The organism is Rhodococcus sp. T2V, from assembly GCF_029269925.1.
Lineage (GTDB): Bacteria > Actinomycetota > Actinomycetes > Mycobacteriales > Mycobacteriaceae > Rhodococcus_F > Rhodococcus_F koreensis.
The window spans coordinates 1-53,176 of record NZ_JARJBD010000070.1 but is presented as its reverse complement, the minus strand read 5'-3'; the positions used below and the strand labels follow the sequence as shown (position 1 = coordinate 53,176).

Genomic DNA, 53,176 nt, shown 5'->3' with positions numbered 1-53,176 from the left:
TTCCAATTCAGGCTGCTCGCCCCTCGGCATAGTTCCAGGCTCGGGATAGATCGATGACCACGAGATCGGCGCGCAGCAGCTTGGTCAGCGCCCCCGACACCGAGTCGTCGGCGCGGTGCCGGCGGATCAGTGCGCCGAGGTCTTCGAGGGTGAACCACAACACCTTCCGTCCCCGTTCGACGGCATGCTGGCCGAGGGCCTCGAGGAAGAATGTCTTCCCGGTTCCCGACGGGCCGCAGACCACGAGGTTCTCCCGCCGCTCGATCCATTCCAGGGTGCGCAGCGCCTGCTGGGTCGGCGCCGGGATCGAGGACAGTTCCGGTTTCCAGGCGTCGAAGGTCTTGCCGGTGGGAAACGCCGCGACGGCGCGGCGGGTGGCCAGCGCCGAGCGTTCCCGCCCGGCGGCCTCCTCGGCGAGCAACGCCTTGAGAACCTCGGCCGGTTCCCACCGTTGGGCGCGGGCGGTGGCCAGGACGTCGGGGGCAGCGCGGCGGATGTGTGGCAGCCGCAGCCGGTGCAATAGGGATTCCAGGTCGGCCGGCAGCGGCGGTGCCGACGGTGGTGCAGTGCTCACGAGAACAGCCCTCCTGTGGTCGGTGCTTGCGTGATGATCCTTGATGCTGTTGCAGCACAGTAACTTTAGATAGCACCGCGCGTTGGTGGGTGCTAGTATTCGGTGGCGCCGGTGCCCTCGGTGTCGGTGAGTTCGCTCAGGGTCGGGGCGCCGAATCGGGCCCACCCTGCGGTGCCCTGGGCCAGGGACCGTGATTCGTCGGCCCGATGGGTGGTGTCCGAGGCGGTGCCGGCCGGGTGAGCGTCCAGGATCGCCATCAGGTCGCCCTCGGCGAAGCGGCCGTAGGCGGCGGCGTGCCCGAGCGCCCAGTCGACCCGTTCGGCGCCGAGCAGCTTCGCCAGCGACACCGCGTGCTCCATCTTCACTCGGATCTTCCCGGTGCCGGCCTCGGCGGCCTCACACAACCACAGCCGGGCACCGGCACCGATGTCGCAGAACGCGCGTTCGGCGTCGGTCCGCGGGATCGGCTGACGGCCCAGGACCCCGGCAGGAGGCGGCGGGAAGTGCTCGTCGCAGATCTGCGGCGAACCGGGGCGGGCCCTCCGGTGCCGGGCGACCTCGACCGGGCCACCCTCGCCGTGGTGGACGACGACGATCCGCTCGCCCGCCCCGGCGCTGTGCGCGCGGACCCACACCGTCTGCCCACGCAGGGTGTGCGGCACCGAGTACTGGCCGTTCTCGAACGCGATCATCGGTGTGTTGTCCGGGACGATTCGGGTCACACCCCAGGTCACGGTGTGCGGAGCGGCCGGGACCGGGTGCAGGTGAAGGCGTTCTTCGGCGAGCATCTCGGCCGGGATGCGGCGGGTGGTGCGGTGGATGCGGGTGTTGACCTGATCGCAGAACTGCGTGCAGGCGGCCTCGAGGTCGTCGAAACTGTCGTACTGGGCGGCGAGGTTGTGGTCGGTGGGCACCAGGTCGGCTTTGGCCAGTTTGACGGTGTTCTCCACCCCGCCCTTGGTGGCCGGGTCCGCGGGCAGACAGGTCTTCACGACCAGGCCGTAGTGCCGGGCGAACGAGACCACGCCCGGGTTGCGGACGGCGACCGAGGCGATGTGTTCGGTGGTGACCATCTTCTCGTTGTCGGTGAGCAGATACGTCGGGACACCACCGACCTGCCGGAAGATCCGGTCCAGGCCCGCGTAGACGGAGGGAGCGGTGCGGTCCCGCAACGGGATCACCACCCGGTGCCGGCACCAGGCCAGCCACGCGCACAGCAGCACCGTCTTGATGCCGTCGACGACCGGGCCGTCACCGAAGTCGTACTGCAGCCAGAGCCCGGGTTCGGTGACCCAGGGCCTGTGCACCCTGGTGTGGCCGAGCCGGTAGGCGCGTTTGACCCGGGCCACGGCACGGCGGGTGGTGCGTTCGGTGCCGGTGAATCCGAGGGCGAGCAGTTTGTCGTGGGCGACGTCGGCGCGGACCCGACCTTTCGAATGTTCGACCCATTCTTCGATTTTCGGTAGATATTCGTCGATCAACATCGGTCTCCTCTCCCGCGGCGGGGTCGGGACATCGGCGGTGTCGCGTGCGGCGACGAGGCGGGCGACGGTGTGATGCGAGCACCCCGCCAGCGCGGCGGCGGCACGGTACGACTTCGTCAGGTCGTAGGCTTCGAGAATTTCCATGGCTTCCTTGGCAGACTTCACAGTGGCCTCTCCTCGAGGACTCGCGTTTCGGCGTGGTAGCACCGTCGAGCGAACCCGAGGAGAGGCCCCGATCCGGGGAGGCGATCGGGGAAGAAGATCGAACGTGTCGTACAGCTGAGACACCTGAGTGGGCAGTTTCGTGTCCGCCAGCGGGCAGAAACCCATGTCCGTCAGTGGGCAGTTTCGTGGCCACTACCGGGCACTTTCGTGACCGCCCATGGGCAGCTTTTCATGTCCGCCGACACGGCTCCGCCGAACCAGTCGTCACCCCGTCGCGAAATGAACGGCAACGAACCTGCCCATCACATCGAAGTCGCAATACCATGACACCCTGCGGAATGACCTGGCTTCGGTGATGCACCGTGCATCACCGATGCAGTACACCCCCGGCCCGGACGGGTCTATCTGGCCCGATCGATGCGAGGTTCACACCCACCCGTGATGCACGGTGCATCACCGCAGCAAGTCAGATGGTGCCACCTCGTCGCCAATCTGCCGATCTGCGCGGCCGCTTGTTCCAAGCTGCGGGTGGCTGCGACGGCGAAAAGACCTCCGCACCCGGCGAGGCGGACGGTCCGCCAACCGATGCTGCGTGGCGCTTCGCCGCAGAGAAGTCGCGGCCTGGCTGACTCACTGCAAGCTAGACCGACGCGCCAGTCCGTTCGTCGGAGGTGTGCTTCGGTGATGCACGGTGCATCACCTGACCTCCGGGTGATGCACCGAGCATTACCATCGGTTCCCAGCTGGGACCAATGCAGGTGCGCCAGCATTCGGTGTGGCGGGCATTTCGTCGCGGAGAAGGGGCCAGCGTCACTATCTTCAGCATCCAGCGAGCCGAAATGCTGAACCGACGAATCGAGGTAGCTGTTCGAGATCTGGATGCTGACGAAGTTTCGCGAGTATTGACGTGAGGAACGGATCCAAGACTACCCAAGCGGGACAATCTGGAGGCAATGGACGTTGTCGCGTTATTAGGTGACCGGCCGCTGATGGCTGCGGGCTGTTGGGCCGCGAGCTGGCGGAGCGATAGGCAAGAGTGGCTGGGTCGGTGGAGGAGGCGATACGAATACGTGAAGGAGTTATTTGTCTTGCAAGTTGCCGGCGGTCGGGGGCGAATGCTGCCTTGCCCGACCGCCCGAGTTTCCCGTCGCTTGACTGGACAATCCGGCGGGCCAGCCGAATCGTGAGGTAATGAACTCGTGCCGTGCATAGATGACTGGGGCGACAATGGTCATTTCGCAGAACCCGACCCCCTTGCGGCATTGCTTCCATTGCGTGGACCTCAATCTGAGCCTTCTGGCGTTGGGAGCTCAACCGTGTCGGGGACGAGACATCGCGCATAGTTCACTCCTCCAAGTAGGAGCCATCCCGTTGCAAGCCGCGGCCGCGTAGAGCTGAAAACCAAGATGGGCGAGGGCGAACCCGCGTCGATCATGATGCCGCGGAGGTGACCCTGGCTGCCATGGTCGAAAAGATCGGCACGGATTCGATGAGTTGCGGCGTGTACGGTGCGTTTTCCACTACGTCGGAAACAACTGGGTGGCTGCGTTGCGCGTCGGCAGTAGGACAATTGGATTAGGCGAAGACGCCCTGGTCGTCGACCTGCGCCGAGGGCTCCGCATCTCCTTCAAGTGGTATTTCCGATTTTGCTGCCACGCCGATCTCGGACGGGCCGGAAGTCGTGCAAAGAGGTCCGATCTCCGGATATGGCTAGGTCAGAGGTTGGTCTACGGGAGCGCGGGTGATATCTGCGGTGGACGGCGTGTTTGGGAGCCTCCGATCTTTCGTTGCCTGCGACGTGGTGTAAATGTGCGTAAATCGCTGTATCACAAAGATTTTGATTCATCACGTGACGTTTCTTGGGTGGTGTGATCGCCTACGTCTGCCACGCAACGTTTGATCAAATATTTCTTCGGTAGGCGGGGTGGCGATCGCATACGATTCGGAGCCAGATTCACCCCTGGAGGAGGTCCCGCCGCGCCATTTTCGAGTTTTATTTAACTCGGCGTGTCGCTGCGCGGTTTAGTTAAACCCAAAGAGCAGGATTTAAGGCATGACAACTCGGAAAAGTCGGGGCGGGCGCCCAGCCCGCGACGTCGCCGTTCGCCACATCGGGGTTGAGTTCCCCGCGGAGATCGCCGACCGGATTCTCGCACCGGTTGACGATGGTCGTGTCAAGACAATCACCGATCGGATGATCGCGCTTATTCAGCTGGCACTCGAGAACGAGCCAGCGATTCCGGCGCAAGCCAGGCAGGAAGAGTTGCCGATGACGGGCTGAAAGTGCCCAGAAAAGGCGAAACCCCCCTTCGCTCGCCAGCTCCGGGGGTTCCGCTCGTCGTACAAACCGCCACGCAAGGGAGGAGGTCTGCCTTCTATGAGTATAGGACGCGCGATTCGTCGTGCGCACGCGACACGACGTGATATTGGTGTCCGCGACGTCTCATCTCAGCGTCAACGTGACAAATCCGTGTACGCAGACCGTATGTTGCCGGCTCTTCCGGCGTTCTCGCATGCCGTGAGGGGGTGTCGATTCCACTAGTGAAAACGTCGGTGGGTCCCACCGTTTCCGGATGAGACCCACCGCCCATATTTGGCCGTTCCAACACGACCGCTCCTGTGATTGGCAGTCCCGCGAGCAGTCGTGTCGATACCGTGCGCTCTTGTCAGGGTAAGCCATGTCCCGCTGGTGATGCCAGCGACTCACGGCAACAACCTGGTTAAGGGCGCGTGAAAGGCGCGTCATGCACCCCAATTCCGCGGCTCATACGGCCGCGTTTTCCGTCGATTCTGTTCAGATCACCCCCGCTGGCGAGGTTTCGACAACCAGCGACACCGAATGGGAAGCTCTCGTCTCATCCGCTGTTGAACGGGTCAATCACGTCGAGCGACTCAACGCGGAGAGCGAGCAGCGGGGCAGGTCCTGGTCGTTACCCGTCGATCCAGGTCGACAAGCCTCAACACCAGCATGGACCGGGCGTAGTGCCTGGCAGTCCCAGGTCCGCGATGTGCTGAACTCCCCCACCGGACGTGACGTTTGCCGGCGATTCCAGGTCAGCACAGAATTCGTCTTCGCCGTGGCAGTGACGATGGCCTCGTTCGCGGAGCGGTCAACGGGCCGTCGCGTATGCGCAGCGCGGGAGACGATCGCCCACCGCAGCGGAGTCAGTGTGTCAGTCGTAAAACGCGCAAGAAGGGCACTCCAGGAACTTTCAGTCGCCCGCGAGATGGCCCGAGGCAGATACCTGAGCGCTGACGAATCGTACGCAGCTGAATGCCATCACGGACGGATTCAACGTCGTGCGGCGTCAGTTTGGGCGCTGACGTCGCCGAAGTCCCTGGTCATCGCCGCTGGACGCGCGGTGAAGAAGCTATCGAAGAAGGTCGGACGCTCCGAGAAGTCGGCACGGTCAAGTTATCCCCAGCTTCGCGCTCGTGGCCCCCTATCCCCTTCCAGGGGATTTAAGTTGTTATCTCTTGTTAGAGATTTATCACCAAGACGCGCACGAGCGCGCGCGGGCGAGCAACCCAAGAGCCCACAGACCCTGACAGGGCAACCTCGACCGATCGACCTGCAGCGCACCGCCGCTGAGCTGCTCGTTCACGCCTCGGTGTTCGACTCGGCTGGGCACATTGGGGCAGTGTGCGAGGTCCTTGCACGTGCCGGCATTGACGGGAATCGCTGGAGTGGGCGTGACATCGCCGCTGAACTCACGCGTGACACCCAACAGCGGGGCTGGATTTGGCCGCAACACATCGAGAGGCCTCTCGGATACCTCCGGTGGCGGTTGACTCAGATCGATTGGACCCGCCCCTCACCATCTGAGCTGGCCCAAAAAGCCGCCCAGGAAGCCCGTCAGCGCATTGCGGAGCGCGACGCGCGGCTCAGCTGCCGTGATCGTGCTGTGGCGACTCCTGGGCACCGTGAGCGGTGCAAGAAGGCGCTTGCGTCGACGTTGCTTGAGCGTCGAAACGCAGATGCGCATATCTGAACACGGGCGATCGACCGCGGTAGAGGGCCATGGCTTCTACAGAGGAGCACATTCGCACGGCGTTCATGTGCGCAGGTACAACGCGGCGTAGGTGATGGCTCAGCATGTCGGCGCTCTCAGCGAATTGCGATCGCTGTCGTCGGGTCGGTGGCCGTTCTCCGGCGTGCTCATCGCGTCTTCAGTCCAGAGTTGGTCTCACCTGGTCGCGGAGTGCGCACTCCGCGACCAGGGACGGTGTTGAGTGTCTCTTCGCTGTCGCTGCGTCATTTCGTGTTTCTCTCTCGCCGGCCCGAGGCCGAACAGGGCGCGGGTAGGAATGAGAGCGGGCAGTCGCGGTGAGTCACTTACTGATCGCCCGCCTCCCGGGAGTTGAGGTTGTAAACGTCGTCGGCATGGGATCGGTTGGGTGATCCGGCAAAAGCGACGACGGGTAGGTCCGTCGGATTCATATAGGACACAAAGGGAAGCGGTCCATTCGCACCGAGGACGAACTGGAATGAGTTGAAGCAATGTCTTAAGTCGGGAGTCGAATTCCGATGCACACTGTCTTGTCGGGCGGTCCACTGTCGTTGTGGACGTGGAAGATTGGTCTGCAAGCCAACAATTTGGCTGTCACACCGGGCGTCGCGCGATTGATGAGGAACCTGTGAGGCGATGGCATCCGGCAGTCAAATCTCCAGCAATCGTTCGAGCGCGTTGGTGAGATGAGGCCGCCTCCTCTTCGCGAAGAAGGGGAGGCGGACGATTCATGTTGAGTCATCGGTCGCTGGATTCGGGACAGATCTCGGCAAATTCGACGGTGCTGGACGACCGCGACGAACTGCTACACCAAGCCTCGCGCCTTCATCACGGACCCGCCGAATCCAAAGGAAGTCGGCCCCTCAGCCATGTTCGATTGTCATGCTGCGACGGGGCGAGGTGTCAGATTCGTGCCCTCAAATCGAGGAGCAGACCCCATCGGGGTGATGCACCGTGCATCACCCCGATGAAGTGTCCAGACGAGGTCAGGGTGATCAAGGCAGAGGTGGACGGGGCATCCGTGAAGGGACCATCCAATTCCCCCGTCGGGTTGGACTAACAGGAAGACTGGCCCCTGCGCCAAAGTTCTGCACTCTTGACGGATCACGAGACGTCTGCGCGCAGTGATGATGATTCGGCCAAGCGTGAGGGAATACGACAGGTGAGGCGGGTGGCCGCGTCATGGCGGTTGGCTCCCAATCCGGGGGTTCGGGCGGATTCGAATTCGAATGGGCGGCAAGCTGCGATCCGCAACCTAATCGCCGAGATCTTGCCCCGGACCGGGCGGAGAAAGTGCGCAGAGCACGTCAGAGGGGCCCGGCTCGATGGACAGCATTCGGTTGGTCCGCGACACATTCGACCGTGACGTCCGTGGGTGATGCACCGTGCATCACCCACGACTTGATCGGGCAACACTCCTGCGGACGCCCGCAAGTCGCCTTCAAGGCCGTCCTTCTGATTCGCTCAACAAGTCCCGACACGGCCACTCCCCCGGGTGCCGTCCAGATCCGGTTGCGCTGCCTTGAGAACGGGTTCACTCCGCACGACCAAGGCAGTGAACTCGGAGGAGCGTCAATATGCCGAAGCGGCGGAGATGGAGCGTGGTGGGGGAATGATTCGCCGATTGCAAGAGCGAAGTCGGCATACTCGCGGGCCATCTATCGCAACTCGGGCAGGTTCGAATCAGTCAGCCGCCGATGTTGCTCGGCTCGCATCTTCCCGGAGGCATCTCACAAAGCTCACAAAGTGCACTGGTCCCGACTTTTGCACGGACCGCGACAGGAGCGTGAACGGTGATCACCTCGACGGGCTTACGGCCCTCAAAATGAACTCCTCGAGATGCCACTAGGGAACGCCCTACCCGGGCGACGGCACACGTTGTTGTCGTAGCTCCGCGTCTTGCATCCTCATCGGACTGCCTGTGCGGTGATGCACCGCGCATCACCGCCCGGTTGCTGACAGCCTTGCTCCGGCCGCATTGGTTTGGCTTGATTTGAAGGGGTTGCGCCGCCGTGATGCACGGTGCATCACAGTCAGACCCCGTGACGTGGACGTACGAAGTGTCGCGTGACTCCCTGAGTGTGGCCTGAGTTCGCGCCCCGGACGCCCCTCTGCCCAGATTCCCCAGCGGCGGGTTTGCCCCAAGGGAGCCGGTGAGATCGCGCTAGACCGCCACAGGCACCTTGCTGACTTAGTTCGGCTCGGAGTGGGATGCACCCTCGGTGATGCACGGTGCATCACCGAGGGGTCGACAGGGAATCGCTCGGCCGCGCCTATCGGTCAAGTAGGCGGCGAGCCACGCCGATCACGAGCCGTCCTCGGCGATGCACGGTGCATCACCCGGCCGGCAGTGGCACGCTCACTTGGGCGCCGGATCGCTTCGCTGTCACAGCCACCTGCGGCTGCACCTCGCCTGGCTGCCTGTGCGGTGATGCACCGTGCATCACCTGGTGATCAAGTCCCGGTGATGCACGGTGCATCACCGGATGTGCGACACGCCGCCGCAGATGTCCAAGGAGGAAGTTCGATCCCAGTACGCTCCATCTAAATACATGCAAAGCATGCGCAGAGAGTGGAGGATGATGAACGCCGGAGTGACATCCGAAATGGTGGCCGCCAGTCCATCGACCGGTCCGGCCGCGACCAAGCGGAAGCCTGCCGCACGCAAACCGGCGGGCAGGAAGACTGCGAGTCGGTTTCGAAAGTTCGCTGGCGGCGAAGAGAGTGAGGAACTTGCGGCGGCGGCCTCCGCCTCCGGTGATGTAACTACGGCGCAGGCGAATGGTGATGCAGACTCGGGTGGAATTACCGCCGCGCTGGTCGGGCTTGCTGCAGCCGACGGTCAGACCGTTGTGCAGGTTCCGGTTCTCCAAACCGCCCCTCACCCATTCAATGACCCAGACAGGTCTGAGCCTCAGATCGGTGACCCGAAATGGGATGAGCTGGTCAACGGGGCCAGGGCAAATGGCATCAAGGTTCCAGCGCTGCTGGTAACGCGCGCGGGTTTCCTCGCGCAGCGGCCAGACCTTGCTCGCGCTATTGGTGACGATGCCGAGTATGTGGTCATTTATGGGCATCGTCGTCGCGCGGCCGCCATCGCAGCCGGCTTGACCACGATTCCAGCGGTAATCGACGACGCCGTGATGGATGATCACGGCGACCTCGATGCCATGACGCTGGAGAACCTTGGTCGTCAGGACCTTTCGGAGCTGGCTGAGGCTCAGATGTTCGCTCGGTATTCCGAGCTGGGGTTGTCGCAGCGTGCGATTGCAGAGAAGCTCGGTGTCGACCAGGCGACGGTGTCGAGGCGGCTGTCGATGCTATTGCTCGTCCCTGAGGTTCAGGCCGCGATTGCGGAGGATGCGATTCGTGGTGCCGAGGGTGCGGCGTTGGCGGGGGCGCTCCCCTACGGTCCTGCTCGAAGTTGGCAGAAGAAGGTGGACCCCACTCAGGATACGGATGACCGTCGTGCTGAGCAGCTCGCGGCGTTCGCGCTAATTTCCGATCGTGGAATGAGTCCGACCCGTGCCGCTGAACGTGTGTTGACCGAGCGGAAGTCGCGAGAGCAGGCGATGGCTGCGGGTCTCGAGATTGTGGATCCCCGTGAGCGGTTCGGCGATAGTTTTCATGAGCATCGACTGTTTGAGGTTGCTGACGTCGATCTTGCGAGGGGAAACGTTGTCGGCGCGATCGATTCCGGTCAGGGAACGCTTGTCTTCTACGCAGTAGACAAGCCGACCGACGAGGATGAGGATGCCGCCGAATCGGCCGCAAGATTGGAAGCGGAAGCGCGGACGGCGGCACAGAAGGCTCGTCGCGAGGCGGGCAAGAAGCTTGTAGCCTCCGTTCCTCCGCGGGAGAAGTTGGTGAACTACTTCATCGACCAATACGCCTACGGTGTTTCCGCGTTAGCGATGAGCGCGGAAGGGTGGCGCTTGGCGCAGGCGTATATGCGGCTGGAAGGTCTTGACGCGACCGAGTTTAGGAGGAGCGCTGAGAGTGGCGACGAGAAGCGTCGCGCTGAGATTGCGTGGGCCTGCGCGGTCGCTGGTTACGAACTTGCGGCAGCGAATGACTCTCGTGAGTGGGGGGCATCGGACCTCACGTACTTGGACTTGTTGTCCGAGCGCGTTGGGTACCGGCCGACTTCATGGGAGGAAGCGCGCCTCGATGCTGCGCGCCGCGAGTTGCGTGACGCCGGCTGATCGGTGATGCACGGTGCATCACCGAAGTCCATATCTCGCTCCGCCCGGTGTGATGCACGGTGCATCACCCGGATCGGACATCAATCCAATGCACGACATTCAACCGCAAGGAGTTCCCGTGGCTACCTATGCAGTAGCAACCCTGTCCGGCAGTGCCGGCAAAACAACGACTGTCACCTCGACCGCCACATTGCTTGCTCAGGACGGATACCGCGTCCGAGTTCTCGACATGGACAGCCAGGCAAATGCGAGCACGTGGCTCGGGTATCCGGAAGCTTCGGGTAAGACCGCAGCCGACGTGCTACGGCGTAACGCGTCAATTAAGGAAGTCGAGCGCCCAGCACGGGTGTTTCGGGGCTACGACGACGGTGACCGGCCCGTATATGAGGAGATCCCCAACCTGACGATTGTGCCCGCCGCGCGCGACACACTCGACAAGTTGATCGTGGAGTTGCCTGCGGTGACGGGTGGTGTTCTTCATCTGCGTGACGCCCTCGAGGAAGCGGATCCTGTCGACGTCACCTTGATCGACTCCCCCGGCTCCCTGAACGTCTTGGTGATCGCTGGCATTCTTGCCACCACAGTTGATGAGGAAGGGCCTTATGGTTCATGGGGCCTGATCACGTGCACGAAGCCCTCCGGCAAGGAGAACGAAGGCATCCCGGCGTTGGAGCAGGAACTGCGGAAGATCAAGCGGACCTACCGCGTCGACGTTCCGTTGCTGTCCATCGTCCCTTGCGCGGTGCCGCCGATCGGTGACGTCTACCGTGAGCAGATGGATGATCTGCTCAGTGAGTATGCGGATAGGGTTACGCCGCCGATCCGTCGTGCGAGCATCGTGGATGAGGCTTACACGAACTATGTTCCGGTGCCGATATACGGTTACAGGGCAAAGACGGTCACCAGCGACTACAGGGCTGCGCTGACTCATATGCAGAAGCTGGGGCTGTTCGGGCAACGGGCAGTGGTCGCTTAGGGGCTGGAGGCCACCTGTGGTGAACGATGTTGGGCGGCATATGCGGCCTTCGCGTGGGACGAGCACAGTCAATGTGACCCATGATCTGCACGCGTTGGCCCGGGCCGCTGTACGTCTTGTGCGCCGCAAGACCGGGCGGCCGTATTCGCTGATGCAGTTCACTCAGGAGGCGTTCGCAGCGCAGCTGAGAGTGATTGCTGAGACCTACAACGATGGGCGCGCGATCGGGCCTGATTCGGAGCCGTTGGAGCCTGGTAAGGCGGTGTGACGCAGGGTGCGTGCAGGCGAACCGCCGGTTGTGTGCAGGCGAACCGCCGGTTGTGTGCAGGAGCGAAGGCGCGGGCGCGGCTTTGTGCCGGTTCGGTCGTCGGGGCTGTGTAGCCAGATCCGGCCAGCGACTCACCGGGTGAGCGCTGCAAGACCGACAACGAGAAGTAGTGCGAGACCCGCGATCGTGTCTTTAGAGAACATCATGTGGGTCACTGCGTCACCTTCTCGGGAGAGAAGTGCCGGCACAGGCGTCCTCCGCGGCTGCGTTGCCTTCCCGGACGACCTGGTTCGGCCGGATCAGGGCCGTTGTCGTTTCTCCGGCTGTGTCCGCTATTCGGGTTCGACACCTGCAGGGACCGTCGCCGCCTGCGGCCTGAGTTTCTGCGGTTGTTCTCAGTCTGGTCGCACATTGAGATACAGGCGAAGTGCGTGTTCGACCAGCGCGCTGCGGCTACCTGCGGACCACTCTTCGACGAGGGCATCGAGCGTTGCGGTATCGGAGGAGATGATGCCTCCTAGGGGTACACGCGCCTGTATCTCGCTATGCCGACGGCGACGTGGCTGTGCACTGGTCTCGCGACGTTTGAAGAGTCCGGTGCTTGTCTGGGGTTCTTGGGTGTGCCAGTGGTGTTGCAGCTCGCCAGCGTGCTTCTCAACGGCATCGAGAACCACCTGGCCGTAGGGGCGTGCGGTGGCGCGGTCGCGCTGTCGCTCCTCGAGCGTGAGCTGGCGTAATGCGGTGTACACCGCGGGAGGTAGGTAGACCTCCGGCGGCGCGGTCCGTATCGGTGCGGGATTACTGTCGCTGCGTGTTTTGGGCTTTTTGCGGGGCGCGGCGACCAATCTTGTTGTATCGGGGGCGGGGTGAGTGGGTTCCGGAGCCGGGTCTTCGGTGTCTGGCGAGGCGTTGTCTGTCTCGGCGGGCTCGGGCGACACCTTCGGCGTTACCTCGGGTGAGGGTTTCGCGGTGGGTTCGGGTGCGGCGTCGACTTGTTCGTCGGCGGGGTTGGGGGGTGGCGGTTCTTGCGCCGGCGCGTCGTGTTCACTGACGATGCTCAGGGTGGGGAGTAGTTCGTCGAGATTCCCGAGTGCGCCCGGGTCGAAAGCTGCTTTCCTGCGTCGTGCGCTCATGCCACTCCCCCGGAGATTTCGTTCTTTTCCGCTGCCGCTATGCGGCTGAGAACCTCGCGGGTGAGGGATTGGTAGTCGTTTGCGAGCCCGTTGGGGTCGCGGGACCACAGGCGGCGTCCGAGGAGTTTCTTGTCCTTGTCGCGTAGTCGTTGGATTCGGGTCTTTGCTTGTTCAGCGGATGCAGTGACGAGCTCATTTGGAGTTAGATGACGGCTTCGGAGATCCACTGCGGCGGCACGATCGTTTCGGATGAATGTTTCGAAGGGGGCGGCGCCGCTGCCTTCGAGCAGGTCCTCAACTTGCTTGAAGACCTCGGGGTTGCGTGCTGTCGCGGACGGGTTCAGGTCGAACAGCACAACGCCGAGCAGTTGGATGACGGAACCATTCTCGCGCGCTCGCAGGTAGCGGGCAGCGAGATACTCGACGCCGGTCAGGCTTGCATCGTCATCCCTGGTCGGTACGAGGAGATAGCGCGCGGTGCCGAGGAGTGCGTCGAGGAGTGGGGCATCGCCTGGGCCTGAGTCGATCAGAATCAGGTCGTAGTGTTCGGCTGACTGCAGGTCGTTGAGGGTGGAGACGAGGTTGCCCGTCAGATCCGTCCCGGTTTGGGCCGCGGCAGCTGCGATGGCGCCGATGACTGCGAGCGCCGCACCGCCGGGGATGAGGTCGAGGTTCGGCCGGACGTCTCGGATGGGTTCTAGTGGGTGCGCGAACTGGAGGCTCATGCTGAGGCCCCTTCCACGGTCCCCCTCGACGCCTAGATCGGAGGATGTGACGTTGGCTTGCTGGTCCGCGTCGATGACGAGAACTCGGAGTCCCGCCGCCGCGATCATGGCTGCGAGGGCGGCAATGATCGAGCTCTTGCCGACACCGCCTTTCTGATTGGCGACAAGCAGACTGCGCGCGGGCTGCGTTGGCGACATGTGTAGCACGGTACGGCTGTGCGGTCAGTCGGATTGCCAACGACACACCCTTGTCTATGGGGGTGTAAGAAGTCGTCAGTCCGGCCTGTGCTATGGCGATACAGCGAGCCTGTTCAAGAGTGGTTGAGAGGGCTATGTCACCGGCCGTGTTCCTGACCCTAAAGATGGTTCGTATTGAAGACCTTGCCCATTGTTGTGTGCTTGGTCGAGGTGATGATCGTGCACATGGTGGATGTAGAGGTAATGGAGATGGGAGTGATCACGGTGACAGAGCTGGCAATCGGGGCGGTGGTGGCACCGATCTATAGATAGATCCTTCCAACGATCTGTCTTACTGCGGCAACTACGGACGTTGTTAAGGCCATATCTAGTGTCGTAGGTATAACTGCATGTCAGAGCCACATTTTCTGTTCTACCGATCGGACTGTAAGTGGACGGTGGGCAGGTGTGTTGAGTTCACAGAAGAGTGCGGATCTGCCGCGGGGGAGGCGAATTTGCGGGTACTTAACGGGGTCAGGCCGTGGTGAGGCAGCCGCGGAAGCGTTCTCGTGACAGCAGTTGTGAAGCCCTTTCGCACGGCGGTCGGCGTCAGGTCGGTTACTGCTCCGCATCCTCACTGGGGTGAACCGCCCTCTCAGAGAACGTATTCGGTGCCGGAAGCCTGAAATCTCAGCCTGGGGGAGGGGCCTGGCCTGGCAGTTGATGACCGTTTCACCCTCGCCCGAACGAGACAACCCGATTCACGATTGGCTTCGGCATCCGACTTCCACGAGAACACTGACAAACGCCTTGCTTAAGGCCATACGCAAGGCCATACAGACGGTCCCGCAAAGGACCGCTCGCACAGAAATAGTGGAGGCGGTGTCAATAGACGGAAGTCCCGGAAGAATGCAGTTCGACCGAAACTTCGGGTCGATGACGAAGGGTGCCGACCGAGCCACTGGCCTCCATACCCCTACACGTATTTCGTCACTTGACGTAACTATGGACGGGTATTCGGCTCCAAGCCTGGACGAATTTGGGTCCGGCGAGTCGCATTGGCGTTCCGCAGTTGTGTCCGAATCCCCTGGACAAGGGGCTTCTCCAGGGGATCGGCACGTCACAAGAAACGAGCCAAAGGTGCAGGTGAGCGGTGTTCAGCCGGCGATCGTAGGAGTATTCACCCGCCGGCGACATTGAAACGCCGCGCAGAGTGTTCTGGCAACCAGATTGAATTCGCGCGGCCCTAAAATGGCAGGTCAGGAGAGTGCTGCATCGATCCGCACCCAGGCCCGCGCCGGATGCGCCTCCTCGATCGAGGACGAGCACAGGCCGACCTACTGCAGTATTACGTGAAGAACGTGACCCGCGTCCAGTCGCTTCCTCAATGCGTTACTAGACCCACGCTAATAACGTCCCCGAATTCAACGCTGCAGAGAGTGCGCAGGTCAGAGCACCTTCACAGGGTATATGCATCGCCGCGCCAACGAAAGGTGCGATCAGCCCCTCCGAAGAGGCCGCTCGAATCTGCCAACCTCAACACCGTGCAGTTGGGTGATGCACCGTGCATCACCCAAACACTCGACTGCGTGATGCACGGTGCATCACCCGACGCACACCCACTCGAGCCGGCGCCATCGAGTTCAAAACGGATCCCGCTCGTTGGCGCTCGCACGACTCCACCGCCGAGCAGTCGCAGGGCGACGCCACCTTGGGAAATGAGAATGCCTGTGAGTGGCGACTGTTGCCCTCGGTTGGGCGCTGCGGACATCGGCAGTTTCGATGCGAGGGTCCGGCTCCTTGGCAATAGCAACCACGAGGAGATGCCGGTCAAGGCAAGCCCACGCGATGCGGGCGGGCAGGGCGCTGTCTTGAAGGGCGATCTGCTCGGTCAGTAGGAAGGTCGCACCGTAGGTAAACATCACCGTGCTACAAGCCGGCATTCAAAATTCGATTCCCGGCCGTGATGCACGGTGCATCACGACATGGGGTCGGGGGACCGAGGTCTGATCGCGAGGGCGATGACGCTGGAGATCGAGCTGACGCCGAGGACAGAAGTACGTGTCGTGGACACTTCTGCCGATGTGCCTGCACCATTTGTCGTCGCGGCTTCCATCTCAACGGCCGAGCCGTCTGATCGGGGTTGGTAGAACCTGGTGGTGATGCACCGTGCATCACGAACCTCCACCGCCCTCCGCCGGCGGGTGCTGACCGAGTGGTCACACGCCGAGTATTCTCGAAACTGACATCTTTGCCTGCAATGATGTCCATGTGAGTCATCACGACGCGCCACTCCCTTCAAAGCATCCATCTGCGGAGCGGAGTCGCGCGCTTTCCTCGGTCGGCGTATCGGAGTCGTTGCCGGGAGTTGACGATCGTATCGTCGCTGATCTCTACCGACTGCATTCCGCCAGCACTGCGCGCAACTATCGGCAGGACTGGGTCAGATTCGCGAGTTGGTGCGCGGACCGCGGAATTTCGATGATGCCCGCAGATCCAGAGGTGGTCGCAGAGTACGTAAGCGAGAACTCGGAGAGGCGTTCCGGTGCCGGTGATCGGATGTACTCCATTGCGACGTTGAACCGGTGGGTGGCCTCCATCAACTACTGGCATCACAATTCTGGACTACCTGTGCCGGGCAAGGCCGCTTGCGTCAAGGCCGTCCTTTCCAGCGCCCGCGGGGTCTATAGGGAGAATGGTGAACGGCCAACCAAGACGGCGCACCCACTTCGCTTCGGCGAGCTCGAAGAAATTGTCGACGTGAGTCGCCGAGACGCAACGACTTGGGTCAAGCGCGCACGGGAGCGCCGCGACAGCGCCCTGCTGTTGTTGGGGTTTATGGGGGCATATCGGCGATCTGAACTATCGATGCTCGCTGTCGACGACGTAACATGCTCTCGCCGTGGCGATCTGCGCATCCGGGGTCGTGGACCGCATGACGGCCCCGTCGACGACGGCTTCGTTAAGCATGTCCCACTATCGCGGGATCACACGATGTGCGCTCCGTGCGCCTACTGGCGTTGGCTCGAGGTAGTTGCAAATGTCTGCGATTCCGGTCGTCCGGGCGTGATGCGGTTACTTCGCCGGCATGAGGAGTTCGACAGCCACGTCTGCTCTTTCGCGCCGCCAGTAGTTTCCAACCCGGCGGTGCCTGTGTTCCGCGCAATACGTGCGAATGGCAACATCAGTGCGGCAACGCTGTCCGGCTCTGCGATTCACGCCGCGATACGGCGTCGCGCAGCTCTCGCGGGCTATTCGGATGAGGTGGTCAGCAGGGTCGGGGGGAAGTCGCTGAGGGCCGGCGCTACTGCAGAGCGCCTACTCGACGGTTCGCAGTTGTCGTGATCCATACGCACTTTGTGGGCTGGAGTCACGCCCGGTGTTACGCAAGCGAGTGAACCAGCTTTGGCCGAGGGTCGCCTGGACGACACAGAGCCTCCGAAGCGTGATTGGCGGCCGCGGATTGCCTAACCTTGAGCAGTGACGAACGGTCAGACGGAATTCACAAGTGGGCAGAGTGTTTCCGCCCTGTTCGTCGATATGGATCAGGGTTCGGGCTATCGATACGACTGGGCGTTGTTCGCTGATTGGTGCGCAGCGTTCCACGCATCTGCATTGCCCGCAGATCCTCTCGCTCTTGCGAGCTTCCTCGACGAAAATCCTGCAGCGCGCGCGACCCAACGGCGACGCGTGGCAGCGATCAACTGGGTACACAACGCCACTGGATACCCAGCGCCTGGGTCCGCGCGAGCAATCCGTCAGGTGCTGTCGGTACGCGCAACCAAACGGGACGATCTCACTCGCGCCGCCACTCAGGCAATAGTGGCACTTCCGACTTCCGGCTGGCCGCAAGGCATGTTTGGCCGAAGAGACGCTTTACTCCTTGTGCTCCACTGCATCAACGGAATAGCAGCGACTGAAGTGGGCCACTTGCAACGCAGTGACGTCACGTATGACGGGGAGATCGTGACGGTCGGCGCCGGGCACGACCTGGAGTTGCACCCAGCCGGGGACAACTCTCAGTGTTGTCCCGTCGCGATCTATCTGCGATGGGCACGCCTCCAAGCGTTCTTTGATCGCTACCCCTCGAACCGGGTCCTCGCTCGAAGTCTCAGCAGAAGTCACGAGAATGTCTACGACATCGTCGAGTCCTACGGAACGCTGCCTGGTCTGCGGGAAGACCAAGACGGCCCTCTGCTGCCGAGCTTCGATCAGTGGGGACATTTCGCTGCAGTCCGCCGCGATCGGCGCGGGCTGTCGGGCAGAGCGGTTTCGGCGATCGTCGCTGCGCATCTGACGGGCGCCGCCTCATCGAGACATACCCGCTCCGAGCCGCTGGATCCCCGGCCCACCGCAAGAGAGGAGGAAGCTGAAGAGTTCACTCCGCCCCGGGGCGGAGGCTTCGAGAACGGGATGGAAGGCGCGAAGCTCACGCAGGACGGGCTCAACGAACAGTACGAGGCGGCTATTGCTCGGAAGTACGCGGATGTCCGGGCTTTGGGGGATCTTGCTGAAGCGTTTGAAGAGATTGACAGGAAAGCCGAGGCGATCTTGGGTCGGACTGAGGAACTGTTGGCGCAACTGGGCCTGTCGTAGTCTCGCGGTCGGTAAAACAGCCGGCAAGCAGCAGGTCCACGGTGACATCCCGTGCACGACGCGTTCGTAGGCGAGCCAGTTCACTGAGGTCATCTCGCAGGATCAGCACAAGCGACTCGCGGATGGCGGTGCCGAACGCAGGGATCTTCGGCTACGTTCGCGGAACGTCCCTATGATCGCGATCATCTGAACTCCGGCAATGCATTGACACCCCGCCGTGCGGTCGTGTGTGTTGGTTGTCGGCGAGATCTCCACTCAAGCGGACGCCCAACGAAGCTACGTACTCCCTGGGGATGAAGCATGCGTTCAGCCATCCTTGCGACGGCTCCGAGTCATCGTGTGCAATCGCGGCCGGACAATAGCCTTTCGGATGTGGCGACAACACGATTGACAGATACCCGCGATGATCTTTGCCGATGATGGCCTCATCCGTGAACTGGCGTCACGGGCAGTCAGGTCGCCGATCTCGGACGTCACGCGAGTATGACCGCTTTGGAGTCCGGTGCTCCCACGCCTGCGAGTCGATGTGCGTTAGGCGGCGGTTCTCGGTCCGCGTGGGCGCGGACCGGGGGAGACCCCGAGCGCCGCGAGCGGGCCCCGCTCGTCTTCGGGTAGCGCGTCTGCTCTCCATTTTTTCACGGCCCGGTAGAGCCACTGGCCGACTTGGTCGCCGTCAGCGTTGACATAGTTCGCGGGGACGAGCGCGTTGCCGTGTTGCTCACGGTAAGCGGCGATTTCGGCCAGCATTCGACGGCGCTTACTGTCGGCCCGAGTTACGGCGGGTAGCGGGGCATCATCTTCGCTCCACACGAAGCCGATTGAATCGAGTTGGTGAATGCGCTCTGCCGGAAGCGTCCCGAGCATTCGCGCGACGCGCTGGCGGTACTGCCAGCGACCGAGCTGGAAGCCACATTCAGTGACGTAGTTCTCGGGTATTGCTGTGTGGGGATGTTGTTGCCGGAATGCTGAGTACAGGTCGAGCGCCGAGGCTGCGGACCGGTGAGTACGCATCGAGATCAGTCCTTCTGTGGAATCTATATATTTGTAAAGTACATAGCGTCTTCTTCGACTATGTCAACCACATTGACCGCGTGTCACGAAGATCACCCGGATCGAGGTAAGGCGACCGCCAGACCGTCGCTGAGTATCTGCCCACCTCAGACTGCTCGATCGTGTCATTTTCGGAGTCGCTCTTCTGTCGGACGGCCGAAGACATTCCCGCCAGTTGGATCAGTGCGAAATGGAGGCGTCTCAATCCTCTAGTTCGCGTTCTTGTTGAGCTGGTGGGGATCCGAGGGATCCTCGCCATGGTTGGCACCTTCTAGCTCCTCGCAGGTCCGAAGCTCCGCGTCCGCTGACAGAATGATGTCTGACCAACGGGGATTCACTGTCGCGCTGAGTGTTCAGGCCGTGGAGGACTAGGAGTATCAGCTGGTGGTGGTTGCAGGTGAACCGGGCATGCGCGTGAACCTCCACCCACGAGATGCTGTGCAGTCCGGGGGGTGCGGACTGGTTGGATTTCTAAAGGGTTTCGGTGAGACGAGCGTTTGTCGTGAGCCGGGATCTATGGCCGTATTCCCGCGCGCCCAGCTTCCGAGGAGTGGGCCCAGATCGTGTTCTGCTCAACGCTTGAATCAGCGATGTTCTGTTCGAAAACCTGTCACGGATTGGCAGGTGGACCTTACTTAGCAGTAGTGTTCGCCGGGTTCTCGACGTGGGGAGACCATTGCCTTCTCTGTCGGCGGTGTCGACTACGAGATCGACCTGAAGGACGAGAACGCCAAGGAATTCCATAGCACTCTCACCTACTACATCGAGCATGCAACTCGCGTCGGTGGTAGGAAGCGTCGGTCGACTCCTTCAGTGAAGTCATCACGAGGGCGCAAGCGGGCAAAGGAAATTCGGGAATGGGCGACCACGGAGGGCTATGAGCTGTCCCCCCGCGGACGTATCCCCGGTCAGATCGAGGAAGCGTACAGCGCAGCTCGCTGACTGAGTCCACGCTTTCGCGCGAGTTCGACAAAACAGCCTCCAGCCAGCTCATTTCGAGTTGGCCGGAGGCTGTAGCAGTTCCAAGGTCAGGAGGCGGACGACGCTTCGATCAGTGCTTGGCGCTGGTTGGCTCCGAGGCCACCGATTCGACGGGTCTCGGCGATCGACAGTTCCTCGAGGAGCTTCGCGGCCTTCACGGATCCGACGCCGGGGAGAGCCTTGAGTAGCGCCGAGACCTTCGTCTTCTTCACGATTTCATCGGTTTCGGCCTTCGTGAGCACCGCTTCGACGCTGAGGTCTCCAGCTTTGACTGCGGAGAGGAGTTCGCTACGCGCTTTGCGCGCTTCAGCGGCCTTCGCCAGTGCCTCGGCGCGTTGTTCCGGTGTTAAGACAGGTAGTGCCATGATGGTGCTCCTTGTTGCGTTGTTCGGCCAGATCGTCTGGCTGTCCATCGCCATCGTGCCAGGTGGAACGGGCATGTCCGCCTCCTGAGCGGTTGGGACCGACCTCCGGATGGCTGTTCTTCCGTCTACGGTTGTGGGTCGACGGTGTATTCGAAGAATACGTCGTCTGGGTGGTCATCGGCGCAAAGCCGCTTCTCGATACTTCGGCAGCATGAGTATGGGGCGGCGTGCTACCCACATCCGTGCCGTCGCTAGAAGGGCCAGTCGAAGGTTCCTCACTTTCGTGCGCTCGGATGGATTGCGCAATGGAGTCGGTGGTGGCGTGTGTGTCAGTGCGGCATGATTCGCCATTGTCGGTCATAGTCGTCATACGAGGTAATGGTCGTGGAGGTGAGTGATGGATCCATTCGAGTTCGTTGCTCATATTCCCTGTCCGCACTGCCGTGTGGGGATTGGTGAGCGGTGTGTCACCAAGGACGGGTACGTGCGGAAGATCCCCTGCCTTCACCGCGTGAAACTCGCTAAATGGCCTGACCCGGAGGAGCTTCTAGATACTCAATCCGAGTCGGAGCGTGATGATGGCGAGCTTGGGGGCTCCCGCGACGGATGAGGTGCGCCCCACAATCCGACGCGACGGCTGGTGCACAGGATCCCACGACCAGCATGCTCCGACCATCTGGCCCCTGCCTAGTGCGGGCCGCTGCGACAACGTCGTCCGCTACTTGCCGGGACCACCAATGCACGCGAGTGTCCGCGAACTCGTGCCCACCGAGAATCGACTGGCGTCCGCCTCACCGACTTGAAGGAAAAGTCGTTCATCGCGCGGCGACGCAGCCGCCTCGTGACTATGGTGCAGACGCAACGACATGCTGGTTACCCTACCCACATATTTGTCCAACACGCTGTAGGACAAATATGGATCTGTCGGCACGCATGGTTGCGACAGCAGCTATCCGGGGATGGCGATGCATTGCCGCCCATAGCGTCTCGACAAGTAGATGCCCGGAGCGATGGTCCCAATTCGGCACCTGGGGTATGTCGGGCGCCATCCTCTCCTTCAGTGGATGGAGGTGGGGTTCGGGTCCGGCAACTGGTCGACCGGGTGACGCGACTCGCTAGGAGGGCACGAGGTAGGAGGACAGCCGACGAGCGGCGAACTGGGAGAAGTAGTCGACTTTCGCGTCGTCGACCAGCCCGGGAAGGAAAACCTTCCACGCGGTGGTCATGCGCTCAGGCAGTTCCGTCAGTGTGTCGGTTGCCGCTGCCAGTAGACGCGTGCCGAATGCCATCTCCAGCAGCAGGCGGCCCACATCATCCGGATTTGTGTCAGCGCGGAAGTCGCCTTCTTCGACTGCCCTTGCCGCCAATGCCTGGCAGGTTGCGATCCAGTGATCGACGACCACGCTCCCGGTGCCTCGGAAGTCGCCCATCTCGTTGAGAAGGCGGAATGCGGCCAATACCAGGTCGTCATTGTTGGACGGGTCGATCATCACATACGAGATTCCGATCAACGTTTCCAGAGCTGGTGTGCGGGAGTCGAATTGTTGAGCGCACGCCGATTCGAGGTTTGCGCAGCCCTCGTCGATAATTGCCCGTGCCAACTGCTCTTTCGAGCTGAAGTGGAAGTACAGCGAACCCTTCGTCACCCCGGATTCGGAGATGATCTCCTGTAGGCCCGCCTTCACGTAACCCAGGCGGTTAAACACCTCAGCCGCGGCGGCCACTACAGCCTGCCGCGTAGCGATTGCACGCTTCTGCAAGGTGTTCCCTTCTGCGTACGGCATCGATCATATCAAACCTACAGGTCGGTATTGGCAATGCAAAACTGGACAAATATCCTGTTTTCTTGGTGCGCACGAAGTCCCCGGTGAGCCGACTCCCGGCCCGCCCCCCTTCTTGGAAGGTTAGCGGCGGTGGGAGGTCTTTCTGAGGCCGCCGGGGACCCTCTATGGGAGGATGTCTGCGCCGGTCGGTGGAATGAACAGGCCGGTCGACGGCCTGACGAATTCGCAGAAGTCCGATTCCGACGCCGCGGCCTGGCTGCCGCCGAATAAGGGCTACCGGTGCATATGCATCTCCAGGCAGATTGACGTGAAGGCCCCGGCTGTGGGTGACCCAGGCGGAGAAGGATGCGATGAGCCAGGTCCCGCACTCATGCTGAAAATAGTGTCGTCGTGCCGAGACGCGCGGACTACGGTAACTCGTCGATGGTGACCCATCTGGGGTCTATCCCGGCGCGGAAGCCTTTCCATGACGGGTGGCGGAGCCGCCAGTCGGGGGTGAATTCGCGGTACTCGACGGTGCCGACCAGAGACGGTTCGACCCAACGGGCGTGAGCGGCAATCTCATCGGGGACGTAATTGTCAAAGGGACTGGTGGGGCGTTCGAGTGGCCGGAGCAGCATAAGCGTTCGTCGCCGGTCGGCTTCGGTGAAGCCGGATCCGACGTGCCCGATAAAGACCAGGCCGACCTGGTCCGCGTTGGCGCCGACGATCAGTGATCGCAACCCACCGTGGCTCGTAGCTTCCCACCCGCCGACGACCACTTCGGCGCTGTTGAGTAGCGGAGTCTTGACCCAGTCTGGTGAGCGGCGTCCGGGCTGATACGGTGCGGTCATTCTCTTGGAGACGATTCCTTCGAGCCTTTGCTCGTCGGCCAGCTGGAGCATGGCCTCACCGTCGACGTCGACCCAGTGTGGAAGGACTTGCAGCGCCTCGCCTCCCAGTCCGAGGTTCAGGTCGGCAAGAAGTTGTCGGCGCTCGACGTACGGCCACCGCAGGATCGGTCCCCCGTCGTGCGCCAGCAAATCGAAAATACAAAAGGCGACCGGTACGGCGCGCTGCAGCGCGGGCGGTGGATCCTGGACGAGTATCCGCTGTTGGAGCAGATCGAATCGCGGTCGGCCACGACTGGCCGCGGGCGCAACGATCTCACCATCGACGATTACGCCGCTGCCTGGGTTGATCTCGGAGAGTCCGGCGGCGATCTCCGGGTATGTGGTGGTGATGTCGGCGTTGTTGCGGCTGAACAGGCGCACTGCGGTCGGGGTGATGGTGGCGATGGCGCGTACACCGTCGATTTTCATCTCGACGGCCCAGTCGTCTCCACCCGGTGGTGGGCCGAGTGTCGCCAGCATCGGTCTTACCGGGCGGAGAGGTGGTGCGGGCTGGTGGGCGGGCACAGTGCTGATTGTGCCCTCCGTGATCTGCGGTCGGCAGTCCTGGCGGGCAGGGAAGGGTGATCGGGGGCCGCCGGCTCGCCCGCGTACACCGTCGTCGCTGTGGTGCGGACTCCGTTGTCGCGAAATCGGCAGGATCTCGGCACTGGTTATCCGATCAATCGGTGTCCACCGTCGGTGAGCTGGGGAGAGAAGCGTGTCAGCTGGAGTTGGTTGTGGCGGATGGCCATATACGGAACCGAGTACCGTCTCTGTCGTAACGGTCGATCTGGGCGATACCACGTCGGGGTGGATGGGGCCGGTGCGTTTCGTTAATCGCGTGGAAGTCTGATTCGAATGTCTACTCGCTCGATGTTCCACCGCTGAGCGTGACCAGGTACCTGGGCATGCTCAGAAATATGCCACTGCGGCCCCCGGTTTGGGCACATTCGTAGGATTCGTCGACAAGCTAGTCATGGCCGACTTCGATTCAGCGGCAGCATTTTCCATGCGCTGGGCAAGCCGGCCCGGCGGGCGGAGGAGTCGTAAGGGGTGGCAGATGGGTGTACGCCAGCCAGCAGGGTTACTGGCGGGTAGGGCAACCGTGAACTCTCACGGAATGCACGGCGCGCCTCGCGTTCGGTTCCAGGCCTGGGCGTTAGACTCAGATCTACGCTTCTTGCGCGAGGTGGTCATTTGGTGCGTGCTGGTCGGGTGCGTTCGTGCACTCTGGAGAATCTCGTACAACGCGGCCCGGTTTCGGTGTCGTCCGAGTCGGCAGTGCCGGGTACTCAGAGAGGTATGCCGGTCCCGGGGGCATGCGGACAACGAGAGCGGGCTGGGACGAATTTGCCTCATCAGGGCGTTGGCGGCGTAGCTGCAAGTCCGTCGGATCGGCGGGCGTGTGACGAACCCGATCGCGTGGGTGATCCACCACGCCGAACACCACGGCATTCACCCCGCAGTGGTCGGTGATCGTGGGGGCGCCGCCCAAGAGCCCGAAGTTCACATGTGAGCTCCACTCCCTGGAATGCTCGGCAGCCGGGTGCGGGACAACGAAGAGCCTCGCGAGAGCCGCTGCGGCGGCGGACCTGTCGATTCGCTTCTCGTTGAGTTGGCGCCTGCTCAATCGCACAGTTCACCGAACCTGATCCACTAGATCTGTGCGCTTCGGTCATGCCTCCGAAGTGCCGGCCGTGGCCAGAAATAGCAGGGCAAGCCCATTGATGTCGCGGCCGCGAGCAGTGAGCGGTGGACGGCCCTCCGGCCAGCGAAGGGGGACGCTGGCGGGAGGGCCTGGCTGCCACCGGGGCCGTCGAGCCCGCTGTGCAGCGTAGGTCGGGAGTACCCGTGGGACATGGAGTTACTCCACGGACCCCGCCCGCAAGATCTCGATCGCACTGCGATCCGCGGGCGGCCGCACACCTGCTCGCCACATCCGTGGCCGGGAACGCTTGCCATCCCACATGGCCTGGGCGCCCAGCGGCTGGCGACGTGAGTTCGGCTGGTGGGCGAGCGCGAGCCATGCTTATGCTCCGAGGGCAGAGGGAAGGTGCAGTTCATGAGTGACGAGAGCGAGAAGAAGCAGGCGTCACCCGGTGCGTTGAGCGTGGGCACCCGGGTGCTGGTGCGGAGGCGGTCCGAGGCGGCGACTGGCGTCATCGTCGAGGACTACGCCGAGCTGACCGACACCGCCGAACGTGGCCACGAGTGGGCACTGGTGCATCGGTGGGCGGTGGCCCTCGACGACGGGCGTTTGGTCTTCGCCGACACCGAGGACCTCACCGTCGATATCGGAAAATAGGGCTCCTTGCATTGGGGGCGGCACAAACTGACTGTGTGGTCCGCGAACGTTCGGACGAGCTTGTCAACGCTTCCCCGAGATCAGTCCAAGCATGCGACTGGACATTGTATGGGCGCCTTCACCGACACCGCGGCAGTCCCGAAATTCGCCGTCCAATCCGGCCGCGAATCTAAAAAGGGACCCGCTGATCTGCCGAGGCTCGCATATGGTCCGCGGTGGCGGTGAACGGTTCACGAATACGAGAAAGTGGACAGTTGCGGGTGCGCCTGAAGAAGCGGAGCGCGCCCTGAATGAGACCGGGTGCGGCACGGAGGCGACCGCGTCGACCTGATTGCTGACCGATCCTGTGCCGGAAGAGGAGAATCTGCCGGATGAGTAGCACCGACGACTGGAACGCGAACATCATTGCTGAATTCCGGGCAAACGAGGGCCGAGTTGGTGGCCCATTCGAGGGTGCGCCGGTGGTGCTGGTTCACCACCGGGGCCGGAAGACCGGGCGAGATCGGGTGAGCCCGATGATGTATCTGCCAGAGGAGGAAGATCCGGACACGATTTACGTCTTCGCGTCCAAGGCGGGCGCACCGACCAATCCCGACTGGTACTACAACCTCGTCACCGCCGGTGAGGCAGAGATCGAACGGGGCACCGAGCAATACGCGGTAACCGTCGGTGAGGTGACGGGCGAGGAGCGGGATCTGCTCTTCGCCGAGCAGGCGCGGCGGTATCCCGGCTTTGCCGACTACGCGGAGAAGACTGCGGGCATCCGGACAATTCCCGTGCTGGTGCTGCGCCGCAGGTGAGAATCGATGAGGGTCCGGGCAGGCGGGGCATCCGGGCCGTTCTGAGCGCTCGGGTGCAGTTCCCGCAGGTTGGCGGCTGGGGACAGGCTGGAATGTTACGTGGGGTTGTGGCGGGCGCTGCCGCTGGTGTGGTCGGTGGCGCGTCTGAGCACGTGTCCCTGACGACCTGATGTACTCAGGTGCGGCCAGGCGATGGTTCGACTCTACACCGAACATGAGCGGATGAGTGGCGACACTTCTGCGGTTCGTGGGCGTGCACTTCGCATTGGTCGATCCTCGGTGATCGTGCTTAAGTCTGGGACTGGGCCGTCGAACAGCTAAGCCTCGGACCCCGTCGCTGTCTGCACGCTCGGGTTGAGCCCAGTGGGTCGCGGCTCAGGGGTGTGCTTGGCGCCGGGTGTCGGTGCGGGTGGGTTTGGTGTCGCTTATGTTGTGGTCCAACGCCATACGACTGCGGGGCGGCCGGTGGCTTGTACTCGGACGCGTTCGTCGGTGCGTTCGAGTCCGGGTATCGCCTTGAGCGTGCGATTGAGGTTGCCTTGATCGGGCCGGTTGCCAGCGAGTGCGGTGGTGACGGTAACGGCGTGGGTGGCGGGGAATTCTGCGCCGAGGAGGGCCCGGGTGAATGTTGTGTCCCGCCAGAGGAGGCTGGTGGCGAGGATGCGGCGTGCGGCGGCGACGATGCGGTCGTGGTCGAAGGCGAGGCTGCCGTGTTCGTCGAAGCCGCGCCACTGCGTCGCGGTGGCGGGGTCGGTGGTGATGTTGTCGCCGGTGATGACGGCCCACATGGCGATGGACAGGGTCGGCCCGCGTGGGTCGCGGCTGGGTTCGTCGAACACCGCGAGTTGTCCCACTGCCAGGATCGCGTCGTCCGGGATCCCGAGTTTGGTGGTGACGGCGCGGCGGGCGGCCGTTTCGAGGCGTTCACCGGCGCCGAGAAGGACACCGGGCAAGGCCGTGTGCCCGGTGTACGGCTCCCAGCGGCGGGGCGCGACGCCGTAGCGCAGCGCGTCGGGTTCCGGGTTGCCGAACCGGAGCGCGACCACGTCGACGGAGACGGATGACTGTTCCACACCTGTGATCATGCGATAGCGGGCTCTCGGACGTGACGGGCGGCCCGGCTGGGACCGCTGGAGGTGAGTACCACCGGTGCGTCGACCAGCGATCCGAGGTGCGTCGCGACCTCTGCCGGATGGGTCGGCAACTCCGATGTGTCGGGGGTGAGTGCGGACAGGACGTCGGTGAGGTGTTGTTGATGCGCGAGGTCCCGCCACGGTCCGAGAGGGAGTAGGTCGCCGACGTCGGGGTACCGGCGTGCGCTGCGGATGGGATTCCCCGCGGCTGCGGCGCGGGTCACCGCGTCGAGGTGGGTGACGGCCAGACTGTCTACACTGCCGCATACGTTTGCGGCGTACCGCAGCAGTACCTCGTCGAGGTCCCCGATCCGGAAGGCGCCCTGGTAGCTGCCGGTATCGTTGTGCAGTTCGGGAAGGACCGCGCCGAGTTCCGGGTTCTCGGTGGGCATCGGCCCTGCACCGTGCCGGGTGGTGTAGGTGCGGGTGACGCCGAGCACGTGGCTGCCGCGACCCTGCTTGTCGGAGAGGGCGCGCGCATTGCTCGGTTCCACGGTGGACCAGGTGGTGTGCGGGTGGAACCCGCGCCACTCGTCGAGCAGCACTCCTTGTGCGCCCTCGTAAACCGAGCGCCCCTGGTTGGCGAGGGCCGCGAGATCACCATCCTCGGCGATCCGGACAGCGGCTACGAATTCGGAGTACATCGTGACCATGTCGTCGAGGTCGGGCCACCGATGGACGCTGGGGGCGACCAGGCCCCGATAGTGGTCGGCCATCGCGGAGAGTTTGGCGCGCAGAACGGCTGGACGGTGGCAGTCTCCGACGGTGGGTGCGTCCGGGTGATCGAGGGCGTAGGCGGCGGTCTCCCCGATACCCTTGCCGCACGAGCCGTGCCTGCCGTTACCGCGGGCATCCTCGCGGGCACGGTTAGCGGCCACGTGGATCGGGGTGGTCAGTAGCGCGGCGGCGTCGATGTGCAGTAACTGGAGCGGATTCGGCACACCCAGGCCGGCCAGGGCGCGGGCCTCGGCGGCGAGGGCGATCGGTTCGACGAGGACATGCGGGGACAGCACCGTCGGGACGCCGGAGAAGGTCCCGGACCCGAACTGGGAAAAGGTGTGGTGGCGACCGTCGACAACGACGTTGTGCGCGGCCTGCGCGCCGCCGTTGAACCGGACGACGGCTGCGACATCGAGGCCGGCGCCCGGTGAACAGAGCCAGTCGACGGTGGCGCCCTTGCCGGCGTCGCCGAAGCCCAGGTCGACGACGATGATGTCGCAGTCACCGAACACCGTGGTCATGGGATCTCCTGTCGTAGAAGGGGAGTCGGGAGGCGAGGCCTGAACCCGGCGCGGGGAACCCGACGCCTCGCCTCTCGAACGGGTGTCAGGTGAAGGACACGTCGTCGCTGCCGGGCGGATCGATCGGCAGTGGGCTCACCGCGACGGGGGAGCGCGCCGCACCGAGGGCGGCGAGCGCGTGACCGACGGTGTCCGCTTCGGCGGCGGAGCCGACGTCACGCAGGTCCGCAAGACCTTCGCCGAGGTCGATGCGGTCCTCGCCCATGCCGACCGTCAGCGCGATCAGCTCGCACACCGCGCCCGGGTCGTCCAGTTTGAGGAACCGTTCCCCGAGCAGACGCTGCCAGTGCTCCGCGATCTCGGGATCGTGGTAGTACGCAGACTGATTTGGCAGTACGAAGTAGACGTTCCAGCGCCGTTCGAGTTCCCGGTACACCGACGCGACGGTGACATCGCGGTCGAGGTCGTCGCCGATCACCGTGCGCACGTGCCGGGCCGACAGTCGGGCCTTGTTCAGTTCGTCGCCGATGATGAACAGGTAGCCCTTGTGGCCGCGTTTGTCCCACGCGTCCGTGGCGGTGTGACGGGCCATGAAATATGCGGCCAGTTCGTAGCTTTCAGATTTCTGACCGCCGCCGTTGCCTTCGAGGAAGATGGTGCGGAGTTGCTCGTCCATGGCGTTGCCGGACTCGAATTGACCGACCTGCAGGGGCACTCGGTCGGAGTCGGCGTCCCCGATGCCGCCGAACAGGATCTGCGGGTCGTCGGCGTAGCCCTTGCGCTGCAGCAGACCGTGTAGTTTGCCGAGCTTGTCCTGCATGATCCGCGGTACCGCGCCCATCGAACCGGTGACGTCGAAGAGCACGGCGATCGGGAGCGATTCGGGGTGCCCGGCCGAATCCCGGCATTCCCGCACTGTCACGCCCAGCGGGTCCAGGGTCGGATCGGCCTTCCACTGATCCATCGGTTGTGCGTACATCGCGCTGGTGTAGCCGAAGTCGTCGACGCCGCGGGCGGCGCGGAACGTTCTGGCCGCGGTGTAGGTGTCGTCATCCCACTTGCCGTATCCCATGGTGGATCACTGTCCTTTCGTGGTGGGCATGGTGAACGGGCGGAAGCGTCGCCGCCCGTACAGCGTGTCGAGCAGGTCGTCGAACTCGTCGAGCAGATCGACGGCGTCAGGTCGCAGACCAGGTTGGGGTTGCATGCAGCCGCGGGCGAACGCGCGCAGGCGGTCCGGGGCCGTATCGGAGAGCATGGTCAGCATCAACCGATGGGCCATGAACACATCCCAGGCCGGGGTTGCGGGGGAGTCGGTGGAACTTTCCGGTGGATAGTGGCCCCGCCGAGAGGGGATCGTCGCCAGAGGAACGGTGCCGGGGCGGGTGGCGAACGACCATCCGGCCAGCACTACCCCGTGCCGCTCAGGGTGAATGAGCACGTTGTCCGCGGTCACCGCGGTGTGCACCCACCCGGCGCGATGGGCGGCGGCCAGAGCCCGCAACATTCGCCGGTGCATCCATACCCAATCCCGCGGATCGAGCCCATCCGGGTAGCCGGCCTGGACCTCGGCGAGGGTGACGAATCCGGTGGTCAGCGAGTCCAGCACGTTCACCTGCCGCCGGGCGCCAGTCACAGGGTCGGCGTGGGTGAGGTGGTCGATCAGTTGCGGGAAGTACGCGCGCAACCAGTCGTTCCCGCCCTCGGCGGACACCGCGATCTCAGTGAGCGCGGCCCGCTCCGCATCGATCAGAACGTTCGAGGCGACATTGCGGGGAACCTTCACCACAACGCCCGCGCCGCCGCTGTCGGTGGCATGGTGCAGGTCGGAGATCGAGCCGCGGGCGTGCCGGGTCCCGAGTCGGTAGTAGCCGTTTCTGCCGTCCACGACGGTGGCTGTGGCCGCGTCCATGGTGGTCGTGGCGCGCTGCCAGCGGCGGTACAGGTCGGACGCATGTGTGAATGCCGTTGCGGCGCGGGCGGTGTACGCCGGATCAACCCGATCCGGGTGAATCAGAACCGACAGGCGGTGGAAGCGCCGACGGGCTGCGCGTTGAGCTGCCGGGTCCTGGGCTATTGGGCCGAACAGATCACTCGGCACGGTTGCCGCGCCGACAATGTCGAGTGCCTCCGTCATCGTTTCCATGGTTTTAGTCTAAACGACTAAAACAAGGAAATGCAATCACCTTGGGGCCAGGCAGATGAAGATTGATCTATGGCCGCTGGCTGCGTACTGAGCGGGGCGGACGGTGCTGGCGACTGAGTCTGGGTCCCGCTACAGGCGTCTGCGGCTCAGCGGTGCGTCGATGTAGCGGTTGTCTGCAGTGACGGATGTGTCGTACCTACCTCCGACAGTCAAAGGCAATCATCATCCGTCGGCGTCCACGGCTCTAGCCGTCGAGTGGCCTACGCGACCACCCACTTCAGCGATCCGGCCCGCTCTGCGACCTACCAAGCCTGGTCGCATCACGACAATTATCACCGACCCACACCGGGCCGTCGCGTGGATGAAGTGGCGGCACATAAGAAGCGGGACAAGAGACGATGACCGACGTTTACCGTGCATCGTCGACACCGACGCCGGAGTCGACGATGCACTCGCACTGCTCACAGTCATGGACGCTTCCGGAACGGAGTTGATCGGAGTCGGCAGCGTCTTCGGCAACTGCACGGAACAGAAGGCCGCATCTAACGCGCTCGTTGTACTCGCGGCCGCCGGCTGGGTCGACATCCCTGTCTGCGTCGTCGGCCACGGCCCGGACCGGCGCCGGCGACGCGCTCACCCCACGGCGCCGACGGGCTTGGCGATCGAGGCTTCCGGCGCCGGATGGGGTGTCGCCGTCCGGGAAGTCGGCGGTCGAGCAGATCCTGCGAATCGGTCGTGCACAGCCCGGGCAGGTGAATCTGTTGCTCCCGGGCCCGCTGTCCAACGTCGCCGCCGCTCTTGAGCAGGACCCGTGGGTGCTGACCTGCTACAGGACGGTGACCATTATGGCGGAATGGGACCCGTCGCCCGGTGGGACACCGAAACCGCGGTACAGCCGCTCTTTCTGGTGAAGGGGGACACGAACACCAACCAGCACCCGGACGCCGCCGCGTCGGTCGCGGCAGCTCACGGGCCGGCTACCTTGGTCGGGATGAATGTCACCGGGCGTCTTCGCGTGCTGTGGGATGATCTCGACACACAGGCTGAGCAGACCGGACTCGCCGCCTTCGTCCGCGACATCACCGCCGGCTACCACCTGTACTGCACCACCACCTACCGGTCGGACACCCCGATGTACACCTCCCACGACTCCGTCGCAGCCAGCGTCATGCTCGACCCGGCAGTGGTTTGGTCCGTCACCGACTTGACCGGCCACGTCCACCGCGGCGATGACGGTCGGGCAAGCCTGTGGGGACACCCAGCGGGGCGGCCTCGACCCATGGGTTTATCACCGACCTGTACTACCCGACGATCCGACAGCGCATCGCAGCGACATGCGGCGATTCTGTACCCAGATGAACCTGCCGGGCACGAAAAAAACTTCGACGCTCATACGCAGCCGCTTGGACCGATCGTGAGAGTTGAAGGCGCGGTGGGGTTCACTGATCAAGCTCAATCGAAGTGCCTCGCTCTTGCTAGGCGTGAATCGATCATGGGGAAGTGCTTGGTCTCGCTGCTCCGTTTGCCGCGGGCTATGTCGTTTGCATGACTGACTGCGCAAGTCTGCGACTGGTGAAATACTGACGGCAATTTTCTACTTTCAGGGGGAACGAGTGTCGGACATGGTCGCCGAAAAGTCTGTGCGAGGATGACTTACGGGCCTGGTCAGGGGCCGTTGTGCCCATTTTCGCGTACTCAGGAGATGCCACGGTGACCCCACCCTCGGACCCGTTCGCTTCCGATCCCTTCGCCGCCCGGTCGCTGTCGTACCCAGGCGGGTTACCGGCCCAGCCTTCAAGCGCACCGAGTGCGGGTGGCACGGGTCCCGGCGCATCCGGTGGTGGGCGAGGTCTGACGGTGGCGACCCCGCCTATCTGGCTCCTTGCGGTAGCGGGTGCGGTCGCCGCACTTGGTGTTGTAATCGGTGTTTTGGCGGGCGGTTCTGGTCCGCTAGCCATTGCGGGTTGGGCTTTGGCCGGTCCCGGTGCGATCGGGGTGTTATCGGCGTTCACCTTGCTGGACACGAAACGTCGGGCTGCCCCTGTGTATATGCAGCCGACGTGGATCACCGCGGTGACGAACTCTCCGTCATTGCTGCCGTTGTCCTGGGAGGAACCAGCCTCTTCGGTGGATACGGCCGGGTCATAGGCTCGGCGATCGGTGCAGTCTTCATCGGGCTCATCAACAACGGGCTGATCCTCGCCGGACTGGACGTGAGTCAGCAGGTCATCATCCAAGGCGTCATCATCATCATCGCCGTCGCCCTTGCGAAGAAGAAGTGAACCAACCACCCGCAGCACTTCGAAAGACGGACAATCGTGGCAGTTCATCAGGGATCCACCCCTATGCCGGCTCGTCGTTCCTGCCCGGTCAGCAGTCGCGAACATCATTGAACACCAGCAGAACGCCCAGGATGAGGTGATGATCAATGGACGCGGACGAATTGATCGAGTTGACAGCGCTTTCCATTACACGACCCCCACAAGGCGCGAGTGCCGAAACCATCGCCGCATGGCACGAAGCGCAATCACGCCAATACGAGTACAACTCGGTACGAGCCGGATCGAACGGAGCCCGAGACAGTGCCCGTGCGGCCCGCGCCCACCAGCGTTCCCTCCAGGTGCTCCGCGACTCGGCGCGGGCGCGCTCCGCTGAGTCGCCGTCATGACATCGCATAACCGGAACCGTCACCGTTAGGCGGTCCGGGTCCTGTAGCGCACGGCCAAACCCGGCGCGACCGCGGACTTACCAAGCTGCAGAATGCTTGCCACGGTTTGGAGTGCTTGAAGGTCGCGGGTCTGCGGGATCGCCGGTGTCAGTGCCGCCAGGAAAGCAGTGAGTGTGCCCGACGACACGGACACCGGTCTTCTATCGGGCGCGGCGTGTCCGCTCGGCCCGGGTCGCATCGACGAGCACAACGGGCGGCTCGTCGAGGACGACTCCGTAGTCTCGCAGTGCCCCTTCAGGCGTGACCTTGCCGTCGAGTACGTCGGCCAGCACGAGCTGCGGCTCTCGGCTGAGTGGGTCACCGTAGCCGCCGCCGCCCGCCGTCACCTGTCGGTGCCGGTCACCTGCACCGACAGCGCGGTGCGGTTTGGACGGAAGCAGTTCCTCGTCGGTGGCACCGAGATTGAGAATGTTCGCTGACGATGCACCGTTGAGGCCGCCGTTGAGGCCGTAGGGCTGCGAGGTGCGGCGGTCGGACCGAATCTGGATGGTGGTGTTGTCGTAGAGCAGCGTCATGTCTCGGAAGGTCGACAGTCCGCCTCGGAATTGCCCGGCGCCGCCGGTGTCGGGGAGGTAGCCGTATCCGTCGATACGAAGGTGTCCTGACTGCTCGAGCTCTTCGATCGGTGTGTTGGCCAGGTTGGCTCCGAGTGGGCTGATTGCGTCGTTGCCGTCGCCGGTGGGGGTTGCGCCCCAGGAGCCGCAGAGGATGTCCCAGAGTACGACCGAAGCTCCATTCGGCTCGGTGACGCCGACGGCGATCGAGTTCGGTCCACCGTCTCCGGCCGCCGGGACTCGGTCGGGGAATGCAGCGGCGAGTGCTCCGAGGACGGTGTCGATGATGCGGTAGGCGACCAGTCCGCGGGCACCGCGCGCCGCGGGGCGTCGTCCACTGAGAATCGATGCTTCCGGGATGATGAAGGTGAACGGGCGGTAGAAGCCGCTGTTAGCGGGGATGTCCGATCCCAGCGCGCCCTGCAAGGCTGCGTAGGACGCCGAGCGGGTGAAGGAGGCGGTGGCGTTAAGGGCAGAGGACACCTGCGGTGAGGACCCCGTGAAGTCGAACGTGATGTTGCTTCTGTCGATTGTGATCTTGACCTTGAACGGAATCGGCCCGGATCCGAGGCCGTCGTCGTCGATCGCGTCCTCGAAGGCGTATTCGCCGTCTGGTGCGCCGTCGAGCGCAGTGCGGACCAGGAGTTCGGAGTAGTCGAGTAGTTCGTCGACGAGATGATCGAACTCTTCGATTCCATATCGGGTGACCAGATCGCGGATGCCCTTGCTGCCGGCATGGCAGGCGGCCAGTTGGGATTCGAGGTCGCCGCGAAGCATTTCAGGCTCTCGCACATTACGCAGGATGAGGTCGTAGAAGGTCTGGTTGGTCACCGCCGCGTCGACGAGACGGGACGGAGGGATTTGGATGCCTTCGCCGAAGATATTGGTCGATTGGACGGCCATGGAGCCGGCAGCCCATCCGCCGACGTCAGCGTGGTTGACGACTGTAACGGTGAACCCGATCAGCTGTCCGGTAGTGGCGTCGGTGAATATGGGGGCGATCGCGAAGATATCGGGCAGGTGCATACCCCCGCGGTCGGGATCGTTGAGAAGGTAGATGTCGCCGTCTCGGAAATCGTCGCCGAATTCGTCGAATACCGCGTCCATGGCGTCGGGGATGGATCCGAGATGCACGGGACACGTGTTGGCCTGAGCGATGATTCGTCCGCGAGCGTCGCAGAGTGCTGCAGAGAAGTCCATGCTGGACGCGACGATCTGCGAGTGTGCGGTGCGAAGGATCGTGATGGCCATTTCGTCGGCGAGGCCGGACACAGCGTTACGGAAGACCTCGAAGGTGGCTGCGTCGCGGATCGTGGGGCTCATTTGGTTTCCTCGTCGTGGGTCGATGTCCAGGTGATGATGATGTTGTGGAATTTGTCCAGGTGCGCTGTGGCTCCGGGCGGAACGAGGACCGTCGAGTCCATGTCTTCGATGACCAGGGGGCCGAGGCGACGTTCAGCTGACAGGTGGAAGCGTGAGATGACGGGAGTGTCGACGTCTTCGCTGAAGCGGCACACACGGGAGGATTCCTCAAACGTGGGAACGCTGTCTGAGGCGAGGGCCTGAGCGATGGTGATCGGGTTTGGAACGAATCCGCGGACGCGGACATTGACGATCTCGATCATCTCGTCGCTGCCGGCGCGCCCGTAGGTCTTGTGATGTTCGGCGTGGAAGCGGCTGTACGCCTCGCGGACAAGGTTTTCGTCGACTATTCCGTCGGGGAGGGGAATCCGCAGATCGAAGCGCTGTCCGTGGTAACGCATGTCGAGAATGCGCTCGATCTGAACAGAGTCGGCGTCGGCGGTGGAGGTGGTGAGCTTGCTCGTCACCTGCTCGACGAGATCGTCGAATGCCCGGCCCAGCTCGTTGGGCTGGGCGTGTTCGGCGCGGAACGGGGCAACGAGCTGGTACTCGGTGTCTGCGACCAACAGGCCGAGGCTGCTGAACAGGCCGGTGTGAATGGGCACGATGACGGTGCCGATGCCGAGTTCACGTGCAAGGGATGCGCCGTAGAGCGGGCCGGCGCCGCCGAAGGCGACCATGACCGAATCTCTTGGGTCACGTCCACGTTCGCTGGTGACGGCCTTGACGGCCTTCGTCATGCTCGAGATCGCCACCTCGTAGGCGCCGCGCGCGGCGGCGCGGGGTTCGCGGCCCATCGGGTGTGCGATGCTTTGCAAAACCTTGTCTGCGAGTTCGGGCTGAATGTGTACACGGCCACCGGCGATCGCTTCGGGGTTGAGGTATCCGAGAACGACATTCGCGTCGGTGAGGGTGGGCTGGTTGCCGCCCTGGCCGTAACAGGCCGGCCCGGGACGGGATCCGGCGCTCTCCGGGCCGACATGGAGGGCGCCAGCGTTGTCGATCGATACGATACTGCCGCCGCCGGCTCCGACTTCGGCGATGTCGATCGACGGGACTCGGACCGCGTAACCGGCACCCTTGCCCATGCCGCGGCTGATGTTCATCCCGCCGCCGACCTCGTAGTCGTTGGCGACGAACGGCTGGCCGTTTTCGATCAGTGATGCCTTGGCAGTGGTCCCGCCCATGTCGAAGGCGACGACGTTGTCGAGTTCGAGCAGTTGCGCGAGCTTCTGTACAGCGATGACGCCAGCCGCCGGACCTGACTCGATGATCTGGACGGGGCGCTCGACCACCGAGGTTGCGTCGAGGAGGCCGCCCGAGGACTGCATGATCGAGAACGGGGCAACCATGCCCTGCTCGCGCAGGTTGTGGCCGAGTTCGGTCACATAGTCGTGCACGACCGGGCCGACGTACGAGTTGACGACGGCGGTGCTGCTGCGTTCGAACTCCTGCATCTCCGGTGAGATGTCGACAGATGCGGTGACGTAGACGCCGGGGAGCAGGTCGCGGAGTTGGTCGGCGACGGTGCGTTCCTGTTCGGGGACGACGTACGAATTGAGTAGGCAGATCGCGACTGCTTCGATTCCGTCGGTGCGGAGTTGGTCGGCCAGTGCGGCGACCTCCTGCGGGTCCACCGGCCGTTCGATGTGTCCGTCGGCGAAGATGCGCTGGTCGAGTTCGTATCGGTGCCGTCGTCGCGCCAGGGGAGTCGGCTTCTTCCAGGAGAGGTCATAGAGCAACGGCCGGCGTAGTCGACCGATCTCGAGGACGTCGCGGAAGCCTTTGGTGGTCACCAGTGCGGTGCGCGAGCCGCGCATCTCCAGAATGGCGTTGGTGGCGACGGTCGTGGCGTGCAGCACCGCAGCTACCTGGGTCGTCTGCACGCTGGCTTCTGCCAGCGCGGCGGTTGCGCCTGTGATGACCCCGGTGCCGAAGTCGGGGGGAGTGGAGAGCACCTTCATCGGCACGATGCGAGCGTCGGGGCCGAGAGCCAGGACATCGGTGAATGTGCCGCCGATGTCGGCGGCTACCAACCATTGCCCATCTGAGATCGGTGTTTGAGGGGTGCTGTTCGAAGCCATGTCTCTCCTGGGGCGGATCGGTTTCTGGTGAATGGGCAGCAGGCGCGTGACCGAGCGCTAACAGTTGTGTGCTGCGTCACCCCAACTATAGGGGCGCCATAAGATATTTTCAAACGCTCTCTGAGATATTTATGAAACTCCGGCGCGTCTGCCGGGGGCCGTGCGGCATCCCACGTCGCGATTGGTGGCGGGCGATCTGGATGAATCGGCACGGGTGTGCGCGGCGGCAGGCCTTTCGAGACGCCCGGATTTGGTTTGGCCTCCGAGAGACCTGCCGACGCGCACTACGTCCGATTCATTGAGCGAAAGGCGTTCCCTCGAAACGTATCTCGATCACGAGCGCGGTCGAGGCGAGGCGGCCGCGGGGTCGCCTTGGGGTCGGCACCGCGGCCCGTCGGCGTGACTCAGTGACGTGCGGCATGGATTCGCGCGTCGGCGACCCGGTTGGCAGATACGCCCGTCGAGACACCGTCGATGGCGGCGACCTCGAGAATTTCGTGGACCGTGTCGAAGATCTTCTCGACACGGGGGGTGACGTCGGCCGCGGACTTGTGCGCGAGTTCGCCTGCCATCTGGATCAGGCCCCCTGCATTGGCCACGAAGTCCGGCACCCAGGTGATGCCCTGCTCGGCCATGGACTGTTCCACGGATGGGTCGGCCAGTTGGTTGTTGGCGGCACCGCAGACGATGGTTGCCGACAGGTCGCGAACGCTCTGATGGCTCAGGGTCGCGCCGAGGGCGCAGGGTGCGTAGATGTCGAGCGGTGAGGCGATCACGCCGGTCGCCGGCAGGAGGTCCGGGAAATTCTGAGTGGCGCGGTTGAGTGCCTCGGCATTGATGTCACAGGCGACGACGGACGCGCCGGCTTCGGTCAGGAGGCGGATGAGGTGATAGCCCACCTTTCCGGTCCCCTCCACTCCGACGCGCCGCCCTGCAAGGTCGGGGGAACCCCAGGTGGATGCGGCGGCGGCACGCATCGAGTGGAAGACGCCGAGTGCGGTCAGTGGTGCACTGTCGCCCGATCCGCCGGCCGCTATGGTGCGGCCGGTCACGTGGTCGGTGTACTTGCCGATGACGTCCATGTCATCCGCGGTGGTCCCGACATCGCCGGCGGTGATGTAGCGGCCACCAAGGGTTTCGACGAAGCGGCCGTATGCCGCGAGAAGAGCCTCGGATTTGAGCATGCGGGGGTCGCCGATGATGACGGCCTTGCCGCCGCCGAGTCGCAGGCCGGCAGCGGCGGCCTTGTAGGTCATGCCCTTCGACAGTCGGAGTGCGTCGGTCAGGGCCGCCCGCTCGTCGACGAAGGGGTAGAAGCGGGTGCCGCCGAGGGCCGGGCCGAGAACGGTGGAGTGGATCGCGATGATCGCCTTCAAGCCGGATTCTGCATCCTGGCAAAAGACGACCTGCTCGTGCGGTGAGTCAACGAAGTCGAGGCGATCGAAGACGAAGGTGTCGTCGACGTCACCGAGGCTATCGGAGCTGGTCAAAGTCATGTTCGTGACCTATCTGGGGGGCGGCGGCGGATGAGTCCGTCGCCATCGGATTTGTGGACCGGAGTTGTTTTGGCGGGGGTGTGCCAAGCGGGACGTCAGTCGCCGCACCATCCTGGGATACTTAAGAATGGTTGTAAATATCTTAACTCGGAGTTACTGTCGTCACAAGGCTGCGAGTTGGTGTCTCGTAGCGACTTCCCGCGCGGCAGGCCACAGTCGATCGCCTGCGCTGCGCCTTCCGACGTGATCGAAATTTCGAAGGAGTTCTCATGCTGGAACGACTACCTGCGCTCGCCTTGTCCGAGCGCGCCCAGGTCCGCCGGCGCGCCGGCCAGGCGATGGTCCCGATGCGCGGGGTCCCGATGTTGCCGATGCCCCCGCACGTTGTCGATGTTGTGTCGCGGGCAGCGCCGGACGTCTTCCCGCGTGACAGCCGGGGGTCGATCACCCTCAAGACCGCGATCGCCGAGCACCTGCAGGAAAAGTTCGACCTGGTTGTGAATCCGGAGCGGGAACTGCTGGTCACGCACGGCGCTCAGCATGGGCTCAGCGTCGCGTTGCGGGCACTGCTTGTTCCTGGTGACGAGATCCTGATTCCTGCACCGTCATACTTTTTCGACGGCACCGTCCGACTGGCCGGTGCCGTGCCGCGGTACGTTCCGTCCGCGGAATCGGACGGCTGGCGGTTGCCGCTCGACCAACTGGAAGCTGCAATATCGCCTCGGGTCCGGGCGATCCTGCTGTGCAATCCCAACAACCCGACTGGGACCGTGCCCACGCGGGAAGAGTTGACCGTCGTGCTCGAACTCGCCCGCCGACACAACTTGTATGTGTTCGCCGACGAGTCCTACGAACGGTACGTGCACGAGGGGCCCGGATACGTGCCACAGATGTCGCTGGCGGACGGTTACGACCGACTCGTCACCTTGACCAGCCTCAGCAAGAACTATGCGTTCACGAGTTGGCGCGTCGGCTACATCCACGCGAAAGCGGACCTGATCGACATAATCCACGCCGCATTGGAGTGGGATGCGATCAACATCGGTGACATCCCGCAGCTGGCCGCCGCGGCGGCGATCAGCGGCCCCCAAGAGTGGCTCGACCGCGAATTCTGCACCTTCCGAGCGCGCCGGGACCTCCTTCTCGAAGGTGTCGCGGCGGCCGGCCTCACGGTGGCCACACCGCAGGCGGGAATCTTTGCGTTCGTGAACTTTTCGCCTGTTGGAGTCGTCGGGATCGATCTCGAGGAAAGGTTGCTCGACGTTGGCATCACTGCGCTCAGTGGCGACCGCTTCTTCGGTCCTGGGTCGTGTGCGCGTGTGCTGTACGGGGGAACCGAGCCCAGTCTGGCGCAGCTCGGGCGACAGTTGAAAGTGCTCGCGCACGGCACGAGCGCGTAGAGGACGAACCAGAAGGCCGCCATTCGCCGGGGCGGTGCGAATGGCGGCCTTCTCGGCGCCGTGCTCGGGGAGGTCGGGTGTTCCCGCTGCGACCGCGTTATCGCGCCACGCGGGCGTTGTCGGTGGCCGCCGGGATGGCCGGAACCCGGATCTCCGCCGAGGTCACCTCCGGACTGGTGGTGAGAGCCTGCAGGATTTCTCGCCGCGCGGACTGGGTCCGCACCTTCATTGCTGCTCGTGCTGCCTCGGGGTCTCTGTTGATGATGGCATCGACCACCGCTCGGCGCTCTTCGGTCCGGAAAGGGGGCATTTCCGGTTCGAGCATGACTGCGAGCCTGCCGATACGTTCGATCTCGTCGAAGACATCGATGATGCTCGCGGCCAGTCTGTCGTTGCCGCACCCGTTGGCGATGATGCCCTCGAACTCGTAGTTTGCCCGTAGTCGCTCGTCGAGATGGGGGCCGCCGAGTTGTCCGTAGCCATCGTCGACGCACAATTCGACCAATCGGTCTCGGATCTCCTCGGACAGGCCCTTGGCGGCGGTCAGCGCCGCAGCCTCGCTCTGGAGGATCGTGCGCATGTCACACAGGTCGGCGACATCGCTGAGGGTGATCGACGACACGACATATCCGGCCCGCCGGACCGGGGCGACCAAACCGTCGCGGTGCAGCCTCGCCAAGGCCTCTCGCACCGGCGTCTTGCTCAGTCCCCACACGTCTGCGACCTGCTGCTCGGTGAACTGCTCGCCAGGCTTGCGCTTGAGTTCGATGATTTCTCGCTTGAGGCGGTGATACGCCTGCTCCATCAGGTTCGATCCGTCGTGAGCGGATTGGATCAAAGCTGGCTCGAACTTCATAGCGTCTCCTCCGCTGCACTGTCAGATACCAATACCTATCTTAAGGGCAACGTACCTCTAGGATAAATATCCTACGAAGCTATTGAAAAGATCTTAAGAACGCTCTACTGTCGTGATACAGGCCACAGTAAGTAGCGACCCGAGTCCGCGCAGATGCAACTGCAGCGCCTCGGTCAGCACCGCCGGGCCGTATCCGAAAACCGGGGTTGGTCAAACCCTCTGCAGTCCCCGTGCCGGGCGCTGCGGCTGCGAGATAATGTTCGCAGCGGGACATGGCCAGCCATACTCCCAACGAAAGGCCCCAGTCATGATCAATGACGGTGCTGTCGTCACACTCGATGACGAATCCGAACGCCGCATGTGGCGCAAGGTCGGCTTCCGTATCCTTCCGCTGGTCGGTGTCGCGTACATCGTCAGCTACATCGACCGGGCCAACCTCGGGTACATCGCCAAGCCAATGGGCGCGGACCTGAGCATGACCTCGGCCCAGATCGGGCTGGCGGCGGGACTGTTCTTCATCGGATACATCCTGGTCGAAGTCCCCAGCAACATGATGCTGCACCGCTTCGGCGCGCGACTGTGGATCAGCCGCATCATCGTCACGTGGGGAATCGTCACCGTGCTGACAGGGGCGGTGCACACCGCCGGCCAGCTGTACCTCGCCCGCATCTTGCTCGGATTCGCCGAGGCGGGCCTGGCCGCCGGAATCCTGCTGTATCTGACGTTCTGGTTCCCCAAGAAGCAGCGGACATGGGCTATGTCGACGTTCTTCCTCATGATTCCGCTGTCCGGGATCATCGGCGCTCCGGTTGCGGCGGCGCTGCTGAAATGGGGGCAGAGCATCTTGGGTCTCGAAGGCTGGCGTTCACTGTTCGTCGTCGAAGGCGCAGTCACCGTCCTCGTCGGCATCGTGATCCTGCTCTTCCTCCCGGACCGGCCCTCGAAGGCCAAGTGGCTCAACGCTGCCGAGAAGTCGCACATCGAGGGCACCCTCGCACACGAGACCGAACAAAGCGTCGGCCACGGCGCGCTCACCCACATGCGACAGGCGCTGCTCGACAAGAAGGTCTGGGCGCTCGGGTTCTCCTTCTTCGCTATCGTCTTCGGGCTCTATCCCATCGCCTTCTTCCTGCCGACGATGATCTCCAACCTGACCGAAACCATCGGATCCGCCGGGAACGTGTCCAGCGTCTTGCTTGCCGCCATTCCGTCGGTTGCTGCCATGGTGGCGATGGTGCTGTGGGCGCGGGTCGCCGCGAAGAAGTCGATCGTCTTCGCCACCACCGTGCCGATGGCGTTCGGCGCCGTCGGTCTGGTCGCCGCAACCTTCACCCAGAACGGGGTGCTGTTCATCATCGCCGTCTGCGTCAGCGTGTCGGGCATCTACACCGCGATCCCGCAGTTCTGGCGCCTGCCGGCGCTGAGCATGACCGGTGCCGCAGCGGCCGCCGGTATCGGTCTGATCAACTCGATGAGTAACCTCAGTGGCTTCATCGGGCCCTACATGACCGGTGCTATCGAGACGGCCACCGGCAGTTACACCTACGCACTGCTGACCATCGCGGTCATCATGATTCTGGGCATCGTGGTGCTGCTCACCGCAGGGCGCCGTGCAGAACGAATCGGCAGCGAGGACAGTGATACCTCCTTTTCCCACGGCGTGACCGAGAGCCCACTGCTTTCGGAGAACAAGTGACCTCCAGCCGGAACGTTGGACTGATCGTGGGCGATGTTCAACGTGGAATCATCGCCCACTTCGGTTTCGCGCGCCAAGTGCTACCCACGCTGGAACGCGTTATCCCCGCCGCCCGCGCCCACAACGTCGACGTGATCTTCTTGCGGGCGGGATTCCGCGGAAACGGGGCAGACGTAAGTCCTCGAAACGCCCTGTTCCAGAACCTGTTCGACATGGGAGAGATATTCGACGCCGACTCGCCCAGCACCGCGATCGAACCGGGCCTCGGACCGGAAGAGGGCGATACCGTCATCCTGAAGAGGCGTACGAGTGGGTTCTTCGGAACTGAACTCGACCTCATTCTCCGCAGCAAGAACATCGACGACATCGTCATCTGCGGTGTGGCCACCGGCGCCATGGTCGCAGCCACCGTCTTCGCCGCATCCGACCTCGACTACCGTATTACCGTCCTACGGGACGGATGCGCCGACGGTGACCAATCCGTCCATGATCTGTTGATGGACAAACTCTTTCCCTCCCGCGGCGTGCAGGTACTAGACGCCAAAGAGTGGATCGACACCCTCTGAAGCACGAAAGAAAACGAAGACGCGGCAGGACACGATCCGAACACGTGCCGCAGACACTCCACGTTCGATATGAATGCGTCCGCCGCGATCCGGCTTCAGGCGCAAGAATGGCGACGACAACATGACTCAGTCCATCGAAACCCACCCGAGGCCGTACGACCTCTCCGACCGCTATCGATCCGGCACCGGGCCGGTCCTGCTGACCGGTGTGCAGGCCATCGCCCGCGTCCTGGTCGAACAGCACGTGCGTGATACCCGCGCAGGAAAGCGGATAGGGACGTTCGTTTCCGGCTATCAGGGCAGCCCACTCGGCGGCGTCGACAGAATGCTCAACGACATGCCTGACGTCCTCTCCGCGCACGACATCGTGTTCGTCCCGGGTCTCAACGAGGAACTTGCCGCGACCTCGGTCTGGGGCAGCCAAACCGACCTGCCTGCCGGTGAAGCGACCCACGACGGGGTGATCGGAGTGTGGTACGGCAAAGGCCCCGGGGTGGATCGAGCCACCGACACAATCCGGCACGCCAATATCTACGGCGCCAACGCGAACGGCGGAATGGTTCTGCTGGTCGGTGACGACCCGGCATCGAAGTCCTCGACCGTGCCGGCGGTCAGCGAACGATCCCTGGCCGCACTGAACGTCCCAGTGCTGTTTCCCCGCAATGCCCACGAGATCATCACCATGGGCATGCACGCTGTTGCGCTCTCCCGAGCCTCGGGGTGTGTGGTGGCCCTCAAGATCGTGGCGGACGTCGCCGACGGAGCATGGACGGTCGACGGCAGCGTCGCTGACTTCGACATTGTGATCCCCGAGGTGCAGTTCGAGGGCCGTCCCTTCCAGTACAAGCAGCGGCCGATGGATGTGGCGCCGGACCGCATCATCCCGGCCGAAGCCGACCTCGTCGGCCCCCGATGGGCAATCGTGCAGGCCTATGCCGCCGCAAATCGCCTCAACGTCATCGAGGTCGCCCCCGCCGACGGACAGGTCGGGATCGCTGCAACGGGCACCACGTTCGATTCGGTGCGGCAGGCACTGCTCGACCTCGGTGTCGACGACGAGGCCCTACACCAGGCGGGCATCCGCCTGCTGCGAATCGGAATGCCATTCCCGGTCGGCGCCGGCACCGTGCGTGAGTTTGCCGCCGGCCTCAAGAAGGTCATTGTCGTCGAGGACAAGACCGCGTTCATCGAGACCCAGGTCCGGGACATCCTCTACGGGACCACCGATGCCCCGGTCATTGTCGGCAAGAAGGATGCCACTGGGCGCCTGTTGATGCCGGCCAGCGGCGAACTGACCGCCGGCCGCATCCTCGCCCCGCTGCGGCGTGCGCTGCGCGGGCACGTGGAGATGAAGCGGACCTTGCCCGCGCCGCTTTCTCTCACTCCGCTGAGCGAGAGGCGGTCCGCGTACTTCTGCAGCGGATGCCCCCACAACCGATCCACGGCGATTCCGGACGGTTCGATCGGAGGCGGCGGAATCGGCTGCCACATCCTGGTCACGATGTCCGGCCGCGAGGACAGCGCCGTCACCGGGCTGACCCAGATGGGCGGTGAGGGCAGCCAGTGGATCGGCCAGGCACCCTTCACCTCGGTGCCGCACGTATTCCAGAACATCGGTGACGGAACCTTCTTCCACTCCGGGCAACTCGCCCTGCAGGCCTGCGTCGCCGCCGGGGTGAACATCACCTACAAACTGCTCTACAACGATGTGGTGGCGATGACCGGCGCCCAGGACGCCGAGGGCGCCCTAACCGTCGCTCAGTTGACGCACAAACTCACCGTCGAAGGGGTCAAGCAGATCATCGTCTGCGCCGACGAACCCGAACGGCACCGCAAGCGGGATCTCGCCAAGGGCACCAAGTTGTGGCACCGCGACCGCCTCGACGAGGCGCAGAAGGTGCTGCGCGAGATCGAAGGCGTCACAGTGCTGATCTACGACCAGCACTGCGCCGCCGACGCCCGCCGCCAACGCAAACGAGGCACACTCCCGACCCGCAACACCCGGGTGATCATCAACGAGGCGGTGTGCGAAGGGTGCGGCGACTGCGGTGTGAAGTCGAACTGCCTGTCCGTGCAACCGGTCGATACCGAGTTCGGCCGCAAGACCCGGATCGACCAGACTTCCTGCAACACGGACTACACCTGCCTGGATGGAGACTGCCCGTCATTCGTGACCGTCGACCTGGTTCCGGGGAAGCAGGCGTCGACGAGCGAGCGCCCCATGCCGCCGGAGGTACCGGCACCGCTGGCCACCCCGATAGCCGGGACACAGAACGTGTTCCTCGCCGGAATCGGCGGCACCGGCATCGTCACGGTCAATCAGGTCCTGGCCACCGCAGCCTTGCGGGCCGGCCTCGAGGTGGAAAGCCTCGACCAGATCGGACTCAGCCAGAAGGCCGGACCCGTCGTCTCACATCTGCGGTTCAGTGCGCAGGCGCTGGAGCCGTCCAACCGGCTCACCCCGGGAACGGCGGACTGCATCATCGCGTTCGACCTGTTGACCGCAACGGACAACAAGAACCTGGTCTACGGCAGTGTGGAGTCAACCATCGCGGTGGCCTCGACCAGCGAGACGCCGACCGGTGACATGGTCTACGACAAGTCGGTGCCATATCCGGCAACGGAGAGTCTGCTCGACAGGCTCGCGAGCGTTAGCCGGGGATTGGAGTCGTTCGACGCTCTCGCCGCCGCCGAGCATCTCTTCGGCAATACTGCAGCGGCGAACTTCCTCCTCGTCGGGGCCGCGTACCAAAGCGGTGGTTTGCGACTTCCCGCCGACGCGATCGAGGAGGCGATCGGCATCAACGGTGTCGCGGTCGCCGCCAACATCGCAGCGTTCCGCTGGGGCCGCGTCGCGGTGTCGGACACCGCCGCCTTCCGGGCCGCGACGACACCGGCCGACCGTCCGCGCCCTCGGGTGGTGCCCGACCACCTCTTCTCCGGAACAACCTTCAGCCGGGACGTACGGAAGCTGGTCGAACTCCGGGCGGCAGAACTGATCGAGTTCCAGAGCACCACGGTCGCACGCCGCTACATCGACCGAGTGGAGCACGTGTGGAAGGCAGAACGGACCGTTACCGACTGCACCGACTTCAGCCAGGCGGTAGCCCGCGGCCTGTTCAAATTCACCGCCTACAAGGACGAATACGAAGTTGCCCGCATGCTCGTAGACCCGAACTTCCTCGCCGACGTCCGGGCGCAGATCCCGACGGGAGAGAACCTCACCTACACACTGCACCCCCCGATCCTTCGGGCCATGGGACGTAAGAAGAAAATCGGCCTCGGCCCCAAAGCCCACGTCGCGCTCAAGGTTCTCGCCAAGGGGAAGAGGCTGCGCGGGACCAAGCTCGACCCCTTCGGGTACGCCCACGTCCGCAAGGTCGAACGGGCACTACTCGCCGAATACACCGACATCGTGACAGCCCTCGCCGACACCCTGACGGCGGACAACTATTCGCACGCGACCGAAGTGGCCGGCTTGCCGGACATCGTTCGCGGATACGAAGGTGTCAAGCTCGCGAACATCGAGCTATACCGTCAACGACTGAGCGACCTCGGGATCACCGCTTCCCGGGAATCACACAGCGAGAACAACCGTGACGCTGTCAGCTGATCGGCTCCACCGATCGACTCCAGTACCTCACCCGGTGGCGGGGGAACATCCCCCCGCCACCGGCGGTGGAGAGTCACGCCTGGACATGTTGTCGATCGAATGCGAGGACACCACTGTGATGGTGCCCCGGGTGACGACGCTGTTCTTTCGGCTGGGAGTCGAACTGAGCGATTTGTCGACGTGGAGATCGGTGCGAGAAGAGGCCAGGCAAGGCATCGTCGTCACCATCCGGATCCCCAGCCACCTCTCTCCAGAGATGCTCGTCAAACGCCTGAATAGGCTGATCGGGGTCATCAAGATCAGGCGCGCGGATCCCATCCTCGACGTCCCGCACTGCAGTGCGTTTGTTGAGGTGGGGGCAACCGGGCATTTCGTCGAGGGCGTCGCGCTGCTCGGATTCGAGTTCCGGGCGGCAGTCCTCGACTACGCCCGCAACTTCATCGTTCTCCGATTCTCGGGAATTCCGGACCATCTCGGATCGGTCCTGGAGCGGCTCACCGTGCTGGGTGCCAAGAGGCTGCCTGGCGACATCCGGGTGGCGACCGGACAAGTGACATCTGCGGTCCAGCTCGGCCGCATACCAAACCCCACCTGATCGGAGCGAGACTCATGTGAATCGAGAAGATCATCGACCGGGTGCGGGCGAACCTGCCACACGACCTGAACCGCACGTCCACCCGGAAACCGGCCAAAGGGTACAGGTCACGTCCGACACCGACGTCCACCCTCGACCTCACGCCTTCAGAAATTCTGGAGGCCAGCGATATCCTAGTGGTGTGTCTCGGATTTAGCTGATCTTTTCCAGTGCGACGCGGCCGCGCGCGACCTTGGCGAGGATGGATTCGGCGGTCGCGGTCCATTCGTACGGTCGGGGGTTTTCGTTGTGGGCGTCGAGGTATTCCTCGATCGAGGCGATGAGGTGCGGTACGGAGTGAAAGACCCCGCGCCGCAGAGCTTTATCGGTCAGCTCGCGGAACCAACGTTCGACGAGATTGAGCCACGAGGAGGAGGTGGGAGTGAAGTGCAGGTGGAACCGGGGATGCTTGTCGAGCCAGGTCCGGACCTTCTCGTGTTTGTGGGTGGCGTAGTTGTCCAGGATCAGGTGGATTTCCAAGTCCTTGGGCACCTCGCGGTCGATGGTGCGCAGAAATCTCAGGAACTCCTGATGGCGGTGGCGGGGCAGGCACTGGCCGATCACGGTGCCGGTGAGGACGTCGAGTGCGGCGAACAAGGTGGTGGTGCCGTGGCGCTTGTAGTCGTGGGTCATCGTCTCGCCGCGGCCCTTGATCATCGGGAGCGAGGCCTGGGTCCGGTCGAGGGCCTGCACCGACGACTTCTCGTCCGCGCACAACACGATCGCCCGCTCGGGCGGGTTCAGATACAGACCGACGACGTCGACAAGCTTGTCCTCGAAGCGCGGATCGTTCGACAGTTTGAACGTCTCGACCCGGTGCGGCTTGAGTCCGCGAGCGGACCACACGCGCTGAACGGTGTCCTTGGAGACCCCGACCACCTCGGCCATCGTCCGGCAACTCCAATGAGTCTCGCCTTTCGGGCGGTAGTTCTGCGTCAGGTCCACGATCTCCTCGATCTTCTCCTGCGGGATCGAGGGCTTGCGGCCACGACCCTTGCGCACCTCACCCAGCCGCGCCATGCCGTCCTCGGCGAACCGCGCCCGCCAGTTCGCCACCGACCCCGGCGATACCGACAACGCCTGGGCGATGGCCGTGTTGGCCACGCCCTCGGACGCCATCAGCAGTGCCTTGGCCCGCACCACCTCCCGGTGTGCACCCGTCTGCGACCGCGCCAACGACTCGAGCAGAACGCGCTGCCCATCGGAAATCTGCAAAGCGGGTACCGGATTTCTCATGGACGGATTCTATCGAATTTATCGACAATTATTTGCGAGACACACCACTAGAACCCCATATCAGTCCCCGGCGAAGCATCAGCCTGCGCCAGCTCGTCGGAAATCAACACTCAGCGTGGTCGCGGCGGGCACCCCCGTCGCCGCCGAACGCGGAAATCTCGGCAAACATGTCCGACTTCGTTCCCGACAAGACGCAACGCGACATCCCACGGATCAAATCGGACCTGGACGCGGCCGGTTTCGACGATGCAGAGGAAATCGCGCGCGGCGGCTTCGGTGTCGTCTACCGATGCCGTCAGCAGCACCTCGATCGGACTGTGGCGGTCAAGGTGCTCACCACCGATCTCGATCAAGCGAACTGTGACCGCTTCCTCCGCGAACAACGCATCATGGGACGCCTGACAGGGCACCCCAACATCGTCAACGTCCTCGAAGCCGGTGTCACTGATGCGGGCCGACCGTACATCGTCATGCCGTACCTGCCACAGAGTTCACTCGAGTCCCACATCCGGCGTGACGGTCCACTGCCGTGGACCGCAGTCGTTCGCCTCGGCATCAGCATGGCCTCGGCTCTGGAGACGGCGCATCAATGCGGCATCCTTCACCGCGACGTCAAACCCGGGAACATCCTCTTCACTGACTACGGCGGGCAGCAACTCACCGACTTCGGAATCGCACACTTCACGGGTGGGTTCGAAACGGGCGCTGGCATCCTGACCGGGTCACCGGCCTTCACCGCTCCGGAGATTCTGCTGGGTAAGCCGGCCTCGGTTGCCGCAGACATCTACAGCCTGGGTGCGACGTTGTTCTGCGCGTTGACGGGGCACGCCCCCTTCGAACGCCACAGCGGTGAGAAGGTGATCGCTCAGTTCGTCCGAATTACCAGCGACCCGATCCCACGGCTGGCCGGGCTGGGCATCCCCGACGACGTGCGTGCGGCAGTGGAAGGATCGATGTCCGCGGATCCCGCCGATCGGCCGACTACGGCAGCCGACTTCGGTGTCACACTCCAACACACCCAGCTCCAACATGGATACCCCATGGACGAGATGGCCTTGCATACTGCGCACCCCGAGCGCGACGCGCACATCGCGGCCGCAGAGGACGTGATCGCAGTCAGCGCTCCACGCACCCAGCCTCGACCCACCGCTGCGGCACCGTCACCATCCGACGCCGAGCTCACACCCCATTCAGTCGGTCAGGCTCCAGGGAACCTCTCAGTAGAGCTCACCAGCTTCGTCGGTCGCCGCCACGAACTCGCGGCGGCTCGCAAGCTTCTCACCAGCTCCCGCCTTCTGACGTTGACCGGTATCGGCGGTGTCGGAAAATCGCGCCTCGCGCGTCGCATCGCAACGGACGTTCGTCGTGTGTTCGACGACGCAGTCTGGCTCGTCGAACTCGGCGATCTACACGACCCAGACTTACTCGGCGAGATCGTCGCCACATCACTACGCCTGCGCACAGACACCGGACAACCAGTCGAGCACATCCTGATTCAGCACCTCGCTCCACGCCGCCTACTTCTCGTGCTCGACAATTGTGAGCAGATCATCGCCGCTGCCGCGAACCTCACCGAGACATTGCTCCGAGCATGCCCGGACCTGCGGGTTCTCGCCACCAGCCGCGAGTCGATCGGCATCCAGGGCGAAGTCGCGCTGCGGGTTCCGCCACTGGGGATCCCGGAACCAGACAAGGAGCCGTCCCTACGCGGCCTTCCCCAATACGATGCGGTGCAACTCTTTGCAGACAGAGCGACCGCCGCGGTGCCCACCTTCGAGGTCAACGATGACAACCGCGTCACCGTCACCAAAATCTGTCAACGCCTCGACGGGCTCCCACTGCCCATCGAACTCGCCGCAGTCCGGTTGCGCGCCATGTCTGCCGAGCAGATCCTCGCGAGGTTGACCGACCGATACCAACTTCTGACCTCAGGCGGCCGGAACGCCCCCACCCGCCAGCAAACTCTCCGGCTCTGCATCGACTGGAGTTACGACCTGTGCACACCACAGGAACGAATAATGTGGAGCCGATTGTCCGTATTTGCAGGCAGTTTCGAACTTGACGCGGCAGAGGCGATCTGCGGGTGCGATATCAACGCGCCGCTGCCGCTGGACCTGGTGTCGTCATTGGTCGACAAGTCCATCCTCATCCGAGAAGAAGCGGGGATGGTCGTGCGTTATCGGCTACTCGACACTCTTCGCGAATACGGTCGAGGCAAACTCCATGCCCGGGCAGAGCTGGAAGAACTCCGCCGCCGGCACCGCCACTGGTACTCGCAACTAGCAGCACAAGCGGAAACCGAATGGCTCAGCTCCCGCCAGGCAACGTGGGTCGCGCGATTGGACCGTGAACAAACCAACCTGCGGGACATGCTTGAACACTGTCTTTCCGAGGCCGAGGACCCAGCAGGTGTCGAGGTCGACCATCTCAGCGGCCTACGGACCGCAACTGCGTTGTCGGTGTTCTGGCTTGCACGCGGACAATTCAGTGAGGGCGAACGCTGGCTCACTCGCCTGCTTGCTCAGCCGGCAGCGGGACCCTCACCTGAGCGGGCAGCCGCGTTGTACTCCGCGTGCATGTTCGCCGCCGCGCAAGGCCGGATGCCTGCAGCGCAGGATCGGTTCGACGAACTGAACTTTCTTGCCGACGAACTCGACAGCACCGCCTTGCGGACCCTGTCCACGCACGCTGCCGGATACCTTGCGCTCTACGGCGGCCGGCCCGCCGACGCGATCGGAAGCTTCGAAGACGCTGTGATCGGATTCGAACAGGAAGGGAACCTGCTCAGAGAAGTCGGCAGCCTCTTCGGGCTCGCGCTGGCGTGCGGGCTGACCGGTGACGAATCCCACGCCGTCCGCTGCCACGAACGGATTATCGCGATAACCGAACCATTGGGTGAGTCGATCTACCGGTCGTATTCGCGGTGGGCGTGTGGGCTGGCGCTGTGGTTGCAGGGTGACTCGGAGCGGGCTGTACAACTGCTTCAGCAAGGTCTGCGGTTGACGCGCCTCGTCGACGATCCCCGCGGGTCTGCTTGGTGCCTGCAAACACTGGCGTGGATTTCCGCGGAGCGGCGCGATGCCAGGCGCGCGGCGGTGCTCTTGGGTGCGGCGGAGACGCTGTGGCAAGCGATGGGCAGCCCCACAATGCAGTTTCCGAATCTCGTTCGCTACCAGAAAGAATGCGAGCGACGCATCCGGGAAATGCTAGGCGCCAGGGGATTCGAAACTGAGTCAGCGCGGGGCCGCTCACTCAAGTCCGATGAAGCCATTGCCTTTGCCCTCGACGAGAAGAGCGAGCGAACCACACAGGACAATGATCCGGGTGTGAGCTTGACGCGCCGTGAGTGGCAGGTGGCTCGGTTGGTTGCCGAGGGAATGACGAACAGGGCTATTGCCGACAGGTTGGTGATCTCACCCCGGACCGCGCAGGGGCACGTCGAGCACGTTTTGGTCAAACTCGGCTTCACCTCACGAACGCAAATCGCGGCCTGGATCGTCGAGCGTGGGCAGACCCCGCACCCGTAACCATGCACGAAATCTATCTCCTACATGCCCTTTGCTATGGCAGGGCTGGTGTTGCAAGAGAACAGCTACGCACGTCTCGCTCAAAACACGAGGTGAGCACGTATTTGCTCTGGCGTGTTCTATGCGACCTGGGTGTCGGAGCTGCGCGCAGCACGTCGGCGGGGATTCCTGACGGATCCGCGGCGGCCGTAGCGTCGCTGATGGACCGGCTCGGCGTAACCCGGCCATCTCAAATCTGGTGTTGTGTCGGTGATGGTGGCGACAACCACCTTCCGGGCTAGGTCTGTTTGGCGGCGGCCAACAAGCAGCCCGCGGGGGCGGAGTGACGGCGGCACGCTCCCCGCTGCCGGCTTCGGCCGCGGGGAGCGAATAATGCAATTTTTGGGGCCCTACTGACTCATTCGTGGGTGATTCCTGCCGGGTAGTTGTGGTGG

32 protein-coding genes and 3 pseudogenes are annotated in these 53,176 nt (G+C 63.5%); 18 read left to right on the top strand and 17 right to left on the bottom strand.

Annotated elements, in window-relative coordinates; genetic code table 11:
• Positions 1-49: 49 nt before the first annotated feature.
• Positions 50-574, bottom strand: a pseudogene (locus P3H15_RS38580) (ATP-binding protein); the annotation flags it as partial.
• Between the two features lie 92 nt (positions 575-666).
• Positions 667-2,223, bottom strand: coding sequence for an IS21 family transposase (gene istA, locus P3H15_RS38575; RefSeq protein WP_276142075.1), 1,557 nt, complete (start codon positions 2,221-2,223; stop codon positions 667-669).
• Between the two features lie 2,053 nt (positions 2,224-4,276).
• Between istA and P3H15_RS38570 the strand changes: the two genes are divergently transcribed.
• The 4 genes from P3H15_RS38570 (at position 4,277) to P3H15_RS38555 (ending at position 11,682) form a co-directional block, all read left to right on the top strand.
• Positions 4,277-4,504, top strand: a complete 228-nt coding sequence (locus P3H15_RS38570) for a hypothetical protein (protein WP_072951631.1) — start codon at positions 4,277-4,279, stop codon at positions 4,502-4,504.
• Positions 4,505-8,812: 4,308 nt separating this feature from the next.
• Complete coding sequence (locus tag P3H15_RS38565; RefSeq protein WP_276142074.1) at positions 8,813-10,438, top strand: ParB/RepB/Spo0J family partition protein; 1,626 nt, start codon at positions 8,813-8,815, stop codon at positions 10,436-10,438.
• Positions 10,439-10,556: 118 nt separating this feature from the next.
• A complete protein-coding gene (locus P3H15_RS38560) occupies positions 10,557-11,414 on the top strand; it encodes a ParA family protein (protein ID WP_276142073.1) in 858 nt (285 codons plus the stop codon).
• A 73-nt stretch (positions 11,415-11,487) separates the two neighbouring features.
• Entirely contained in the window at positions 11,488-11,682 is a 195-nt protein-coding gene (locus tag P3H15_RS38555) for a 50S ribosomal protein L7ae (RefSeq protein WP_072951028.1), read from the top strand.
• A gap of 395 nt (positions 11,683-12,077) precedes the next feature.
• On the opposite strand, the gene P3H15_RS38550 is transcribed toward P3H15_RS38555, so the two are convergent.
• Positions 12,078-12,815: a hypothetical protein gene (locus P3H15_RS38550; RefSeq protein ID WP_276142072.1), complete on the bottom strand. Its 738-nt coding sequence runs from the start codon at positions 12,813-12,815 to the stop codon at positions 12,078-12,080.
• Complete coding sequence (locus P3H15_RS38545) at positions 12,812-13,738, bottom strand: ParA family protein (protein WP_276142071.1); 927 nt, start codon at positions 13,736-13,738, stop codon at positions 12,812-12,814. Before P3H15_RS38545 ends, P3H15_RS38550 begins: the two co-directional genes overlap by 4 nt.
• A gap of 3,459 nt (positions 13,739-17,197) precedes the next feature.
• Here P3H15_RS38545 and P3H15_RS38540 point away from each other — a divergent pair.
• Positions 17,198-18,313: a hypothetical protein gene (locus P3H15_RS38540; RefSeq protein WP_276142070.1), complete on the top strand. Its 1,116-nt coding sequence runs from the start codon at positions 17,198-17,200 to the stop codon at positions 18,311-18,313.
• A 531-nt stretch (positions 18,314-18,844) separates the two neighbouring features.
• Here P3H15_RS38540 and P3H15_RS38535 read toward each other — a convergent pair.
• The gene (locus tag P3H15_RS38535; protein ID WP_276142069.1) at positions 18,845-19,324 is read right to left on the bottom strand and encodes a helicase associated domain-containing protein; all 480 of its coding nucleotides are present in this window, start codon (positions 19,322-19,324) and stop codon (positions 18,845-18,847) included.
• A 702-nt stretch (positions 19,325-20,026) separates the two neighbouring features.
• On the opposite strand from P3H15_RS38535, the pseudogene P3H15_RS38530 reads away from it, so the two are divergent.
• A pseudogene (locus P3H15_RS38530) lies at positions 20,027-20,305 on the top strand (Lsr2 family protein); the annotation flags it as partial.
• Positions 20,306-20,391: 86 nt separating this feature from the next.
• On the opposite strand, the gene mihF reads toward P3H15_RS38530, so the two are convergent.
• Both mihF and P3H15_RS38520 read right to left on the bottom strand, forming a co-directional pair.
• Positions 20,392-20,709, bottom strand: coding sequence for an integration host factor, actinobacterial type (gene mihF, locus P3H15_RS38525; RefSeq protein ID WP_005564740.1), 318 nt, complete (start codon positions 20,707-20,709; stop codon positions 20,392-20,394).
• Between the two features lie 1,115 nt (positions 20,710-21,824).
• Positions 21,825-22,493 carry a ScbR family autoregulator-binding transcription factor gene (locus P3H15_RS38520; RefSeq protein WP_276142068.1) on the bottom strand — a complete coding sequence of 223 codons (669 nt, stop codon included), beginning with the start codon at positions 22,491-22,493 and terminating at the stop codon, positions 21,825-21,827.
• A gap of 199 nt (positions 22,494-22,692) precedes the next feature.
• Between P3H15_RS38520 and P3H15_RS38515 the strand changes: the two are divergent.
• Positions 22,693-22,870 (top strand): annotated as a pseudogene (locus P3H15_RS38515) (HNH endonuclease); the annotation flags it as partial.
• Positions 22,871-22,900: 30 nt separating this feature from the next.
• On the opposite strand, the gene ligD reads toward P3H15_RS38515, so the two are convergent.
• On the bottom strand, positions 22,901-23,845 hold the full coding sequence (gene ligD / locus P3H15_RS38510; RefSeq protein ID WP_276142067.1) for a non-homologous end-joining DNA ligase: 945 nt from the start codon (positions 23,843-23,845) through the stop codon (positions 22,901-22,903).
• Positions 23,846-25,427: 1,582 nt separating this feature from the next.
• Between ligD and P3H15_RS38505 the strand changes: the two genes are divergently transcribed.
• Positions 25,428-25,670: a hypothetical protein gene (locus tag P3H15_RS38505; RefSeq protein ID WP_276142066.1), complete on the top strand. Its 243-nt coding sequence runs from the start codon at positions 25,428-25,430 to the stop codon at positions 25,668-25,670.
• A 371-nt stretch (positions 25,671-26,041) separates the two neighbouring features.
• Complete coding sequence (locus P3H15_RS38500) at positions 26,042-26,470, top strand: nitroreductase family deazaflavin-dependent oxidoreductase (protein ID WP_276142065.1); 429 nt, start codon at positions 26,042-26,044, stop codon at positions 26,468-26,470.
• Between the two features lie 425 nt (positions 26,471-26,895).
• On the opposite strand, the gene P3H15_RS38495 is transcribed toward P3H15_RS38500, so the two are convergent.
• From P3H15_RS38495 to P3H15_RS38480, 4 genes are all read right to left on the bottom strand, one after another.
• Positions 26,896-27,543: an NUDIX domain-containing protein gene (locus P3H15_RS38495; protein ID WP_276142064.1), complete on the bottom strand. Its 648-nt coding sequence runs from the start codon at positions 27,541-27,543 to the stop codon at positions 26,896-26,898.
• Between the two features lie 8 nt (positions 27,544-27,551).
• On the bottom strand, positions 27,552-28,844 hold the full coding sequence (locus tag P3H15_RS38490; protein WP_276142063.1) for an adenylosuccinate synthetase: 1,293 nt from the start codon (positions 28,842-28,844) through the stop codon (positions 27,552-27,554).
• An 85-nt stretch (positions 28,845-28,929) separates the two neighbouring features.
• A complete protein-coding gene (locus P3H15_RS38485; RefSeq protein WP_276142062.1) occupies positions 28,930-29,916 on the bottom strand; it encodes a hypothetical protein in 987 nt (328 codons plus the stop codon).
• 6 nt (positions 29,917-29,922) lie between these two features.
• Positions 29,923-30,981 carry a hypothetical protein gene (locus P3H15_RS38480; RefSeq protein WP_346348825.1) on the bottom strand — a complete coding sequence of 353 codons (1,059 nt, stop codon included), beginning with the start codon at positions 30,979-30,981 and terminating at the stop codon, positions 29,923-29,925.
• A 370-nt stretch (positions 30,982-31,351) separates the two neighbouring features.
• On the opposite strand from P3H15_RS38480, the gene P3H15_RS38475 reads away from it, so the two are divergent.
• The 3 genes from P3H15_RS38475 (at position 31,352) to P3H15_RS38465 (ending at position 33,272) form a co-directional block, all read left to right on the top strand.
• Positions 31,352-31,792: a nucleoside hydrolase gene (locus P3H15_RS38475; protein WP_346348824.1), complete on the top strand. Its 441-nt coding sequence runs from the start codon at positions 31,352-31,354 to the stop codon at positions 31,790-31,792.
• Positions 31,793-31,801: 9 nt separating this feature from the next.
• A complete protein-coding gene (locus tag P3H15_RS38470; protein WP_276142058.1) occupies positions 31,802-32,539 on the top strand; it encodes a nucleoside hydrolase in 738 nt (245 codons plus the stop codon).
• Between the two features lie 511 nt (positions 32,540-33,050).
• Positions 33,051-33,272, top strand: a complete 222-nt coding sequence (locus P3H15_RS38465; RefSeq protein WP_276142057.1) for a hypothetical protein — start codon at positions 33,051-33,053, stop codon at positions 33,270-33,272.
• Between the two features lie 586 nt (positions 33,273-33,858).
• Here P3H15_RS38465 and P3H15_RS38460 read toward each other — a convergent pair.
• From P3H15_RS38460 to P3H15_RS38450, 3 genes are all read right to left on the bottom strand, one after another.
• Complete coding sequence (locus P3H15_RS38460; protein WP_276142056.1) at positions 33,859-35,595, bottom strand: hydantoinase B/oxoprolinase family protein; 1,737 nt, start codon at positions 35,593-35,595, stop codon at positions 33,859-33,861.
• Positions 35,592-37,718, bottom strand: a complete 2,127-nt coding sequence (locus P3H15_RS38455) for a hydantoinase/oxoprolinase family protein (RefSeq protein ID WP_276142055.1) — start codon at positions 37,716-37,718, stop codon at positions 35,592-35,594. The genes P3H15_RS38460 and P3H15_RS38455 overlap by 4 nt, the downstream gene beginning before the upstream one ends.
• A 404-nt stretch (positions 37,719-38,122) precedes the next feature.
• A complete protein-coding gene (locus P3H15_RS38450; protein ID WP_276142054.1) occupies positions 38,123-39,214 on the bottom strand; it encodes a Glu/Leu/Phe/Val dehydrogenase in 1,092 nt (363 codons plus the stop codon).
• A gap of 269 nt (positions 39,215-39,483) precedes the next feature.
• Here P3H15_RS38450 and P3H15_RS38445 point away from each other — a divergent pair, with 269 nt between their 5' ends.
• A complete protein-coding gene (locus P3H15_RS38445) occupies positions 39,484-40,614 on the top strand; it encodes a pyridoxal phosphate-dependent aminotransferase (RefSeq protein ID WP_276142053.1) in 1,131 nt (376 codons plus the stop codon).
• Between the two features lie 97 nt (positions 40,615-40,711).
• On the opposite strand, the gene P3H15_RS38440 is transcribed toward P3H15_RS38445, so the two are convergent.
• On the bottom strand, positions 40,712-41,470 hold the full coding sequence (locus P3H15_RS38440; protein ID WP_276142052.1) for a GntR family transcriptional regulator: 759 nt from the start codon (positions 41,468-41,470) through the stop codon (positions 40,712-40,714).
• Positions 41,471-41,777: 307 nt separating this feature from the next.
• Here P3H15_RS38440 and P3H15_RS38435 point away from each other — a divergent pair, with 307 nt between their 5' ends.
• From P3H15_RS38435 to P3H15_RS38420, 4 genes are all read left to right on the top strand, one after another.
• The gene (locus P3H15_RS38435; RefSeq protein WP_276142051.1) at positions 41,778-43,166 is read left to right on the top strand and encodes an MFS transporter; all 1,389 of its coding nucleotides are present in this window, start codon (positions 41,778-41,780) and stop codon (positions 43,164-43,166) included.
• A 26-nt stretch (positions 43,167-43,192) separates the two neighbouring features.
• Positions 43,193-43,732, top strand: coding sequence for a cysteine hydrolase family protein (locus P3H15_RS38430; protein ID WP_276142050.1), 540 nt, complete (start codon positions 43,193-43,195; stop codon positions 43,730-43,732).
• Between the two features lie 121 nt (positions 43,733-43,853).
• Positions 43,854-47,345, top strand: a complete 3,492-nt coding sequence (locus P3H15_RS38425) for an indolepyruvate ferredoxin oxidoreductase family protein (RefSeq protein WP_276142049.1) — start codon at positions 43,854-43,856, stop codon at positions 47,343-47,345.
• An 85-nt stretch (positions 47,346-47,430) separates the two neighbouring features.
• The gene (locus P3H15_RS38420; protein WP_276142048.1) at positions 47,431-47,940 is read left to right on the top strand and encodes a hypothetical protein; all 510 of its coding nucleotides are present in this window, start codon (positions 47,431-47,433) and stop codon (positions 47,938-47,940) included.
• A gap of 192 nt (positions 47,941-48,132) precedes the next feature.
• On the opposite strand, the gene P3H15_RS38415 is transcribed toward P3H15_RS38420, so the two are convergent.
• Positions 48,133-49,215: an IS630-like element ISRjo2 family transposase gene (locus P3H15_RS38415; protein ID WP_276142047.1), complete on the bottom strand. Its 1,083-nt coding sequence runs from the start codon at positions 49,213-49,215 to the stop codon at positions 48,133-48,135.
• 167 nt (positions 49,216-49,382) lie between these two features.
• On the opposite strand from P3H15_RS38415, the gene P3H15_RS38410 reads away from it, so the two are divergent.
• Positions 49,383-52,742: a protein kinase gene (locus P3H15_RS38410; RefSeq protein WP_276142046.1), complete on the top strand. Its 3,360-nt coding sequence runs from the start codon at positions 49,383-49,385 to the stop codon at positions 52,740-52,742.
• Positions 52,743-53,176: the final 434 nt, after the last annotated feature.

Excerpts from the sequence above, each read along its gene's own strand:
- P3H15_RS38545 (WP_276142071.1), bottom strand. The coding sequence starts at position 13,738 with ATGTCGCCAACGCAGCCCGCGCGCAGTCTGCTTGTCGCCAATCAGAAA.
- P3H15_RS38505 (WP_276142066.1), top strand. The coding sequence starts at position 25,428 with ATGAGTGACGAGAGCGAGAAGAAGCAGGCGTCACCCGGTGCGTTGAGC.
- mihF (WP_005564740.1), bottom strand. The coding sequence starts at position 20,709 with ATGGCACTACCTGTCTTAACACCGGAACAACGCGCCGAGGCACTGGCG.
- P3H15_RS38550 (WP_276142072.1), bottom strand. The coding sequence starts at position 12,815 with ATGAGCGCACGACGCAGGAAAGCAGCTTTCGACCCGGGCGCACTCGGG.
- P3H15_RS38440 (WP_276142052.1), bottom strand. The coding sequence starts at position 41,470 with ATGAAGTTCGAGCCAGCTTTGATCCAATCCGCTCACGACGGATCGAAC.
- P3H15_RS38485 (WP_276142062.1), bottom strand. The coding sequence starts at position 29,916 with ATGGGATACGGCAAGTGGGATGACGACACCTACACCGCGGCCAGAACG.
- P3H15_RS38520 (WP_276142068.1), bottom strand. The coding sequence starts at position 22,493 with ATGCCGTACGCAGAAGGGAACACCTTGCAGAAGCGTGCAATCGCTACG.
- P3H15_RS38460 (WP_276142056.1), bottom strand. The coding sequence starts at position 35,595 with ATGAGCCCCACGATCCGCGACGCAGCCACCTTCGAGGTCTTCCGTAAC.
- P3H15_RS38475 (WP_346348824.1), top strand. The coding sequence starts at position 31,352 with ATGAAGTGGCGGCACATAAGAAGCGGGACAAGAGACGATGACCGACGT.
- P3H15_RS38435 (WP_276142051.1), top strand. The coding sequence starts at position 41,778 with ATGATCAATGACGGTGCTGTCGTCACACTCGATGACGAATCCGAACGC.
- P3H15_RS38415 (WP_276142047.1), bottom strand. The coding sequence starts at position 49,215 with ATGAGAAATCCGGTACCCGCTTTGCAGATTTCCGATGGGCAGCGCGTT.
- P3H15_RS38420 (WP_276142048.1), top strand. The coding sequence starts at position 47,431 with ATGTTGTCGATCGAATGCGAGGACACCACTGTGATGGTGCCCCGGGTG.
- P3H15_RS38500 (WP_276142065.1), top strand. The coding sequence starts at position 26,042 with ATGAGTAGCACCGACGACTGGAACGCGAACATCATTGCTGAATTCCGG.
- P3H15_RS38450 (WP_276142054.1), bottom strand. The coding sequence starts at position 39,214 with ATGACTTTGACCAGCTCCGATAGCCTCGGTGACGTCGACGACACCTTC.
- P3H15_RS38535 (WP_276142069.1), bottom strand. The coding sequence starts at position 19,324 with ATGCGTACTCACCGGTCCGCAGCCTCGGCGCTCGACCTGTACTCAGCA.
- P3H15_RS38480 (WP_346348825.1), bottom strand. The coding sequence starts at position 30,981 with ATGACGGAGGCACTCGACATTGTCGGCGCGGCAACCGTGCCGAGTGAT.
- P3H15_RS38445 (WP_276142053.1), top strand. The coding sequence starts at position 39,484 with ATGCTGGAACGACTACCTGCGCTCGCCTTGTCCGAGCGCGCCCAGGTC.
- P3H15_RS38410 (WP_276142046.1), top strand. The coding sequence starts at position 49,383 with ATGTCCGACTTCGTTCCCGACAAGACGCAACGCGACATCCCACGGATC.
- P3H15_RS38455 (WP_276142055.1), bottom strand. The coding sequence starts at position 37,718 with ATGGCTTCGAACAGCACCCCTCAAACACCGATCTCAGATGGGCAATGG.
- P3H15_RS38425 (WP_276142049.1), top strand. The coding sequence starts at position 43,854 with ATGACTCAGTCCATCGAAACCCACCCGAGGCCGTACGACCTCTCCGAC.
- P3H15_RS38490 (WP_276142063.1), bottom strand. The coding sequence starts at position 28,844 with ATGACCACGGTGTTCGGTGACTGCGACATCATCGTCGTCGACCTGGGC.
- P3H15_RS38565 (WP_276142074.1), top strand. The coding sequence starts at position 8,813 with ATGATGAACGCCGGAGTGACATCCGAAATGGTGGCCGCCAGTCCATCG.
- ligD (WP_276142067.1), bottom strand. The coding sequence starts at position 23,845 with ATGCTGGCGACACTCGGCCCACCACCGGGTGGAGACGACTGGGCCGTC.
- P3H15_RS38570 (WP_072951631.1), top strand. The coding sequence starts at position 4,277 with ATGACAACTCGGAAAAGTCGGGGCGGGCGCCCAGCCCGCGACGTCGCC.